Source organism: Nesterenkonia sandarakina, from assembly GCF_014138825.1.
GTDB classification, from domain to species: Bacteria; Actinomycetota; Actinomycetes; order Actinomycetales; family Micrococcaceae; genus Nesterenkonia; species Nesterenkonia sandarakina.
In genome coordinates, this window is the sequence record NZ_JACJIH010000001.1 from 2,450,311 (window position 1) to 2,505,750 (window position 55,440).

The 55,440-nt window shown below is 61.6% G+C and carries 58 protein-coding genes (1 of these 58 only partly in view); 21 read left to right on the forward strand and 37 right to left on the reverse strand.

Annotated elements, in window-relative coordinates:
* Positions 1-36 carry the 5' end (the start) of a hypothetical protein gene (locus tag HNR24_RS11140; protein ID WP_058889638.1) on the reverse strand. Its footprint begins 279 nt before the window's first position, so the window shows 36 of its 315 coding nt (coding positions 1-36); it begins with the start codon at positions 34-36; its stop codon lies off the left edge, out of view.
* Positions 37-90: 54 nt separating this feature from the next.
* Here HNR24_RS11140 and HNR24_RS11145 point away from each other — a divergent pair, with 54 nt between their 5' ends.
* On the forward strand, positions 91-498 hold the full coding sequence (locus HNR24_RS11145; RefSeq protein ID WP_083505049.1) for a heavy metal-responsive transcriptional regulator: 408 nt from the start codon (positions 91-93) through the stop codon (positions 496-498).
* A 229-nt stretch (positions 499-727) separates the two neighbouring features.
* The gene (locus HNR24_RS11150) at positions 728-1,348 is read left to right on the forward strand and encodes a recombinase family protein (RefSeq protein ID WP_182495780.1); all 621 of its coding nucleotides are present in this window, start codon (positions 728-730) and stop codon (positions 1,346-1,348) included.
* A 42-nt stretch (positions 1,349-1,390) separates the two neighbouring features.
* Here HNR24_RS11150 and HNR24_RS11155 read toward each other — a convergent pair whose 3' ends face one another.
* Together HNR24_RS11155 and HNR24_RS11160 are read right to left on the reverse strand one after the other, a co-directional pair.
* A complete protein-coding gene (locus tag HNR24_RS11155) occupies positions 1,391-2,542 on the reverse strand; it encodes an ATP-binding protein (RefSeq protein ID WP_182495781.1) in 1,152 nt (383 codons plus the stop codon).
* Between the two features lie 477 nt (positions 2,543-3,019).
* The gene (locus HNR24_RS11160) at positions 3,020-3,943 is read right to left on the reverse strand and encodes a DUF4190 domain-containing protein (protein WP_182495782.1); all 924 of its coding nucleotides are present in this window, start codon (positions 3,941-3,943) and stop codon (positions 3,020-3,022) included.
* Between the two features lie 305 nt (positions 3,944-4,248).
* On the opposite strand from HNR24_RS11160, the gene cmtR reads away from it, so the two are divergent.
* Both cmtR and HNR24_RS11170 read left to right on the forward strand, forming a co-directional pair.
* Positions 4,249-4,608, forward strand: coding sequence for a Cd(II)/Pb(II)-sensing metalloregulatory transcriptional regulator CmtR (gene cmtR / locus HNR24_RS11165; protein WP_182495783.1), 360 nt, complete (start codon positions 4,249-4,251; stop codon positions 4,606-4,608).
* Entirely contained in the window at positions 4,605-5,207 is a 603-nt protein-coding gene (locus HNR24_RS11170) for a cadmium resistance transporter (protein ID WP_182495785.1), read from the forward strand. Before cmtR ends, HNR24_RS11170 begins: the two co-directional genes overlap by 4 nt.
* Positions 5,208-5,574: 367 nt before the next feature.
* Here the strand turns inward: HNR24_RS11170 and HNR24_RS11175 are convergent, their stop codons facing one another.
* Positions 5,575-5,886 carry a metal-sensitive transcriptional regulator gene (locus HNR24_RS11175; protein WP_182495786.1) on the reverse strand — a complete coding sequence of 104 codons (312 nt, stop codon included), beginning with the start codon at positions 5,884-5,886 and terminating at the stop codon, positions 5,575-5,577.
* Positions 5,887-5,920: 34 nt separating this feature from the next.
* Positions 5,921-7,864, reverse strand: a complete 1,944-nt coding sequence (locus tag HNR24_RS11180) for a heavy metal translocating P-type ATPase (RefSeq protein ID WP_182496168.1) — start codon at positions 7,862-7,864, stop codon at positions 5,921-5,923.
* Between HNR24_RS11180 and HNR24_RS14315 the strand changes: the two genes are divergently transcribed.
* Positions 7,814-8,086 (forward strand): hypothetical protein, encoded by a 273-nt coding sequence (locus HNR24_RS14315; protein ID WP_182496196.1) that lies wholly within the window; start codon positions 7,814-7,816, stop codon positions 8,084-8,086. The two genes, HNR24_RS11180 and HNR24_RS14315, sit on opposite strands and share 51 nt — an antisense overlap.
* 118 nt (positions 8,087-8,204) lie before the next feature.
* Here the strand turns inward: HNR24_RS14315 and HNR24_RS11190 are convergent, their stop codons facing one another.
* The 4 genes from HNR24_RS11190 to HNR24_RS11205 are packed head-to-tail and all read right to left on the reverse strand — an operon-like array spanning position 8,205 to position 12,104.
* On the reverse strand, positions 8,205-8,510 hold the full coding sequence (locus tag HNR24_RS11190) for a YHS domain-containing protein (RefSeq protein ID WP_182495787.1): 306 nt from the start codon (positions 8,508-8,510) through the stop codon (positions 8,205-8,207).
* A 27-nt stretch (positions 8,511-8,537) separates the two neighbouring features.
* Complete coding sequence (locus HNR24_RS11195; RefSeq protein ID WP_259392443.1) at positions 8,538-10,877, reverse strand: heavy metal translocating P-type ATPase; 2,340 nt, start codon at positions 10,875-10,877, stop codon at positions 8,538-8,540.
* Positions 10,867-11,889 (reverse strand): DUF8832 domain-containing protein, encoded by a 1,023-nt coding sequence (locus HNR24_RS11200; RefSeq protein ID WP_182495790.1) that lies wholly within the window; start codon positions 11,887-11,889, stop codon positions 10,867-10,869. Before HNR24_RS11200 ends, HNR24_RS11195 begins: the two co-directional genes overlap by 11 nt.
* The gene (locus HNR24_RS11205; RefSeq protein ID WP_182495791.1) at positions 11,886-12,104 is read right to left on the reverse strand and encodes a heavy-metal-associated domain-containing protein; all 219 of its coding nucleotides are present in this window, start codon (positions 12,102-12,104) and stop codon (positions 11,886-11,888) included. The genes HNR24_RS11200 and HNR24_RS11205 overlap by 4 nt, the downstream gene beginning before the upstream one ends.
* 99 nt (positions 12,105-12,203) lie before the next feature.
* On the opposite strand from HNR24_RS11205, the gene HNR24_RS11210 reads away from it, so the two are divergent.
* The 3 genes from HNR24_RS11210 (at position 12,204) to HNR24_RS11220 (ending at position 16,055) form a co-directional block, all read left to right on the forward strand.
* Positions 12,204-13,358 (forward strand): FAD-dependent oxidoreductase, encoded by a 1,155-nt coding sequence (locus HNR24_RS11210; RefSeq protein WP_182495793.1) that lies wholly within the window; start codon positions 12,204-12,206, stop codon positions 13,356-13,358.
* 233 nt (positions 13,359-13,591) lie between these two features.
* Positions 13,592-14,911 carry an MFS transporter gene (locus tag HNR24_RS11215; RefSeq protein ID WP_182495794.1) on the forward strand — a complete coding sequence of 440 codons (1,320 nt, stop codon included), beginning with the start codon at positions 13,592-13,594 and terminating at the stop codon, positions 14,909-14,911.
* Between the two features lie 265 nt (positions 14,912-15,176).
* The gene (locus HNR24_RS11220) at positions 15,177-16,055 is read left to right on the forward strand and encodes a F510_1955 family glycosylhydrolase (RefSeq protein WP_182495796.1); all 879 of its coding nucleotides are present in this window, start codon (positions 15,177-15,179) and stop codon (positions 16,053-16,055) included.
* A 73-nt stretch (positions 16,056-16,128) separates the two neighbouring features.
* Here HNR24_RS11220 and HNR24_RS11225 read toward each other — a convergent pair whose 3' ends face one another.
* From HNR24_RS11225 to HNR24_RS14130, 5 genes are all read right to left on the reverse strand, one after another.
* Positions 16,129-16,776: a DUF305 domain-containing protein gene (locus HNR24_RS11225; protein WP_182495797.1), complete on the reverse strand. Its 648-nt coding sequence runs from the start codon at positions 16,774-16,776 to the stop codon at positions 16,129-16,131.
* 153 nt (positions 16,777-16,929) lie between these two features.
* Positions 16,930-17,964: a DUF418 domain-containing protein gene (locus tag HNR24_RS11230; RefSeq protein ID WP_182495798.1), complete on the reverse strand. Its 1,035-nt coding sequence runs from the start codon at positions 17,962-17,964 to the stop codon at positions 16,930-16,932.
* Positions 17,965-18,147: 183 nt separating this feature from the next.
* A complete protein-coding gene (locus tag HNR24_RS11235) occupies positions 18,148-19,155 on the reverse strand; it encodes a HAMP domain-containing sensor histidine kinase (protein ID WP_259392444.1) in 1,008 nt (335 codons plus the stop codon).
* A gap of 110 nt (positions 19,156-19,265) precedes the next feature.
* On the reverse strand, positions 19,266-19,973 hold the full coding sequence (locus HNR24_RS11240) for a response regulator (RefSeq protein ID WP_182495801.1): 708 nt from the start codon (positions 19,971-19,973) through the stop codon (positions 19,266-19,268).
* 228 nt (positions 19,974-20,201) lie between these two features.
* Complete coding sequence (locus HNR24_RS14130; RefSeq protein ID WP_259392445.1) at positions 20,202-21,203, reverse strand: C40 family peptidase; 1,002 nt, start codon at positions 21,201-21,203, stop codon at positions 20,202-20,204.
* An 807-nt stretch (positions 21,204-22,010) separates the two neighbouring features.
* Between HNR24_RS14130 and HNR24_RS11250 the strand changes: the two genes are divergently transcribed.
* Positions 22,011-22,454: a DUF1648 domain-containing protein gene (locus HNR24_RS11250; protein WP_182495802.1), complete on the forward strand. Its 444-nt coding sequence runs from the start codon at positions 22,011-22,013 to the stop codon at positions 22,452-22,454.
* A gap of 196 nt (positions 22,455-22,650) precedes the next feature.
* On the opposite strand, the gene HNR24_RS11255 is transcribed toward HNR24_RS11250, so the two are convergent.
* Positions 22,651-24,120: a potassium/proton antiporter gene (locus HNR24_RS11255; protein WP_310735435.1), complete on the reverse strand. Its 1,470-nt coding sequence runs from the start codon at positions 24,118-24,120 to the stop codon at positions 22,651-22,653.
* Positions 24,121-24,270: 150 nt separating this feature from the next.
* Here HNR24_RS11255 and HNR24_RS11260 point away from each other — a divergent pair, with 150 nt between their 5' ends.
* Both HNR24_RS11260 and HNR24_RS11265 read left to right on the forward strand, forming a co-directional pair.
* A complete protein-coding gene (locus tag HNR24_RS11260) occupies positions 24,271-25,440 on the forward strand; it encodes an IS30 family transposase (RefSeq protein WP_259392446.1) in 1,170 nt (389 codons plus the stop codon).
* 145 nt (positions 25,441-25,585) lie between these two features.
* Entirely contained in the window at positions 25,586-25,960 is a 375-nt protein-coding gene (locus HNR24_RS11265; protein WP_182495805.1) for a hypothetical protein, read from the forward strand.
* A 218-nt stretch (positions 25,961-26,178) separates the two neighbouring features.
* Here HNR24_RS11265 and HNR24_RS11270 read toward each other — a convergent pair whose 3' ends face one another.
* Positions 26,179-26,820 (reverse strand): response regulator, encoded by a 642-nt coding sequence (locus HNR24_RS11270; protein WP_058889518.1) that lies wholly within the window; start codon positions 26,818-26,820, stop codon positions 26,179-26,181.
* Positions 26,817-28,061 (reverse strand): sensor histidine kinase, encoded by a 1,245-nt coding sequence (locus tag HNR24_RS14320; protein WP_182495807.1) that lies wholly within the window; start codon positions 28,059-28,061, stop codon positions 26,817-26,819. Before HNR24_RS14320 ends, HNR24_RS11270 begins: the two co-directional genes overlap by 4 nt.
* Positions 28,062-28,289: 228 nt before the next feature.
* On the opposite strand from HNR24_RS14320, the gene HNR24_RS11280 reads away from it, so the two are divergent.
* A complete protein-coding gene (locus tag HNR24_RS11280; protein ID WP_182495808.1) occupies positions 28,290-29,423 on the forward strand; it encodes an ABC transporter permease in 1,134 nt (377 codons plus the stop codon).
* Between the two features lie 2 nt (positions 29,424-29,425).
* Positions 29,426-30,193, forward strand: coding sequence for an ABC transporter ATP-binding protein (locus HNR24_RS11285; protein WP_182495810.1), 768 nt, complete (start codon positions 29,426-29,428; stop codon positions 30,191-30,193).
* 200 nt (positions 30,194-30,393) lie between these two features.
* On the opposite strand, the gene HNR24_RS11290 is transcribed toward HNR24_RS11285, so the two are convergent.
* A complete protein-coding gene (locus HNR24_RS11290) occupies positions 30,394-31,236 on the reverse strand; it encodes an SDR family NAD(P)-dependent oxidoreductase (protein WP_182495811.1) in 843 nt (280 codons plus the stop codon).
* Positions 31,237-31,978: 742 nt separating this feature from the next.
* Between HNR24_RS11290 and HNR24_RS11295 the strand changes: the two genes are divergently transcribed.
* Entirely contained in the window at positions 31,979-32,545 is a 567-nt protein-coding gene (locus HNR24_RS11295) for a hypothetical protein (RefSeq protein ID WP_182495812.1), read from the forward strand.
* 15 nt (positions 32,546-32,560) lie between these two features.
* On the opposite strand, the gene HNR24_RS11300 is transcribed toward HNR24_RS11295, so the two are convergent.
* Positions 32,561-33,286 carry an AAA family ATPase gene (locus tag HNR24_RS11300; RefSeq protein ID WP_182495814.1) on the reverse strand — a complete coding sequence of 242 codons (726 nt, stop codon included), beginning with the start codon at positions 33,284-33,286 and terminating at the stop codon, positions 32,561-32,563.
* Positions 33,287-33,531: 245 nt separating this feature from the next.
* Positions 33,532-33,951: a rhodanese-like domain-containing protein gene (locus HNR24_RS11305; RefSeq protein ID WP_182495816.1), complete on the reverse strand. Its 420-nt coding sequence runs from the start codon at positions 33,949-33,951 to the stop codon at positions 33,532-33,534.
* 94 nt (positions 33,952-34,045) lie between these two features.
* On the opposite strand from HNR24_RS11305, the gene HNR24_RS11310 reads away from it, so the two are divergent.
* Complete coding sequence (locus HNR24_RS11310; protein WP_182495817.1) at positions 34,046-34,507, forward strand: Lrp/AsnC family transcriptional regulator; 462 nt, start codon at positions 34,046-34,048, stop codon at positions 34,505-34,507.
* A gap of 108 nt (positions 34,508-34,615) precedes the next feature.
* Here the strand turns inward: HNR24_RS11310 and HNR24_RS11315 are convergent, their stop codons facing one another.
* Together HNR24_RS11315 and HNR24_RS11320 are read right to left on the reverse strand one after the other, a co-directional pair.
* Positions 34,616-35,221 (reverse strand): class I SAM-dependent methyltransferase, encoded by a 606-nt coding sequence (locus HNR24_RS11315; RefSeq protein WP_310735436.1) that lies wholly within the window; start codon positions 35,219-35,221, stop codon positions 34,616-34,618.
* A 32-nt stretch (positions 35,222-35,253) separates the two neighbouring features.
* Positions 35,254-35,823 carry an AAA family ATPase gene (locus tag HNR24_RS11320; protein WP_182495819.1) on the reverse strand — a complete coding sequence of 190 codons (570 nt, stop codon included), beginning with the start codon at positions 35,821-35,823 and terminating at the stop codon, positions 35,254-35,256.
* 110 nt (positions 35,824-35,933) lie between these two features.
* On the opposite strand from HNR24_RS11320, the gene HNR24_RS11325 reads away from it, so the two are divergent.
* Positions 35,934-36,470: a GNAT family N-acetyltransferase gene (locus HNR24_RS11325; protein ID WP_182495821.1), complete on the forward strand. Its 537-nt coding sequence runs from the start codon at positions 35,934-35,936 to the stop codon at positions 36,468-36,470.
* A 75-nt stretch (positions 36,471-36,545) separates the two neighbouring features.
* Positions 36,546-37,040 (forward strand): NUDIX hydrolase, encoded by a 495-nt coding sequence (locus HNR24_RS11330; protein WP_058889527.1) that lies wholly within the window; start codon positions 36,546-36,548, stop codon positions 37,038-37,040.
* Positions 37,041-37,097: 57 nt separating this feature from the next.
* Here HNR24_RS11330 and HNR24_RS11335 read toward each other — a convergent pair whose 3' ends face one another.
* Positions 37,098-38,021, reverse strand: a complete 924-nt coding sequence (locus tag HNR24_RS11335) for a phosphotransferase (RefSeq protein WP_182495822.1) — start codon at positions 38,019-38,021, stop codon at positions 37,098-37,100.
* Positions 38,022-38,232: 211 nt separating this feature from the next.
* Here HNR24_RS11335 and HNR24_RS11340 point away from each other — a divergent pair, with 211 nt between their 5' ends.
* Entirely contained in the window at positions 38,233-38,880 is a 648-nt protein-coding gene (locus HNR24_RS11340; protein ID WP_310735437.1) for a phosphotransferase, read from the forward strand.
* 92 nt (positions 38,881-38,972) lie between these two features.
* Here the strand turns inward: HNR24_RS11340 and HNR24_RS11345 are convergent, their stop codons facing one another.
* Positions 38,973-39,128, reverse strand: coding sequence for a hypothetical protein (locus tag HNR24_RS11345; RefSeq protein ID WP_182495826.1), 156 nt, complete (start codon positions 39,126-39,128; stop codon positions 38,973-38,975).
* Between the two features lie 362 nt (positions 39,129-39,490).
* On the opposite strand from HNR24_RS11345, the gene HNR24_RS11350 reads away from it, so the two are divergent.
* Positions 39,491-40,321: a UbiA family prenyltransferase gene (locus HNR24_RS11350; RefSeq protein ID WP_058889531.1), complete on the forward strand. Its 831-nt coding sequence runs from the start codon at positions 39,491-39,493 to the stop codon at positions 40,319-40,321.
* Entirely contained in the window at positions 40,318-41,757 is a 1,440-nt protein-coding gene (locus tag HNR24_RS11355) for a phytoene desaturase family protein (protein WP_182495828.1), read from the forward strand. The genes HNR24_RS11350 and HNR24_RS11355 overlap by 4 nt, the downstream gene beginning before the upstream one ends.
* Before the next feature lie 98 nt (positions 41,758-41,855).
* Here the strand turns inward: HNR24_RS11355 and HNR24_RS11360 are convergent, their stop codons facing one another.
* On the reverse strand, positions 41,856-42,422 hold the full coding sequence (locus HNR24_RS11360) for a GNAT family N-acetyltransferase (protein ID WP_182495830.1): 567 nt from the start codon (positions 42,420-42,422) through the stop codon (positions 41,856-41,858).
* A 378-nt stretch (positions 42,423-42,800) separates the two neighbouring features.
* Here HNR24_RS11360 and HNR24_RS11365 point away from each other — a divergent pair, with 378 nt between their 5' ends.
* Positions 42,801-43,235 carry a hypothetical protein gene (locus HNR24_RS11365; protein ID WP_182495833.1) on the forward strand — a complete coding sequence of 145 codons (435 nt, stop codon included), beginning with the start codon at positions 42,801-42,803 and terminating at the stop codon, positions 43,233-43,235.
* On the opposite strand, the gene HNR24_RS14400 is transcribed toward HNR24_RS11365, so the two are convergent.
* The 12 genes from HNR24_RS14400 to HNR24_RS11420 all read right to left on the reverse strand — a co-directional run bounded on the left by HNR24_RS14400 (position 43,192) and on the right by HNR24_RS11420 (position 55,428).
* Positions 43,192-43,713 (reverse strand): HIT family protein, encoded by a 522-nt coding sequence (locus tag HNR24_RS14400; protein ID WP_375139278.1) that lies wholly within the window; start codon positions 43,711-43,713, stop codon positions 43,192-43,194. The genes HNR24_RS11365 and HNR24_RS14400 overlap by 44 nt on opposite strands.
* Positions 43,643-44,164, reverse strand: coding sequence for a TIR domain-containing protein (locus tag HNR24_RS11375; protein WP_220477218.1), 522 nt, complete (start codon positions 44,162-44,164; stop codon positions 43,643-43,645). Before HNR24_RS11375 ends, HNR24_RS14400 begins: the two co-directional genes overlap by 71 nt.
* A 319-nt stretch (positions 44,165-44,483) precedes the next feature.
* Positions 44,484-45,218 carry a DUF6338 family protein gene (locus tag HNR24_RS14405; protein ID WP_220477220.1) on the reverse strand — a complete coding sequence of 245 codons (735 nt, stop codon included), beginning with the start codon at positions 45,216-45,218 and terminating at the stop codon, positions 44,484-44,486.
* Entirely contained in the window at positions 45,215-45,370 is a 156-nt protein-coding gene (locus tag HNR24_RS11380; RefSeq protein WP_182495837.1) for a hypothetical protein, read from the reverse strand. Before HNR24_RS11380 ends, HNR24_RS14405 begins: the two co-directional genes overlap by 4 nt.
* Before the next feature lie 138 nt (positions 45,371-45,508).
* Positions 45,509-46,312 (reverse strand): HTH domain-containing protein, encoded by an 804-nt coding sequence (locus HNR24_RS11385; RefSeq protein WP_220477222.1) that lies wholly within the window; start codon positions 46,310-46,312, stop codon positions 45,509-45,511.
* Between the two features lie 77 nt (positions 46,313-46,389).
* Positions 46,390-47,490, reverse strand: a complete 1,101-nt coding sequence (locus HNR24_RS11390) for an endonuclease NucS domain-containing protein (protein WP_182495839.1) — start codon at positions 47,488-47,490, stop codon at positions 46,390-46,392.
* Positions 47,491-47,641: 151 nt separating this feature from the next.
* A complete protein-coding gene (locus HNR24_RS11395; RefSeq protein WP_182495840.1) occupies positions 47,642-47,920 on the reverse strand; it encodes a putative quinol monooxygenase in 279 nt (92 codons plus the stop codon).
* Between the two features lie 36 nt (positions 47,921-47,956).
* Entirely contained in the window at positions 47,957-48,640 is a 684-nt protein-coding gene (locus HNR24_RS11400) for a DUF8548 family protein (RefSeq protein ID WP_182495841.1), read from the reverse strand.
* A 53-nt stretch (positions 48,641-48,693) separates the two neighbouring features.
* A complete protein-coding gene (locus HNR24_RS11405; protein ID WP_259392447.1) occupies positions 48,694-51,756 on the reverse strand; it encodes a type I restriction endonuclease subunit R in 3,063 nt (1,020 codons plus the stop codon).
* 65 nt (positions 51,757-51,821) lie between these two features.
* On the reverse strand, positions 51,822-52,976 hold the full coding sequence (locus HNR24_RS11410) for a restriction endonuclease subunit S (RefSeq protein WP_182495843.1): 1,155 nt from the start codon (positions 52,974-52,976) through the stop codon (positions 51,822-51,824).
* Between the two features lie 83 nt (positions 52,977-53,059).
* Positions 53,060-55,030, reverse strand: a complete 1,971-nt coding sequence (locus HNR24_RS11415) for a type I restriction-modification system subunit M (protein ID WP_182495844.1) — start codon at positions 55,028-55,030, stop codon at positions 53,060-53,062.
* Positions 55,031-55,257: 227 nt separating this feature from the next.
* Positions 55,258-55,428, reverse strand: a complete 171-nt coding sequence (locus tag HNR24_RS11420) for a hypothetical protein (protein WP_182495845.1) — start codon at positions 55,426-55,428, stop codon at positions 55,258-55,260.
* Positions 55,429-55,440: the final 12 nt, after the last annotated feature.

Genomic DNA, 55,440 nt, shown 5'->3' on the forward strand with positions numbered 1-55,440 from the left:
GGGGCATCCCTCAAAGTACTGCAGCACGATTTCCATGACCTGACCTTAAACCTTGCAGTCAGGTACAAGGTCAAGTCATAGGATGGGAGGGTGCTTATCGGAGAACTCAGCGCCATCACAGGTCTCGGACGTCAGACGATTCGCTTCTATGAACGCCAGGGCCTCTTGCCGGAACCAGCGCGAACGGGTGGCGGCTACCGTCGCTATGACGACCATGCCGTCGCACGGCTGCGGTTTATCCGTGCCGCCCAGGCTGCCGGCCTGAGCCTGAGCGAGGTACTGGACACGATTGAGCTCCGCGAGACAGGCCAGACCCCTTGTGGACACGTCTCAGGTCTTCTCGAAGAGAAACTCGCCGATGTCCGGGCACGCCAAATTGAACTTCAGGTGCTAGCCGCTGATCTCGAACAGACCCTTCTGGCAAGCCAGAAACTGGACCCGGCAGACTGTAGAGACGCTGAGGTGTGCCACATCGTAACGGCCTCCAAATCCTCCTAATCAGGAGATATGAGTCGTAGCGCTAAATGTCACTCCTGCTGCACCTGAGCGGGTCATCACTAACGAGCGGAAAAGGCTCAGATAGCCGTCCCGTTTCCTTGGTTGCGGGACACCCTTGACCCACAATCGGTCGACCACGCAACCATCGGCGCGTCTGCATCCCACAAGTAGTACCCATTAATGTGTCTCGCTTGGGCCGTACGGTTTTGATTATTGGTACTCTCGGTCCATGGAATTGGGATATGCGCGGGTCTCGACAGCGAAGCAAGACCTCGATCGGCAGATCGATGCGCTGCGCGAGGTCGGTATCGCAGCTGAGCGGATCTATGTGGACAAGAAGTCCGGGTCTACCGTCAACCGGCCCGGACTCACTGCTGCGCTGGAGTATGCCCGCGAGGGGGATGTGATCGTGGTCCACACTCTGGACCGGCTGGGGCGCACTGTGCGGGACACGTTGAACCTGATCCATGACCTCGCTGAGAGGGGAGTGGGGGTCCGGAATCTGGTCGATCCGATTAAGGTCGACTCCTCGAACCCGGAGGATCCGATGGCGCAACTAGCCGTGGTGCTGCTGGCCCTGTTCGGACAGATGGAACGGACTTACACGGTGGAGCGCGCGGCGCACGCGAGGGCAGTGGCGACAGCAAAGGGTCGCCGGGTGGGCCGGCCTTCGGTGGTGGACCCGGACAAGCTGGCCTACGCGGAGCACCTGCGCGAGTCCGGGCACACGATCGCGGAGATCGTCACTAAGACTGGAATCACCAGGACGAGTCTGTATCGGCACCTGCCACCACGCCCAGCTGAATCTGCAACCGCTGAACCCGAACCCCCGACCGTCTCCGGTCAATAGATCTGACCTCTCCATGTCGGGCGCTGATATGTGGGACCGGACTCAGTTCTCGGATTGGGCGATGAGTTGGGCCGCGTGATCGCGGAGGTATTCGCGTAGTTCCGGAAGGGCGAACTCGAAGCGACCATATGTGGCGGCGGGTTGGATCATGCCGGCCCGAATGAGTCGATCCCGGTAGACGCTGATGTAGTTGCTTCCTTCGCCCATACGGGTCTGCATATCGATGGCGCGAGTTGGTCCGCTGTCTTGAGACATATGCGTCAGGAAGGTGCGGTCCACTGGGGAGAGGTCGGCCAGGGCGGGGGCGTGAACGAGGTCCCCGAGTCGCTTTCGAGCTTTGTCCCGCCCGGCGGCAACGTGGGAGCTGGTGACTTCACCAGTCTTGCCGATGCGCCAGGTGTGGTAGCCAACGAGCTGGATCATGAAAGGGTAGCCCCCGGTTGCCTGCGCGCACTCCATGGCCACTTCGGGCGAGACGCTGCGGCCTGCTTCGGTAAGAGTCTGCTCGAAAGCTGCTGCGACGCTGTGCAGCGGGACTTCCTCTAAGGAGGTGCGTTCGGCTCGACGCATGAAGGTGCTGACTTTGGGGCGCTGGGCGTTATCAGAGATCATCCTCTCGACAGCCTGGGGGATCCCGGCCATGAGAAGCCCGACAGGGCGGTCTTCCCTGATCAGGTGCTGGGTAATAGCGGTCAGTTCCTCGAGCTCTGATTGAGGGATGGTATGGATCTCATCGACGGTAATGATCAGCCCGGTCTCACCGTCATGGACATCGAGGGCATCGCAGAGCATGCCGATCTCCTCACGCAGTCCAGGTGCCGCTCGGGCGGGGGACTCTAGGTCCAGGTTTGCGCCACCTAGGGGTCCCAGGCTGATTCCTGCTCCGGTGATTCTCCGACGAGACGGTGCGCCAAGTTCTTCGCGGTGCCGTCGCACCGCGCTGGTGAGTCGCTGGATCAGTTTCGGTGTGGCGGTCTCGTCGATGACGATCCAGCCCTGCTGTCGAGCCCGGCGCCCCATCTCGGTGAGCATGACGGTCTTTCCGACTCCTCGGGCTCCGGTGATGAACTGCAGCAGATAGGGAGAGCCAGCGCCGTCTTCTAGAGCTTCATCGAGATCTTCTAGTACGGAGTCACGACCGACAAGCACCGGTGGGGTCGCTCCGGCAGTGGGTTTGAAGGGATTGCGGGCCATTGTGTCTCCAGAGCGTCAGGGTGCATGTCTACCTTTGAGTCCTTTATAGCCTTTATAACTGGAGTCGTCCATGCGTGTACCGACTCTTTCGGGGCAGCTGATCAATGCAGGGGTCGTCTCAGCTGTCTTCTTCCAGCAGGCCCGAAGCCGGAGTCGGGGGCAAGCACAGGTGCAGACAGGAGTAGCCGTGTGAAGGAGCACGTGAGAAAGGCGTAGCTTTGTAAGACGCTGAGCAAGAGCTCTATCGTGCAACCCGACTCCGCAGTGGACTTGAGAAACCGGAGGTCAGGATCAATCCCGGCAGGGGAGTAGCCCAGCGCCGCTAGATTCCCCTCCATAGCTCGTTGCGCCTCGGTGCCCTGAGCTTGAGCTTCGGCGGCAACGTCAGCCAGCAGGTGAAGCGTTGCCGGGATGTCCAAGGTGCCGGTTTTCTTGTTATCGCGTCAGTGTTTGGACGAAACGGTTATCAGGCTCGTGCTAGTCGAGTGAGACGCGAACCGGAGCTGAGAGGAAACCCGCGTTGATCTCCAGATGGGTGATCTTCGCATCTGAGGGGACGTCGAAGTACAACCGACCTTCAATCGAATTTCCTGGGTTGATTTGATCCAAGATGGAGATTGCACCATCTGAGGCGCCGTAGAAGGTTGCTTCTGAGGAATAGCTGAACTCACGGTCTTGGTCGTCCACGGCCACGAAGTTCCCAGCGAAGAAGTAAGCGGCGCTGTCGCCCCCGTTTGTCACAACGAGGTCGATCGGAATGTACTCACCTTGGGCTTGGGTGTTGAAGAACTCGTCGCCAATTGAGGTAGACCTGTCGGAGACACCCGTGATCATGACGATCCAATCGTTGACCTCAAACTCGTCGCCAGTGGTGAAATTCTCTCCGCCGTCAGCTTCTGATTCAGCTACCAGCTCGCCTTCGTCGTTTTGTTCCGGAGTGTCCTCTTCGCGAGCTGCGCCACCTTCTTCAGTTTCTTGATCTGCTGACTGCTCCTCCACCGCTTCGCCATCTGTTTCTCGGTCCTCGGAACTTGCCGGGCTCTCCTGGGCGGAGACGTCTGGATCGCGCTCGTTCTGTTGAGAGTCATCATCGCCAGAAGCTATGAGGGCGCTGAAGATGAGAAAGCCGATGGTTGCGATCAATACACCAAGACCCCCAGTGACGATCCCGGTGATGGCCTGGCCTCGTCCGCGGCGCTTGACAAGCGCGAGGATGCCTAGCACGACCGCCAGTGGGCCTAGGAGAAAGGTGAGAATTGCGATGAGTGGAATGAAAGATAAGACCAGGGCGACGATACCCAGCACCATGGCCGCGATAGCCATTCCTTTTGGTTCCGGTGGGGGAGGGTGAACCGGATAGGTCGGTTGAGGCGGTTGAGGCCAGTGTGGTGGAGTGCTCATAGGACTAGTCACCTTCGACGTGAGTGGCCTCGTATTCGCGCGGCGCGAGGGGTGTGGAGTTTTAGAAAGGATACCTGAACTGCTTTAGTTCTCTCGGAGCAGCTGGTCGGTCTAGGGCTTGGTGGCACCGGAATTGTCTGTGTCCTATGCCGTGGTCTACCGGGGCGTCCGCTGTCTCACCGTCATTGCAATTATTTTTATTTGGCGCGTATTTTCGCTGCGGCCTGTGGCCCCTACGATGCGTCGCTAACCAATAGCTATTTGAGGCGCGTTGACAGTTCACCGTGCGCTGTATAGTCCAGTGCATGCTGACTATCGCTTCTCGTATGGATGTGATGAACCGGTTGGGTCGTGCTTTGGCCGACCCCACCCGGTCGCGACTTCTCCTGGTGTTGCTCGAGCGTCCGGCCTATCCGGCGGAGCTAGCGAGCGACCTGGGACTGACGCGCTCGAACGTATCGAACCATTTGGCGTGCCTGCGGAACTGCGGCATCGTGGTCGCCGAGCCCGAAGGTCGCCGGACCCGCTATGAGATAGCAGATCCACACCTGGCACAGGCGCTGGCGGCGCTGCTCGAGGTCACCCTCGCTGTGGACGAGAACGCCCCGTGCCTCGATGCTGCGTGCTCCGTGGCCGGATGTTGCACCGCGGAGGCAAGCGCGTGATCCTGGCCTCCATCCTGCAGGCGATCGGCCTGTTCGTCGCCACCAACATCGACGACATCATCGTGCTCTCTTTGTTCTTCGCTCGCGGCGCAGGACAGCGTGGAACCACCGCCCGGATCTTCGTGGGCCAGTATCTGGGGTTCGTGGGCATCCTCGGCGCGGCCGTGCTCGTCACCCTGGGCGCAGACGCGTTCCTGCCGCCGGAAGTGATCCCGTACTTCGGATTGATCCCACTGGCGCTAGGCCTATGGGCCGCCTGGCAAACCTGGCGCAATGACGACAACGACGATGACGACGAAGCCAAGGTCGCTGGCAAGAACGTCGGCGTCTGGACCGTCGCCGCAGTAACCTTCGCCAACGGTGGCGACAACATCGGCGTGTACGTCCCGGTTTTCCTCGCCGTGGGGCCCGCGGCCGCGATGGCCTACTGCATCGTCTTCCTCGTCCTCGTTGCGATCCTGGTCATGCTGGCCAAGTTCGTGGCGACCCGTCGGCCGGTCGCGGAAGTTCTCGAACGCTTCGAGCACATCCTGTTCCCGATCGTCCTCATTGGCCTTGGCATCGTCATTCTGATCAGCGGCGGAGCCTTCGGACTCTGATCAACCGGACGCGACCATGATCCACCAATTGCAAGCACTCGTGTCCCACCGCCATTGAGCGACCACAGAAGACCGCCACCGAACGACCAAAACCACACTATATGGGGTGGTTTTGGGGTGGGGGAGTGCCCGGTGAGCGACCGGCTTACGGGCAGGCCGCGACGACAGTCTTGATGGCATGAACACCCCTCTCGACTTCAAATGCGCCGTAAACCCCTACGCGGCATTAATTTCCGAATGAGATTAGGACAGATCTGAAACTCTGAAACGTAGACGGGCCAATCGTCTGAACGAGACCATGACGCCAAGCCACGGAGAGGCATCATCGTGTCCGGCCGAGAAAGGATGTGCCGGGGAATTGTGTGGGTCAGGATTTGACGAGTCGGGTTATTGCGGCGAAAGCTTCTCGCATTTTGTCGTCGGCCTCTTCTCCACCCTTCTCCACGGCTGCTGCTACACAATGCCGGAGGTGGTCATCGAGGAGCCACAGGGCGACGTTTTCTAATGCGGAGGTGGCTGAGCTGATCTGGGTCAGGATATCGATGCAGTAAGCGTCCTCGTCGATCATGCGGTGGATTCCGCGGGTCTGACCCTCGATGCGTTTGAGGCGGGCGAGGTAGCGGTCCTTCTCGCTGATGTAGCCATGGTCTGCTGGGGTCGAGTCGGTCGTGGGGGTCATCGTGGTTCTCTCCTGCTCTGTGTCTTGCTGAGTCTTATGAACGGTCGAGGATCCGATTGGTGCTGGATTGCGGTGTGAGGTCAAGGCGGCGCAACAGTTGAGCATTCAAGGCTACGACAACTGTAGAGGCCGACATCAGGATCGCGCCGATACTCATCGGGAGCACGAATCCGACGGGCGCCAACACGCCGGCGGCCAGCGGCACCGCGGCGAGGTTATAGCCAGCAGCCCACCAGAGGTTCTGCTTCATCTTTCGGTAGCTGGCGCGGGAGAGTTCGAAGACCGAAAGGACCGATCGTGGGTCTGAGGAGGCGAGGATCACCCCGGCGGACCCGATGGCCACGTCGGTGCCCGCGCCGATGGCGATACCGACATCGGCCTGTGCCAATGCGGGAGCGTCATTGACACCGTCGCCGACCATGGCGACTTTTCGCCCCTCGGCCTGGAGTTCGGCGACCTTGGCGGACTTCTCCTCCGGCCGCACGCCGGCGAACACTCGGTCGATGCCCAACTCGGCGGCCACATTTTCGGCCACAGCCTGCGCATCTCCGGTGATCATCACCACCTCTGAACCGGCGGCATGGAGAGCCGCGACAGCGTCACGGGACTCGGGCCGGATCTCGTCAGCCAAACGGAGCGCTCCGATGACCTCGTCATCTGCCAGCACATGAAGAATGATCGCGCCCTCTTCCCGCCATTGTTCGGCGATTGAGAGCTCCTTTTGGCCGTGTTGCTCGAGGAGGTAGGGGCCGCCGACCTCAACAACAACTCCATCAACGGTGGCTCTGACCCCCACAGCCGGGGATGAGGAGAAGTCGTTGGCCTTAGGCACGTTCAGGCCGCGGGTGCTTGCGGCTCCTACGATTGCCCGGGCCAGAGGATGCTCACTATCGGATTCTGCAGCTGCCGCCAGTCCCAACACGTCGGCTTCCTGGAGGTTCCCTGCCGGGTGAATGCTGGTAACGGTGGGTTCGCCCTTGGTCAGAGTCCCGGTCTTATCGAAGAGCACTGAGTCTATGGTGCGCATGGACTCCAGCGCGAGGCGGTCTTTGACCAACACTCCACCGCGAGCGGCGCGTTCGGTGGCGATAGAAACCACCAGCGGGATCGCCAGCCCCAATGCGTGGGGGCAGGCGATGACCAGGACAGTGATGGTGCGCACTACGGCAGCATCCGGCATACCAAGGAGGGCCCAGACCAACGCGGTGACCAGGGCCGCACTTAAAGCAAACCAGAACAGCCAGGCTGCGGCGGTATCGGCGATACGCTGTGCCCTGGAAGATGATGCCTGGGCTTCAGAGACGAGTTTCTGAATACCTGCCAGAGCGGTGTCTTCGCCGATCGCAGTGACTTCGACGCGCACCCCGGAATCGGTCGCCACGGTCCCGGCCACGACGTGTTCGTTGGTATGACGGCGCACCGGCTTCGACTCCCCGGTCACCATCGACTCATCCATCGAGGCGCTGCCGTCGATGATCTTCCCATCGGCCGGCACCGAAGAACCTGGTCTCACGATCACCACATCGCCGACGACGAGGTCAGCTGGGGAGATCTTCACGATGTCCTCGCCTTGGACTTTCTCGGCCTCATCGGGCAGGAGTGCTGCCAGGGAGTCTAATGCGGAGGTGGTCTGAGCCAGGGAGCGCATTTCGATCCAATGGCCCAGCAGCATGATGACCACCAGCAGGGCCAGTTCCCACCAGAAGTTCAGCTCATGATCCAGGATCCTCAGCGTCGCGCCCCAGGACGCGAAGAAGGCCACGGTGATGGCGAGTCCGATGAGCAGCATCATCCCGGGTTGCCTGGCGCGAATTTCCGATATTGCGCCAGTCAGGAACGGTTGACCACCCCAGAAGTAGATAATCGTGCCTAGGACGGGGGACACCCACCACACCCATGTGGTGTCCGGGAGTTGGTAACCGAGCAAGTGGGCGAACATCTCATTGAACGCCACGACCGGCACCGCCAGGACCAACATGATCCAGAACAACCGGCGGAACTGACCGACGTGGTCTCCGTGGTTGTCGTGATTGTGCCCAGCGTGACCGCCGTGTGTTTCGTGCCCAGCGTGGTGCTGGCCTTCGTGCCCACGGTCCTCACGTTCATGCCCATCGTGGTCGCCATGACCGGTTGGGTGAGCGCGCCGATTGTGATGACCACTGTGCTCGTCGTGAGAATTGCGGTCAGGTGCTTGATGTGATCGTGATGACGGCTGATTCATGCTGGGGTCTCCTGCGTGCTGGTGGTGCTAGAGCCAGGGGTCGGTGTGCCCCAGAGAGAGTTGCCTCCTGGGGCACACCGAATGGGCGAAGGGCTTGCTATGCGGTAGCGGCGTAGCGGTCGGGGTCAGCGTCGAAGAGCGGTCCGCAACCATCACAGCACAGCCAGTAACGCTGACCCTGATAGTCGCGGTAGAGCCCGACCTCTTCAGCCTCAGACTTGACCACCGGAGTGCCAGCCATGACCGGACACGCGGCGAGATTATCGCCGGAGGTCTCCGCGAGGTCCTCGGTCTTGGGGGTGTGACCACAACACCCTCCGGATGCAGTGTTCCCTCCGGGGCGGTCGTCGGCGATGGGGTTCTCCTCGTAGGGGTGGTTATTGAGGTGGATATCTGGGCTCATCATGTGTTCCTCTCTGTCATTGTGTCGTTAGGGGGTCATCGGTTCACGTGAAGGGGTAGCAGCCGCGGCCGGGGTGCTGCTCTGGTCAGCTTTGGCTTTGAAAGTGCGTAGCCGCAGGCTGTTTGAGACCACCGAGACACTCGAGAAGGCCATTGCCGCTCCGGCGAGCATCGGGTTGAGCAGTCCCAAGGCAGCGATCGGGATCGCTAGAGTGTTATACCCAAACGCCCAGAACAGGTTCTGCTTGATTGTGCGCAGCGTTCTGCGCGCTAGCCGGATAGCGTCTGCGGCTGCGCGCAGATCCCCACGGACCAGGGTGATGTCAGCGGCCTCAATGGCCACATCCGTCCCGGTGCCCATCGCCAGACCCAAATCAGCCTGAGCCAAGGCCGGGGCGTCATTGATCCCATCCCCGACCATCGCCACCACCTTTCCTTCACGCTGAAGGCGCACGACGACATCGACCTTGTCCTTGGGCAAGACCTCGGCGATCACCTGGTCGATACCTACCTGGGCAGCGACCTGCTCGGCCACAGTCTGGTTATCTCCAGTCAGGAGCACCGGGGTCAGGCCGAGTTCCTTGAACTGCGCGATCGCGTTTGCGCTGGTGGGTTTGACCTGATCCGAGACCACCAGCACTCCTCGGGCCTGACCATCCCAACCCACAGCGATCGCGGTTTTGCCCTCGGACTCGGCTGCCTGCTTGGCTGCCTTTAGTTCCTCATCGAGGTAGAGGGACCACTCGTTGAGCAGGGACTCCCGGCCGGCAATGACCGCGTGACCATCGACGACGCCCTGGACGCCTTTGCCTTCGATGTTTTCGAAGGACTCCGGGGTTGGCAGTTCGCCGACCTGGCTGGTCGCCCCAGCAGCGATCGCCTGCGCGATCGGATGCTCAGAGGCGTCTTCGAGCCCGCCAGCCAGGCGCACCAGTTCGTTGCGGTCCACGCCTGCGGCCGGGAGTACATCGGTCAGTGTCATTTTCCCGGTGGTGACAGTGCCGGTCTTATCCAGCACGATCGTGTCAACTCTGCGGGTGGATTCCAGGACCTCGGGGCCTTTGATGAGCACCCCCATCTGGGCACCTCGTCCGGTGCCGACCAACAGCGCGGTCGGAGTGGCCAATCCGAGGGCGCAGGGGCAGGCGATGATAAGTACCGCGACGGTGGCGGTGAATGCTGCCGCGATAGGGAACCCGGCCATCAGCCAGGCCCCGAGGGTTGCCGCGGCCACCGCGATGGCTACCGGGACGAAGACCCCGGAGACCCGGTCGGCCAATCGTTGGATCTCGGCCTTGCCCGACTGGGCATCTTCGACCAGCTTCGCCATCTGTGAGAGTTGGGTATCTGATCCCACTCGGGTAGCCCGAATGACCAGGCGACCTCCAGCATTGACGGTGGCACCGGCGACGGTGTCACCCTCAGTGACCTCCACGGGTACAGATTCACCAGTGAGCATGGAGGCATCGATTGCCGACCGACCGGAGGTGATGATGCCGTCGGTAGCGATCTTCTCCCCGGGGCGAACCACGAACTCATCCCCCACGGAGAGCTCCTCGACTGAGACCCTCTGTTCCTTCCCATCGCGGAGGATCGAGACTTCCTTCGCTCCTAGTTCCAGCAGGGCCCGTAGTGCGGCCCCGGCTTGTCGTTTGGAGCGTTTCTCGAAATATCGGCCCAAGAGGATGAAGGTGATCACTCCTGCACCTACTTCGAGGTAGATGTGTCCCAAGCCGTCGGACCGCGAGATCGTCAGCTCGAAGGGGTGAACCACTCCGGGTTGGCCAGCAGTTCCGAAGAATAGGGCGATTATCGACCAGATCAACGCTGAGGAGGTGCCCACCGAGATCAGAGTGTCCATGGTGGCGGCCCCGTTTTTCAGGTTCTTCCACGCGGCCTTGTGGAAGGGCCATCCGGCCCACACCACTACCGGTGCACCCAATGCCAGGGAGGCGAAACCCCAGTAGTCGAACTGCAGGGCCGGGATCATCGCCATTGCAACTACCGGCGTGGCCAACAGCGCAGCCCCAATCAGGCGCTGTTTAAGCACTCGCAGTTCAGTATCCTCCGCCGACTCACCCTCCTCGTCGCGATCACTACTTGCGCTATTTTTCGGAGGTTTCGGCAAGGTGGCGGTGTAACCCGTCTTTTCGACCTCGCTGATCAGTGATTGTGGGTCCAAGTCGGCTGCCCCTGTGACGCTGGCCTTCTCAGTGGCGTAATTGACACTGGCGGTGACACCATCGAGCTTGTTGAGCTTCTTCTCAATCCGGTTCGCACAGGAAGCGCACGTCATCCCACCGATCTGTAACTCGACCGTACTAGTGACGGTGGTATTGCTGGTGCTGATGGCGTTCTCAGTGGCCATGATCGTCATCCTCTTCGTGGTCGTGCCCGGAGTCCAAGGAATCCGAGTCCTCCTCAGCGGAGGAGTCGGCCCCGTCGTGGCCTGCCTTGGTGGCGTCTAGGACTAGCTGCGCGGTGTGCACCTCGTTCTCTACCTTGAAGTCGAGGTAGAGCAGGTACCGACCGTCGGTGGGTGCGGTGGTCATGAAGGTGATATTCGGGCCGGAGGTCTCACCGGTCTCGGGTTCCTCGCCGTGTGGGTGGATGTGGAGGTAGGCCAGGTCTCCCTCGCGCAGAGCGACCAGGTGACCATAAGCCCCCAGGTAGGGCTCCAGGTCGGTGACCGGCTCGCCCTCGCGAGTGATGCTCATCGTCAGTTCCGAGGACTGACCCGCGATGAGGTCACCCTCAACGCTGACGTCGAAGTCCTCCACGCTGGTATGCGTGATGGGTTCTGCAGCTGGGGTCGGGGCGTAGTCCCCGGCGACCTGGACCGCTGTGGACAGGGTGAGGCCCTTCCCAGTACCACTGGGAACGAAGTCCGCGAAGACCTGGTAGGTGCCCGCGGTCTCCCATTCCCAGGGGATCGACCAGGTCCCCTGAGCGTCCATCTCGGGATGGACGTGACGGAAGTCTTGCCCATCGGAGCGAACAACGATCAGGTGCATGTCCATCTCGTGATCGACGTCGAAATCGGTCACAGGGTCTCCATCAGGTCCGGTCACCACGAACGACACCTCGCCCTCGGTGCCGGTCTCAGTCGGGGCGTTCACGGTGGTGAGCTGGTACCCCTCCTGAGCAGAAGCAAGCCCGAGAGAATCGGTGCCTACGGCGTGGTCCTCGTGTTCGCCTGTTGCTGTCGCGCTGCTCATCTGTTCACTTCCTCCATGTCCGTCGTGAGTGTCATCGCCTGACTCTTCTGTCCAGTTCTGCACGGTCTCGTCAGAGATGACCGCGTTGGCGGTGAATCCTGAGACGGTGAACACGACCACCAGAACCAATCCGTAGAGTCCCAGTCGCAAAGGCGCTCTCATTGTGAGCTCCTCACCGCGTCGTATCCGGCCTCGTCAACAGCCTCGATCACGGCGGCGTCATCGACGCCCTGCTTAGAAGTCACCGCGAGGCGTCCGGTGGCCGCACTGACCTCAATGTCGATGACGTCGGGCAGTTGCGAGACCTCAGAGCGGATCGCGATTTCGCAGTGTCCGCAGGTCATTCCGGTCACGGCATAGGTCTGGGTCAAACTCATCGTCAAACTCCATCCAATAGGGGTAGGGGGCATATGTATAGTCACATATACCCCCTGGGGGTATCAAGGTCAAGAGTTGAAGATTCGAGGAGGCTAGTTATGGCGGCGGAACACATCGTGATCCTCGGTGCCGGGGCAGCAGGAGCCGCAGCAGCGAGAGGACTGAGCGCAGCAGAGGGAATTGAGGTTGACCTAGTGGGCCTCAGCAGAGAAAAGCCCTATAACCGGACCTTGGTAAACAAGGGCGTTGCCACAGGGCTCCTGGAGCCCGGACAGGCGCGCTTGCCCCAGCCAGACGTTCCGCTGGTGGCCGACACTGCCCGGGTCGTGGATGTACAGGCGCAGACAGTGGAACTCGAATCGGGGGCCACAATGGACTTCGATGCACTCATCGTGGCCACCGGGAGCACTCCCCGGCGCTTGGCCCCCGAACTTACTGGCCTGAATGCGGCCGTGAAGAGTCAGCGGGTGACGACGTTGCACTCGATGGAGGATGCCGTGCGAGTGCATAACGTGCTGGTCCGGAGTCCCCATCCAGCTCGCATTATTCTTCTCGGCGCTGGACTCGTCGCCGCAGAAACCTCGTCGTTACTGAGTCAGGCCGGTCATGACGCTGTGATTGTCAGTGGCTCGACACATCCGGGGCGCACCGCGTTGGGCCCCATCGCCGCTGACCGAATCGCCGAGCTTCATCACACTCAGGTCTCCATGTATCTGGGTCGTACAGCCAGGGAGATAGCGGTCGTCGAGGATCATGTCGAGCTGATTCTCGATGACCACACCCGGCTCGACGCCGATCTGATCATTGTGGCGCTAGGTACTGTCCCCGCAGCCCCCGCGCCATGGAACGGGGCGGTGGAGACCGACGATCACCTGAGGGTCATCGGAGCACCGCAGGTATATGCCGCCGGCGGGGTCGCTGTTCATCACCACCCGAGCCTAGGGTCCTACAGAATTGACCACTGGGCAGAGGCCGCGGCCCAAGGAACTCACGCCGCGCTCACGGTACTCCACGACCTGGGTAAGGCCCCTGACCCGGGGGCATATCTCCCGCGCAGCGCTTTCTCGGTTCGACTCTACGATCAGACGCTCACCGGCGTCGGGCACACCGGGCCCACCACGACGACTCGCGTGGTATCGAAGAATCCGCTGAGCATCGTGCACACGCGGGCCGGCATCCCGGTGGGAGCACTCGGTCTTGAATCCGGGCGCTTCGTCAGGGACTGGATACCGTACCTTCACGTTCATACGTGAATGGGAAGCGTCCAAGAAAATACACGCTCACCCCACCTTGACGTATACCCCCGGGGGGTATAATTTCGTGCAGTGGAACGAGTGCCCCCCCCGGGGGGTCCGGGGTGATCAGTTCCCAGATCCTCAGATGGAGACCTCAGCCAAGAGTGGATCTGCCCATCACGGCTCACGGGATGCAATGGCGCACTAGGCGAATAGCGTGACCGTGACAAAGAGACTCAGGAGAACCCGCTATGGGTATATTTGCGATTCGCGACTATCGACGCTTGTTCAGCGCCCAAGTCATCGCGCTATTCGGTACTGGATTAGCGACCGTCGCTCTCGGTCTCCTGGCCTATGAGCTGGCCGGCTCACAGGCGGGCACGGTGCTCGGCACTGCCTTGACCATCAAGATGGTCATGTACGTGGTGATCGCGCCACTGGCCGCCGCCTACGCCGACCGCTTACCACGACGCATGTTCCTGACCCTTCTCGACGTGATCCGCGCCGGAGTGGTGCTCGCGCTTCCCTTTGTGACCGAGATTTGGCAGATCTATGTGCTAATCGCGGTGCTACAAGCTGCGTCGGCGGCCTTCACCCCAACCTTCCAAGCAGTCATCCCAGACATCGTTGCCAAGGAATCCGATTACACACGCGCCCTATCGGCATCACAGGTCGCCTACACCATGGAGAGCCTGCTCAGCCCGGTTCTGGCAGCCGTTGCGCTGACCTTCATGACCTTCAATTTCTTGTTCATCGGCACCTCGGTTGGATTCGTGATCTCTGCGATTCTCGTGCTCTCGACCCGTATCCCTAACGCCAGGCCCAGCGGTGAAATTAAGGTGTGGGATCGCGTCACCTCCGGGACAAAGACATTCGTCGCCACGCCAAGACTCCGCGGAGTCCTAGGACTGAACCTCGTGGTCGCGGCAGCCAGCTCGATCGTGGTGGTCAACACCGTCAACTATGTCCGTGATGAGCTTGGCGGCACCCAAGCCGACGTTGCGTGGATGCTGGCCACCGCGGGTGGGGGAACCCTGATCGTCGCTGTGATGTTGCCTCCTGTGCTTGATCGTGTGGCAGATCGCACAGTGATGCTGACCGGTGCCATCACTCTGCTTATCGGCCTGCTCTCTGCGGTCACCATGGCACTCGCCAGACTGACCGAGTGGGCTGTCACAGCGCCCATATGGGCCATCATCGGGGCCGGCATGGCGTTGATCGTCACGCCGATCGGGCGGGTCCTCCGCGCTTCGGTTACGACACCAGCCCTGCCCGCAGCCTTTGCCGCGCAGTTCTCTCTCTCACACATGGCTTGGTTGGTGACCTACCCGATAGCGGGCTGGGTCGCAACGAACTTCGGCTTCCCCGTGGCCTGGTCGATCCTTGCCGCACTCGCCATACTCGGAACTCTCTCAGCCGTGATTCTTTGGCCACGCGAAAAGAACGCCGAAACTCTCGAAACAGAACCTGCTATGAACATCCCGGGGGAGGCGGTCCTGACCCGCGACGGAGCATTATCCGGTGAGGGAGCCCTCGCAGCATCCCAGTGCGCTTGCGTAAAGGCCGTGTGATATCTGGGGAGGGGGAGCCGCAGACGCAGCCGGCGGAAGCTAGGGGCAGCAGCGGGTGAGTATCAGCAGTCGCTAAAGAACTCCTCGAACGTGATCGGGTGGTGCGGTGTGCGGTGCACCACGTTCTTATGCCCCTCTGGGGGTTGGTGTTTCGGCCTTCATCAAATCTTCAGGTGTCCTCGACCGGTTCTGCCTGAGTCCGCAAATAGGGTGGAAACTCACCCTTTTGCTCTCAAGAACTCCCGGTATGCGTAGGAAGGGCTGTATGACGGCTTTGAATCGAAGGATCCTGCTCACCGGCGGGATCGGACTGCTCGGCGCAGCTGTTATCACCGCGTGCGCTGAACCTGGACCGTCGGCAGGATCTGAAGCAGGCACGGGACCCCAGGACGGTGCAGACTCTGAGGCCGGCGCTGCGATGGGTCATGTCCACGGCATCGCGCGCGACCCCTCCGACGGGGTGGTGCTGCTGGCCACCCACTACGGCCTGTTCCGCGTTCAGGACGGTGAACTGGTCTCGGTGGGTCCCAATGTTGATCTAATGGGTTTCACACTCGCCTCAGGCGGTCGCTACCTGGCTTCAGGCCACCCAGGAGCTGGATCAGACCTGCCGGAACCTGTCGGGCTGATCGAATCCACCGATCAGGGGGAGAGCTGGAGTGTGCTCTCTCGAGGCGGGGAATCCGACTTTCACGCCCTGACCGCTGGCGCTGATCGTATCGTCGGCTTCGACGGAGAGCTGCGCGTCAGCACAGATGGTGAGAACTGGGAGACGCTGTCCATTCCCGCACCCCCTGTCGCTTTGGCCACCGCACCGGGCACGGGGGCCATCATCGCCGCCACCGAAGCAGGGGTGCTGCTCTCCAGTGACGGGACCACATGGGAGACCTTAGAGACTCCGCAGCTGATGTCACGTGTGGCGTGGGCAGATGAGACCACGATCGTCGGGTCAGGAATCGATGGACGACTGATGACCAGCCGCGACGCCGGGCAGACCTGGAGTGCCAGCGAGGAGCCGGTGGGCGAGGTCGTCGCCATCGGAGCCGGTCTCACTGAAGACGGGTCAGTGGAGGCCTTGCTGGTCGTGGGCTCCACCGTGCTGCGCACCGTGGATGGCGGAAACACCGTCGAACAACTGGCCTGACGCAAGCCGAGGAAATCCAAGAAAGCGGGCCCTGCCGGATGCAGCTGCATCCGGCAGGGCCCTACTGGGTTGGTCAGAGTTCTTCGAGCATGGTCTCCATCTCATCGATCTCGGCCTGCTGGTCCGAGATGATGCGCTCCGAGAGTTCCAGGGCCTCAGGGTTTTCCCCGTTGTCGAGGTGATCTTCTGCGGAGGACACCGCGCCTTCATGGTGGGCGATCATCTGCTCCAGGAACAGTCTGGATGCTTCAGTGCCGGTGGCGCTTTCCAGCTCACTGAGGTCATCCTCGCTCATCATGCCCTCCATGTCCGACATGCCCTCCATCGAGCCCATGTCCTCCATGTCGCCGTCACCGTGGTCCATGCCTTCCATATCGCCACCACTGGCGCCCTCTTCACCCCAGGCTTCAAGCCAGGATTCCATCTGCTCGATCTCCGGGCCCTGGGCCTCTCTGATGTCCTCGGCAAGGGTCGAGACTTCGGTCTCGATGTCGTCCTTCTCCAGCAGGATGTCGGACATCTCCACGGCCTGGGCGTGATGCATGACCATTCCGGAGATGTACTCGACGTCTGCCTCGTTGTGCTGGTCTGAGACCTCTTCTGTGCTCTGGGCAGTGTCAGGGGCAGACTCGCTGGGCTCTTCATCGGATGTTGCGCAGCCGGTCAGTGCTGCCGCGAGAGCGAATGCTCCCAGGGTCGCGGTGAAAGTCTTCGTCGTCATGAGGTCCTCCGGTGTCAGGCTGTTTTCGGGTCCAGAAGAGTCAACCTCGCGAGGAGTCTCACCCATACCGGGAACAGGCGATCTTCAACGAACCTTCATCAAATACAGAACGCTTCTTCGCAGGCCAGACCGGAGCAGGCCGGAGAGGCTTGTTCAAGGGGTGGGGCGTCGAAGCTTCGGTGCCCGCAACAGCACCTCGAGAGGACCGCGGTTGAACCGGACGCGCCAGAGCGAGGCGAAGACCATCAGCACGAGTACTGTGCCGGTGGTGGCGAGCATGCCCTGGGCCAAGGTGTCTGGCCCTGGACGGACGATCAAGGCGAGGATCAGCAGATGCCCGACGTAGGCGGTCAGGGCCAGCTGCCCCAGGTGGATCAGCGGTGTCAGCCCTGGGCGGGACCACGTGCGGATTTTCAGACACACACCCAGGACGAATATCGCTGAGCCTGTGCCGCTGATCAGCCACAGCGGCATCTGGGAATGAGCCACCGAGCTGAGGAGTCTCTGCCACGCGATATGGCTGGTGGGTTCCCCGAGGAGCCCCACCAGAGCGATTGATGCCAGGTGAGCGGCCACAGCAGCGACGGCGCCCCAGATGATCAGCCGTGTGTTGATTCTCGGGTCACTGAGGTTCTGGCGTCCTAACCAGATGCCGAAGACGAACGGAGCACCCCAGACGATCAACGGGTAGGGGCCCGTGACAACGATGCCGGTGAAGATCTCCCACGGAGAATCAGAGACGGCGACAGGGTCACGATCAAATTCCCCGTCGGTGTAGATCTGTCCCATGATCCATATCAGCGGACCAATCAGCGCGCTTGTCGCCGCCACGAGCAGCAGAGAGCGCCCGGGGGTCCTCAGCAGAGGCAGTGAGAACAGGATCAGCAGCGCGTAGATCTGCAGAATCACGGCCACGTCGTGATCCAGCTCCTGGAGCGCCAGTCCACCCAGGAGCAGCAGGGCGCATCGCCACACCAGCGACACCCAGGGCAGTGGCGCCCCCTGCAGCAGGGAGCGTCGAGTCATCAAAGACAGCCCGATGCCGCCGAGAAGGACGAAGAGCAGAGAGGCTCGACCATAGGGAATGCGGTAGAGCATCTCCAGGAGCTCGTCATCACCGCGGGGCCCGGTGTTGACGGCGATCATGCCGATGACGGCCAGGCCGCGTGCTGCGTCCAGGGCGACCATGCGGTGTCGACCCCGTCGGGACGGCCCTTCGGAAGGGAGTGTTCCCTCAGTTGACACTCTCGTCCTCCGTGGGTTTCGGTTGCTCTGGGCCGGGGGATTGCTTCGGGTGCAGCCATCGATGGTATCCAGTGGCTCCGGAGACGCGGTGGACCACACGTGGTCCTTCATCGAACCTTCACGTTCTCACTCGGACTGGCGGGGTAGCTCGACGGTGAAGACAGCCCCAGCTCCTGGTCCGTCGCTGTGGGCGCGAACGGTTCCCCCGTGGGCGGTGATGATGGAGCGAACGATGGCCAGGCCGATCCCTGAGCCTCCATGTTGGCGGTCTCGGGCGGTGTCCACACGGTAGAAGCGTTCGAAGACGTGTGGCAGATGCTCAGTCGCTATCCCGTGGCCGGTGTCTGCAACCTCTATGGTCACCGACGTTGTTGAGTGTGCTGCTCGTAGGGTCACTTCGTCGCCGGGATCAGTGTGGTGCAGTGCATTGTCTAACAGGTTGGTGAGCACCTGTCCGATGCGCCCGCTATCGACAGTGACCCCGATTTCCTGTGATTGAGCGGTGGCGTCGACAAAAAGGTTCACTCGCTTCTCTCGGTAGCGTCCGCGCGTCTGACCTTCGGCAGTCGTGAGCAGCTCACCTACCTGGGTGGGGGCTGGTTGCAGACTCAGGTGTCGCTCTTCGGCGGCGCTGACCAGTGAGATGTCCTCCGCCAGGCGAGTTAGACGCGCGGTCTGTTCCCGCAACATCACCAGGGTCTGATCATCGGCGTGGGCGACCCCGTCCTGCATGGCTTCGAGATACCCATCGACGGTGGCTACGGGGGTGCGCATCTCGTGAGCCAGATCAGAGAGCAGGCGTTTGCGGGTGCTTTCGGTCTGGTCCAGCTTGCTGGCCATCGTGTTGAAGGCGTCCATCAGTTCTGTGAATTCAGCGCCCATGCTCACCTCAGGCACCCGGGCGGTGTAGTCGCCGTCTGCGACTTTGGTGACCGCGCCACGGACTGTGCTGATTGGGCTGATGATTCGACGGACCAGGAAGAGTGTGACGATGACTGAGGTTGCCACGGCTGCCAGCAGCGCGAGTGCGAGGGTGAGTGTCCACGCGGCGTCGAAGGCCTCTTCGGCATGGGTGATGACTTCTGGTTCAGGGCTGACGCTCTCTACCATCAGCATGTGGTCATGAAAGATCAACGGTCCGATGATGAGAGCAACGAGCCACGCGGTGACCGCGGCGACACAGAGCACCACGATCAGGGCAGCCAGGATGCGCGTTCCGAGTCCGGCGCCTCGTCGTTGCTGTTTCATCGAGCGGATCCCGCCTTGTACCCGACACCACGAATGGTGTGAATGAACTCAGGATCAGTCGGGTCATCTCCTAGCTTTCGGCGGAGATGTCCCACGTGGACATCGACAAGGTGTCTATCTCCAAACCAGTCCGGGCCCCATACCCGAGTGATCAGTTCACGCCGAGAAAGTGCGACTCCCGGTTCTGAGATTAGTGCGGCCAAGACGTCGAACTCGGTACGGGTCAGTTCAACTGGTGCGCCTCGAAGATGGACCTCACGTCCGGCCAAGTCGACGCGGAGCGCCCCGATCTCGACGCCCCAGGAGTCAGCTCGTGGGCCCTGCCGTGGCCGACGCAGCATGGCACGCACTCGCAGCACTAACTCACGGGGACTGAAGGGTTTGGTCACATAGTCATCGGCACCGACGGAAAGCCCGATGAGCCGGTCCACTTCCTCGGCACGTGCAGTGAGCATGACGACGTAACAGTCGGAGAAGTTGCGGATCTGGCGGCACACCTCGACACCATCCATACCCGGCAGGCCCAGATCCAGGATCACCACGGCGGGGTCTTGATCCCGGACCATCTCTACGGCCTCAGCGCCGTCACTGGCGGTTGCTACGTTCATTCCTTCGCAGTGAAGGTACTGCTCAACGAGACGCCGAAGTGGTCTCTCATCGTCGACCACAAGGACCTTGACCGTACCGGTGGAGCTATCCGTCATGAACTGATCGTAGATTGGTATCTGCGCCGGCAATGGGTGGCTCCTTGGCGGTGCTCTGTCCAGGACGGACTAAGCGTCAACTTGGGTGGTCATCGGTGGCGCCGGAGACCTTGCTGGTCTCATTCACTCATTCCAAGTTCGTGAACCTGGTAGCCGCAGGGCGCGATCCCTGTGAGGATCGCGCCCTGCGGCCGAGGTTTCTACTGCACCGCCGAGGCGGAGGAAGCGTCAGTTCGCGCTGAGGTACATGGTGTTGGTCCAGTACGGGGAGTTCAGCGGGTACTGGATCGTGCCCACGCGGGGGTTGTTGGCACCGATGAGCTGGCCGTTGCCGACGTAGATGGCGGCGTGGCTGCCACCGTTCTGGATGACGATGTCGCCCGGGGAGGGCGAGGAGACCTGGCGCATTGAGGCCATCATGCCGTAAGTGGTGCGCGGCAGCGATTCACCGGCCTGGTTGTAGGCCCAGTTGATGAAGCCGGAGCAGTCCCAACCCGAAGACGGTGAAGTGCCACCGAGGACGTAGGGGTTTCCGAGACCTGCATAGGCGGCGCCCACGATCGAGCCGTTGCCGCCGCTGGAAGCGGCCGGGGCCTCTTCCAGTGCGGGGGAGGTTGAGGCGACCTGGGTGTTGCCCTGTGACTGCTGGCCGGTGTTGGCTTGCGAAGTCCGCTCGCCGGTGCTGCTCTGAGCCTGCCCGGTGTTTCCACCCTGCTGGCCGGTGTTGGACCAACCGGTGTTTCCGGTGCTGGACTGCTGCTCCTGCGGTGCGGGATCAGTCTGCTGCGCGGGAGCTTCCGGCTCGGTTGGCATCGGCATGGAGGCGGTGACGGCCTCTTCCACCACTGGGGTGGGAGCGGACTCCGGGTCCGGCTCAGGTGCGGGCTCCGGGGCCGGAGCGGGCTCTGGTTCCACCACAGGTGCGGGGGTGGAGGTCACCATGGGACGGTCGAAGGAGAGCTCGACCTCGCTGGATGCGGTCGCGGCCACGGCGGAGGTGGTGTCGGCGCGCTCCACGCTGAGATCGGATGCGTTCACGTCCAAGGTGGTGACCTCGGGGGTGCTGATGTCGGTGCCGGCGTTCGCGGCGACTCCTGAGGAGAGCACGAGGCCGGATGCGGCGACGGCGGCTGCCGCGCCTCGTCCGACGGTGCCGGCGTTGGATGCCACGGCCTTTGCCAATGAGGGCTTGGCCTGGCGGCGCCGGTCACGGCGTGAGACGAAAGTCATGTCTGTCACTTCTCTGGAAACCTCTCCCTGTAGTTGCGGGACCGCCTGGTGTGAAGTGTGAGCCGGGTAGCTCACGTTCTTCAGGTCTCGATCGACCGCGGTGCCCCGCACCCTGCCTTGCGGTAGTTACTGGAACAGCTCCGGTCAGCGGCAGGAGGAGGTCTGACGGAGGCGCTGCGGCTTCGGACATCGGTCGCAGGCACGACTACGACGGTATAACAGATCGATAACAAATGTCACGTTGAGGTAACGGTTAGAGTAGAAGCGAAGTCATGCACCCAGGACTGGAGCGGAGCAGCCCAGGTGCCCACTGAAGCAGCCGAACAGACGCCGAGTGGTTATCAGTGGGCTTTTGAAGTCTTTCCGGGCTGGCGTTTCCCGTTGTGTTGGTCCGGTCCGCTTGGAGGCCCTGGCCCCTAAGCGGATACGTAGCGCAAGTGTGGGGGACTCAGTGCCCGTATACCCTGCCCGACTAAAGGCCCGTAAACCGATCGGCTAGCGTGCGTGGGGAGATGCCGATTCACTCAGGGGCCCCTCCACTGTGATGATCTGGAATGAGCATGGCGCCGGGATAGTAGCGAAAGACGCATATCGCCCCCGGTCCTTCAGCCCGGACTTGTCCCTTTGAGACAATGGTCTTGCCAGGCATCAATGGAGGGCAGTATGGGCAAGACGTCGACGAGTACCGAACCTGTCAGCAGTTATGCAGAGGCAATGCGCGAAGGGGTCCCCTTTCGTCACCCTGACGGGGCCCTCGAGTACCCCACGATGCGTAGCCGCCCACAGGCAGAGTTCACGCTAGGGCCGATGTACCGGCTGCTCCTGACTGGCAGTCTGGTCGTGGCCGCCTGTTACTCGCTCTGGATGCTCGCACGGATCCCGTCTATGCCAGAGCAGGTGCCGATGCACTTTGCCTCTGATGGCTCGGTCAATAGATACGGCTCGCCCTGGGAAATGGCGGGCCTGGCTGCGGTGATGTCGGTGATGATCGCAGGGTGCGCGGTCCTTACTCGCTACCCCAGAGTCTTCAACTTCGGGGCCACGAGAGTGACTGGGCGCAACATCCAGGCGCATTACAAGAACGGTGTCCAGATGATGGTCTGGCTCGTGCTGTCATTGACGGTTCTGCAGATCGTGATGTTCGGGGCCATCGCGGGGGACTGGTCCATGACACCGGCCGTGTGGTTCGCCATGGCACTGATGCTGGGCTCGATGGGGTTCTTCATCGTGCGGATGTTGAGGATCCGGTAGCCCCAGGCCTGGCTCCACGAGTGTGGTGGCCATAGCCTGTCGATACTAGGCGCGATGAGGGGTCGGCCTACTTATGCCGGTGTGAGTCACTGTGCCTGAGAAATCGTGACAGTTCGGCGCTGCACGGGAGAACCGCGGCTCCCCACCTGTCTGAGGCAGGGGATGAGCTCTGAAGCGTCAACCGTCGCGCGGGACACTATTGCGGATCTGCTGAGAGTCCTTCGAAGTACTTCTGGACTCGTTCTTCGTCCTCGGCCGGAATGACCACCAGCAGTTGATCATGGCGCTGCAGATGAGTCTCTGCCGTGGGAACGAACGAGCTCTCCCCACGCATGACCAGAGAGATCTGGGTCCCGGATGGCATGTCCAGCTCGGACAGTGGGGACCTGGTGAGGACCGAGTCTTCGGTGATGGTGACTCTGACCAGGTCCGCCCGATCCTCGTCCATCGGTGCAGGCTCGATCTGTACAGCGGTGCAGGGAGCGACCTGGGTCAGTCCGAGGCGTCGGGCGACCCAGGGCAGTGAAGGTGCCTGGATGGCGGTGTAAGCGACTACGAAGACCAAGACGACGTCAAAGAGCATGTCAGCGTCGTCCATCTGCGCCGCCATGGGAACAGTCGCCAAAATGATCGGCACGGCGCCACGTAGCCCGGCCCAGGAGAGGAACGCCTGTTCGCGCCACGGGATCCTGAACCACACCGCGCACACTGCCACCGCAATGGGACGCACCAGGAAGGTCAAGAACAACCCTGCCAACATGCCGAGCACGACGATCTCCCAGGTGATCCTGCCGGGGCTGGCCAGCATGCCGAGCATGACGAAGAGCCCGATCTGGGCAATCCAGCCGGTGCCTTCAACGAACGCTTGAGTCGCCTGCTGGTGGGGTAGTCTGCCGTTGCCTAGGACCATGGCGCAGATGTAGACGGCGGCGAACCCTGAGACGCTGACCTGCGTCGCAACCCCGTAGGCCAACAAGGCCCAGGCTAGAGCCGCAAGCGGGTAGAGCCCGGCGGCGGGAAGAGCAAAGCGGCGCAGGACGAAGACTCCTACAGCGCCCAGGGCTGCGCCGAGGGCGATACCGCCGATGAGCTGGATGACAATCATCAGAGCGACCACGGGGATTCCCCCAGAGGGCTGATCCCCAACGGCGACGGCGGTCGCTGCTGTCACGATGAGCACTGTGGGTGCATCATTGAGTCCAGATTCGCCTTCCAGGACCGACCTGACTCGGGCTGGGAGCGAGATTCCTCGAAGGACGGAGAAGACAGCGGCCGCGTCGGTGCCAGCGTTGATTGCTCCGAATAAGAGCGCCAGCAGGATGGGTAGTCCTAGGGCGTAATGACCGATCACGGTCATCAGTCCGATCGTGACGATGACTCCGACTGTCGCTAGCAGGGCGGCGAGTCCGATGGATGGCCGTATTTCTCTCCACTTGGTGGTGAGTCCACCTTCGGCCAGGATTAGCGTCAGCGCGGCGTAGCCCAGACCCTGGGCGAGCGTGGCGTCATCAAATTGGAGGCCGAACCCCGCTTCGCCGAGGACCATGCCGAAGAGCAGGAAGAACAAGAGAGCGGGCAGCCCCAGCCGAGAGCCTACACGTATCCCTCCGATGGCTATGAGGGTCACGAGGGCGGCAAGAAGCATGAAAAGGTTGATAGCATCCACCAGGCCATTGTCCCAAGGAACTTATCCGGTCTTCGCCGATGTCTCTAGGCGTCAGCCGGCTGGAGCGTGGCGGTGAGTTCGCCGGACAAGGATGGCGCACTGCCCGCTTGACCATCCTTGGGTTCTTGCGGTGATTGCAACACTTAGCAGATGGGTGTTGATATGACGGGCTACTCAATCTTCGTGAGACCAGATCTTCTCCAGGTCTTCTGGACTGGAATGCAGGCCGGTGAGTTCATCACTGACGCCGTGCTCCCGATCGAAACCAGCAGAAGGACAGGGCTCCGGGTGCTGCTCGACGCCGGGGGTGTCCGACCCCGCCGGGGCCGTAATTTACAGGGTCGATGTTTGTCTTTCACCCAGCGTGAGGAGATCGCCGTGCTGCGAGCTCAAGGCCAGTCGCTGCGTCAGATCGCAGCAGCGATTGGGGTGTCCGCCTCGACCGTGTCGAGGGAACTGCGACGCAACACCCGTCCTGGCACTGGGTACCGCGCGACCTCAGCCCAGGTGCTGGCCTATCAACGTGCCTCTCGGCCCAAGCCTGCGAAGCTTCACACCAACCTGGCGTTACGTGCCAGGGTGGAGGCTGACCTGAAGAAGAAGTACTCGCCCGAACAGATCAGTGGGCGACTACGCCGTCAGTTCCCCGACCAATGGGAGATGCGCGTGTCCCCAGAGACCATTTATCAATCCCTCTACGTGCAATCGCGTGGTGCGCTCAAGCGGGATCTCACCGCGTGTCTGCGCACCGGCAGAGCCGTGCGGAGACCATCCAGGAAGGCCGGGCAGCGCAAAAACCGGGTCCCAGACATGATCAACATCTCCGAACGCCCCAAGCACGTCGAGGACCGTGCCGTACCCGGGAACTGGGAAGGCGACCTCATCATCGGGAAAGGAAACCGCTCCGCGATCGGGACCCTGGTCGAGCGCAGCACCAACTACACGATGCTCATCCATCTCCCCGACGGGTATAAGGCCGAGCAGATGCGTGACGCGTTGACCGCGAAGATCAAGACTCTGCCTGAGGCGTTGCGGCATTCACTGACCTGGGACCAGGGTACGGAGATGCGGGACTGGAAGACCGTCAAGGTCGATGCCGGGATTGAGATCTTCTTCTGCGATCCGCACTCGCCTTGGCAGCGAGGGATCAACGAGAACACGAATGGTCTGTTAAGGCAGTACCTCCCGAAAGGCACCGACCTGAGCGTCTATAGCGAAACTGACCTGGACTGGATCGCTGCTGAGCTCAATGACCGGCCACGGAAAAGGCTAGGGTTTCAAAAGCCGATCGAACTGATCGAAGACCTCCTGTTGCAATGACCGCCAGAATCCACCCATCCGCTTACGGGCAACATCGACGGCGCTATGGCTCGGCGATGACGGACCAGGTTCTCTGGGCGAGAATCAACCATAGGGTTGACACGTGGCGGGCACCCACTTGCAGCGCAGTCCATAGGCTGAAGGTATGGATACTTTCTACGACCTCACCGTCTTGACTCACCTGTTCGCCATGGCGACAGTTATCGGCGGATACTTTGTTGTCCTTCGCAAGCCACGGCCATGGCCAGTGATGGTCTGGGGTGCCCGCATCCTGCTGCTCAGTGGTCTGCTGATCGTTGCGTTGGGCGAAGCTGCCGATATCTGGGGTGGTGGAGATGTGAACCATCTGAAGATCGGAATCAAGCTGCTCGGCTCACTCGCGGTGGTCGCGACCTTAGAGATCGCCGCAGGCAAGTCCCGCCGAGACAATCACGCTGCCAGCCAGAAGTTGACCCACGCCGCGGGCATCATCGCCACCGGCAACGTCCTGGTGGCAGTCCTGGTGCCAGGACTCCTCTAGGATCTCCCAGGTCACGGTCCAGCTGCGGGGATGGCGAACGATCCGCAAATGTTGCCGAAGTCGATCCCCAGCGCAGAGACGCTCAGGATTCGCACCAGTCAGACCTTGGTGCCCTGTTGTTCTGCGCGAACGGCGTTGAAGCCCTCCCACCGACGAGGACTGCCCGAGGGTAGGGCTGTTGTTCGCGGAAGAACGGCGACAGCCTGGCAAGGGCTAGGTCAGATGATGCGCTGCGCGCGGGCTTGATCGACGGCCTGCGTGCGATTCTCCACGCCAAGCTTGTCGTAGATGTGGACCAGGTGGGTCTTCACTGTGGCCTCTGAAATGAACAGCACGCGGGAGAGGTCGCGGTTGGTCGCTCCGCTGGCAAGCTCCCGCAGGATTTCGGTTTCACGTGCCGTCAGAGTTGTCGCCGGTGAAACGAAGCGCTTCATCATTTGTGCGGTGACTGATGGGGACAGCACGGGCTTCCTCGCCGCGGCGTCGAGCACTGCCTGCTGCACGGTCTCCGATGGGGCGTCCTTGAGCAGGTAGCCGGTTGCGCCGGCACCCATGGCGGCCACGATGTCCGCTTGAGTGTCGAAGGTCGTCAGGATCAACACCGGAAGATCGTAGTCAGCGGTGATTCTTCTTGTGGCTTCGACTCCGTTCATGCCGGCGCCCATCTGGAGATCCATCACCACCACGTCCACGTCCTGGGCAGAGGTCGCGAGGATCGCCAACGCGGCTTCACCGGTGCCGGCTTCCGCGGTCAGGCGCAGCGTCCCCGAGCTCTCCAGCAGTGCCTTCACTCCTGATCGGACCACTGGGTGGTCATCGACGAGAAGGACGCGAACCTGTGGGCTTGATTCGGGTGTCATGGGTCCTCCAGGGGCAGTCGGATGTTCACCGCGGTGCCCTTGCCTGGAGCGGTTTCGATGGTCGAAGTGCCGTCTAGCTCGCGGGCGCGGGCGGCGAGTTTGGCCAGTCCGTAGCGTGGGACGTCTGGTCGGTCGAGCTGGGCCTCGTCGTCGTTGGTGAAACCGACACCGTCGTCGACCACGTCCAGTGAGACAGCATCCGGCCAGACCTGCAGCGTGACCACAGCCGTGTGCGCACGCGCGTGGGCTACGACGTTGCCAAGCAACGACTGGGCCGCACGCAACAACACCGCCCGGTGATCTAGCGGCAGGTCAGGCAGCTCGCCTTCGCTTCGGAACCGGCACTGCAGGTCCTGTCCCTCGGCGTGTGCTCGCTCGGCAGTCCGGGCGCAGACCTCGCGGAGGGCGGTGAGGAGGTCGGAGTCCAGTGCCGGGGAGCTGAGGTCGCGGACGAAACGTCGGGCTTCGGCCATGTTCTCTGCCGCGGTTTCTTCAATGACGTCGATGCGTTCACGCGTTCTGTTCGGGTGCTGATTTTCCAGTTCTCGCCGTGCGGCGCGGGTCATCAGCACAATCGAGGACAATCCCTGGGCGAGGGTGTCGTGGATCTCGCGGGCCAGTCTCTCCCGTTCGGCTGCGCGCCCCACCTCTTGTTCCCGCTCGGCGAGTTCCAGACGAGCTGCTTCGAGCTGGCGGATCGTTCGCTGGTGGCGTTGGTTGTCTCGGTACACCGCTCGGTAGGCGAAGCCGATGACCACGGCAAAAGCGGCTCCCAAAGACGGTCCGATCACCATGGCTAGATGGAAATCGCCCGATGGCGCGTGCAAGAACTGGGCTGCGATCACCACCGCGGTGAGGGCCACGATGCTGGCTATCGCGGGCCTGGTCGGCAGGACGACCAGGTAGATGAAGAAGAGCGGGAACGCGACCCATGAGAAGTCGGGGCTGGCCAGCGTCATGACCGTCCACACCGCGGTGACTGCGCCCAGCCACGGCAGTACGTAGCGTCGGGGGTTGCGGCTGGTCTGGCCCTGTGCGAACCGGCTCTCCCAGACGGTTCCGATGACGTAGATGCACGCCAGGAGAAGGCTGAGCGAGCCGACGAGCCATTCGCCCCCGTAGGCAGAACGGATGCCGACGACAACCCGCAGCACTCCGATGAACAATAAGGCGGCGAAGCTGACGTGGAGGCTGACTCTGAGACCCCGCAGGATCTCAGGCGTGGAGACCTCTGCCACCACGACCACCCCTCCCAGTCCGCTGCACGACAAGAAACGAAGACGGTGGGCCGTGGCCTTCCACCTGATCATCGTACCGAGGCGGACTGCCCGGAGGATCAACCATTAGGTTGAGTCTGGCATCCTCCGAACGGAGCTGCACGCTCAACCGATCACACGGTCCCTGAGCTGGCGGATTCCAGGATTCTGGAAAGCAAGATCTTCACCCCACACTTGTTCTCTGGAGTCGCCATGTACTTATCCCTTCGGGACATCACCTTCGCGAAGGGTCGCTTCGCGCTGATCGGCGGAGTCGTCGCGCTGATCACCATGCTCCTGGTGCTGCTCACGGGCCTCACCAACGGCCTCAGTCAGCAGAACACCTCAGCCCTGGAACGACTCGGCGCCTCACAGATCGTTTTCAGCGCCCCAGCGGAGGCAGATGGGGACCCCTCCTTCACCGAATCAGGAATCACCGCCGCGGAGCTGGACATCTGGGAGGAGGCTCTGGGCGGAGGCGCCGTGGAGCGCCTCGGAGTGACACAGACCCGAGCTGAAAGCGGAACTGGTGACGCGCAGCAGAGCTCGAGCCAGACAGCTACCTCCGTCGCGGTTTTCAGCGTAGAGACAGACACCGAGCTCGCACCGGGACTCAACGTGATCGAGGGCCGTTCAAACCCGGGTGCAGGCGAGGTGATCCTCAGCTCCATGATCGCCGAAGATCTCGACCTCGCGCAGGGGGACACCTTGCGCGTGTCCTCTAGCGAGTTGACCGTTGCCGGGGTGGTTGAGGATGAGTTCTACAGTCACGTCCCAGTGGTCTGGACGTCCACCGAAGACTTCGAGGCGATCGCTCACCCGGGCGAGGACACTGTGGCAACCGTTCTCGCGGTGCCGGCTTCCGTGAGCGATCTGTCCACCGAGGCTCTCGCTACGGTCAACGATCAGGCGGGCACTGTCTCGGCGGATACTCAAGGAGCCTTCAACGCGCTGCCGGCCTATCAGTCGGAGCGCGGCTCGCTGTTGATGATGCAGGGGTTCCTCTACGGAATATCCGCCCTGGTGGTCGTGTCGTTCCTGACCGTGTGGACCATCCAGCGCACTCGTGATCTCGCGGTGCTCCGCGCGCTGGGTTCTTCCCGCGGCTACTTGGTCCGCGACGCGCTGACCCAGGCGGCCATCGTGGTGTCGCTCGGTGCCATCGCGGGCGGTATGGCCGCCTGGGCAGGCGGGCTGCTCATCGGCAACGCGGTGCCGTTCGTATTGACGCCCTTGACTGTCGCGGTCCCTGCGCTTGGGGTCGTCGGACTGGGCGTTGCCGGGGCAGCCCTGACAACTCGACGCGTCTCCCGTGTCGATCCACTTCTCGCCCTAGGAGGCAACTGATCATGACGTCGATCCATGCAGGACCCAGCCCCTCACCAGCGGCTCACATCCATGAAGAACCCTCGGCTCTCCTCCTTGAGGGCGTGACCCTCACCTACCCAGACGGTGTCGATACCAACGGGAAGACACGCACACTTCGAGCACTCGACGCGGTCGACTTCCGCGCAGACGCGGGCACTGTGACAGCCCTCGTTGGTCCTTCAGGTTCCGGGAAATCATCGTTGCTGGCAGTCGCTGCGGCACTCATCAGACCTTCCTCCGGTTCGGTGCACCTCGCCGGACGTGAACTCACCGGGCTGCCTGAACACGAGCTCGCCGCGATACGCAGAAACCAGGTCGGGACCATCTTTCAGCAGCCCAACCTCCTGCCGAGCCTGACCGCACTGGAACAGCTGGTACTGACGGCGCATCTGCGCGGCGCCAGAGGGAGGCAGCTGAAGGCAGCAGGAAGACACGGTGCGGAACTCTTGGACCTGGTTGGTCTGGCCTCTGTCGTGAACCGGCGTCCGCACCAACTCTCCGGTGGTCAACGCCAGCGAGTCAACATCGCCCGGGCGCTTATGGGCAGACCTTCGGTGATGCTGGTGGATGAGCCCACCTCCGCTCTGGACCACGACCGGGCACGATCCATCCTTGAGCTGATCGTCAGCACCACGCGTCAGTTCAACACGGCAACGGTGATCGTGACCCACGACGATGAGATGGCCACGTTGACTGACCGCACTGTCACTATTCGAGATGGACGTCTCAGCCCCGCACGGTGGATCTAGAGGTCTGCGATGTCCCGGAAGCATCTAGCGTGCCGTTCCAGTGTGGAGAGGGACATATTCTGCCCATTTATGAGGTGAGTGCTTGGAAAGTCCGGAGGTGCCCGCAAGGTTGAAGGAATCACTTTACGAGGTGCCCGAGGGAGGGTACGCCTACGGGCGCCGCCCAACCAGACAAGACGCCCTCCTGCCCGACCAGGCGCCTACTGCGCTGGGCTGGAGAGCCCTACGAGCTCAGCGCTCTTGTCCCACAGTCCGGCTGCCAGTTGCGCGTCTGCGGCTTGGGGGTTGGTCTTGGCGATCTTCTGCTTCTCGTAATACTCACCCGAGACCCACTCCTGGCCCGGCTCGCCTTCGGCAAGCCACACCAGGGGTAGTGCGCCCTGCTCCGGGCTGATGAGACCAGTCATGCGACCCAAGGGGGTCTGGTAGATGAAGCGCAGCACGCTGGTGGTGTCTGAGGCGAAGCTTGTCATCACGTTTCCGGGGTGGAAGGCGACGGCGGAGATTCCCTGGTCGGAGAACCTGCGGTGAAGCTCTTTGGCGAAGAGGATATTGGCCAGCTTCGCATCACCATAGGCCTTGTTGGCGGAGTACCTCCGCTCGTTATTGAGGTCATCGAGGTCGATCTTGCCGAAAAGGCGCGCGCCCACGCTGGCAGTGTTGATGATCGAAGCGTTGCTCGCCGTCAGGGTGTCCATCAAGAGGTTGGTGAGCAGGAATGGCGCCAGGTGGTTCACCTGCAGCGTCTTCTCGAACCCGTCTTCAGTGCGGGTCTGATCCCCGAAGATGCCGCCGGCGTTGTTGACGAGAACGTCTATCCGGGGATAGCTGTCCTTCAAACGCGCAGCCAGTGTCCTGACCTCGGAGAACCTCGTGAAGTCAGCGAGGAAGAAGTCGGCGTCGAGCTCCTGCGCCAAGGCTTCCGTCTTCTGCTTCGAGCGCCCTACAAGGGCGACTGTGTGGCCGTCTGCGACCAGCTGGCGGGCAGCTGCAGCTCCGATTCCGTCGCTGGCGCCTGTGAGGATGATGGTTTTCTCGAGCATGGTCTCTCCTTGATGGACGAATCTCGGATGGCAGTGGCTGCGCGGCGCGCTGGGTCAGACAGCCAGAGCGTGAAGCGCCACTGACGCGAGGGCGATCATGAACATGATGATGCCAGCAACCCACCGGCCGGAGCTTCGCCAGCCGTGGCGGACACGCTGCACGACCAGCTGAAGCATGGACCCCGAGCAAGGCGTGGAGTAGCCGACACCTGATTGCTCAGCAGGACCGATCTAGTCCAAGAAAGTCCTTCAGGCTGTCCGCAAGCTGAGTCCTCAGGGGTTGCCATAGAAGGAGCCCTCGGCGGGGATTCCGCTTCGGTTCATGGTTCTTCAGGTGTTGCCATGGAAGGCCCGAAAGACTCTAAAGCACCTACCGCCTTCGCTACCTTCTTGATCCCGGTCGTCGGCGTGCTTCACCTCATGGCGGGGTGCAACGATGGCGATTGGGTACCGAGTGCATTGTTTTTCGCTTGTGCGGCGTGGTGGCCTTTCTCGCTCTCAAGCCGCGCCGCCGGGAAGCGACACGACTGCTCCGCGATTGCTTCAGCAGAGTCCCTCTGAGCAGATCGCCGCGACTGAGCGACGACCGAAGGAGCTTGGCAACGCCGATCTGCCTCGCCCATCAGCCCCTTCAACCTGCACCTTGTGGCCCTGTCCGTTCCGTCGAGAATCTTCCGATCAACCGCCCCAACATGTCAACTAAACGTTGACAGTTTTCGTCAACGTTTGGTTGACTAGCAGCATGGACACCATCAGAGAAGCACATCAAGCCCTGAATCAGGCGAAGGGTCAGCTGCAAGCCGCTGTCCAACGGGCTCGGAGCCAAGGTCACACCTGGGCGGAGATCGGCGAGACCCTAGGCATGAGCCGGCAAGCCGCCTTCAAGAGATTCGGAGAAGTCGCCAACCCGGTCACCGACCAGAAGATCACAGGAGCACCTATGTCTATCGAGAAGGTCCAGCGAACGACCGAGCAGGTTTTCGACCTCATCAGCGCAGGGAAGTATGAAGATCTCGAGAGCTTGATTCACCCGGAGGCCAGAAGGGAACTGCCGACCTCACTGATCGCAGAGACCTGGGCCCGGCTCCTCACGGAGGTTGGCGCCAAGGAGTCCTACGGTGATACCCACGTCGTCTTGCCGGCAGGGGAGCGGATCGAAGAAGACGCCCAGCTCCTGGGGGTCGTAGTTGGAGTCACCACGCTGAACTGCGAGGCCGGAGAAATGATGGGACGCGTGGCCGTAGATGACCAACTGAGGATCGTAGGCCTCTTGATCGTTACGCCGGAGTACAGCCCGCTGCCATTCTGAGAGGTCTATCTCGCCCTACAGGTGCCTGAGGTAGCGCTCGGGTGAGTCAAGGAACGCTTGCCAGCTCGTGACCAGGTCTAGATCCGCCCACTGCCGAGGACGGAGGCCCCAGCTGCCCACTTCGAGGATCTGAGCATTGGGCAGGGCGGCCAGGAGGGGCGAGTGCGTCGAGAGGATCACCTGGGAATCCCCGGCGGCCACAATGTCTTTCAGGACGCTGAGCAACGCTAGACAGCCCGAGAAGGACAGGGCTGATTCTGGCTCATCGAGGAGCCACAGACCTGATCCACGAAATCGATCACCGACGAGTTCGAGGAACGATTCACCGTGGGACATCTCATGGAACGGAAGGTCAGGCCGACCGCCGGTGCTGGGGTTTGATTCGAGGTAGCTGAAGAAGCCGTGCATCGTTTCGGCTCTCAGGAAGTACCCGCGTCGGGTGGCGCCGGCGTTGCGGACTACTTTGAGGTGATCGGCGAGTACTGATTCCGTGGAACGTGTTCGGTGCTGGGCTCCGGTTGAGCCACCCTCGGGGGAGAGTCCGTAGGCCAACGCGATCGCCTCGATGATGGTGGACTTGCCGGACCCGTTCTCGCCCACCAGGACGGTCGCCATGCCGAGGTCCAGTCCACGATCGAGGATCGTGGCTACAGGCGCCAACGTCGCTGGCCACATCTTCCGGTCCAGGGTGTTGGAGGGATCTTCGGTCAATCTTTGGAGGGGAAACCGTTCGAAGGCCATGTGGCCAGTGTGTCAGCCACAACTTTGGATCGGGCCAGGTAGGGGGAACACCCTCAGGGTGCAGGTTCTAGGGCAGGGGTGGACGAGGCCCCCGCGTCGTAGGCTGTGGCGATCTCAACGCAGTGACCGCGCAAGGCTACGGGGCGTCTGAGGCAGGGGCTTGGTCCGTTGTCGTCCACGCTGCGCCCGAGTGAGCGTGTTCACGGAAGCTGCAGGCACCAGCCGCGCCGATGGTTGATGCGAGGTCATGAGGCAGGCGCGGTCAGGGGGTCCGGAGCGAGTCGGCCCCGACCAGCATCGCTGACCGTGGCCAGTCCCTCGCGAGCCCAGTACTCGAACCCACCAATGAGCTCTCGCACGTTGGTATAACCCAGGGTTGTCAGTATCAGTGCGCCGCGGGTGCTGCCGTTGCAGCCAGGCCCCCAGCAATAGACGACGACGGCGGCGTTCTTATCGGGCACGGCATCGGCGACCCGCGCGTCCAGCTCGGCATTAGGGATGTGGACTGCTCCGGGAATGCGTCCCTGACTCCAGGCTGCTGCTGAGCGGGTGTCGATGACCACGGGCGGGGAGTCGGAGGTCCGGGCGGCCGCGAGGTCTGCCGGATCGGTCTCATAGGTGAGTTTCGCGGCGAAGAATTCCGTGGCGGAGATAGAAGATGTCATGTCTCAATTGAATCGGCTGAACAGTTTCTCCGTGAAGATGTGATCGTTGTCAATCCGCTTCTAAGGCAACGTTTCGAGCGGTACATTCTGCTGTATGCCCTCGAATCCACGGATAGATCTCGATAACACCGATCACGCCATCATCGGGAACCTGCAACAGGACGGCCGGATGAGCGTGGCGCAGCTCGCGCGCGCCATCAATCTGTCCCCCAGCGCGACGGCTGATCGTCTGCGTCGTCTCACCGATGCCGGGGTCATCACCGGCTACTCGATCACTGTCGATCCCGAAGCCCTCGGATACAACGTCACGGCCTTCGTGCGCTTGGCCTACCCCACAGGCAACTACAAGCCGTTCCACGACCTGGTGGATTCTCTGCCGGAGATCATCGAGGCTCACCACGTCACGGGAGCGGACTGCTTCATCATCAAAGTCCTCGCGCGGTCCATGAGGGACCTCGAACGCATCACCGGTCGACTCGCAACCCTTGGTGGAATCACCACCAGCGTTGTCTACTCAAGTCCCGTCCCCTCCCGGCATATCACCCCTGCCTCATAAGTGACGCCGAACCCCGGCGGAGCCCCCGGTCAACTCGCCAAGGTTGGCGGAACGTGGTGCCGGACCTGGGCGCATCGGAACGATGGGAGAGTGCCCGATGGCCCCCCTTCAGCGTGTGCCGCGACGCCGCGCGATGACTGCTCCGTGAGGCCGCTGATCGGCGGTCTTGCGAACGTGAGATTCGAGCACGTCGAAGCCTGCAGCAAGCAACTCAGCGCCGAGGTCGTCGACCGGCCACTGGTGCGCCGGAGTGACCGCGTGAGCGAACTTCTCCACCGTGGGTCCCTCGAAGAAGCCGACGAGCAGCGTGCCTCCTGGTTTGAGCACGCGCCCGAACTCCCGCAAGGGGGACTGAATCGCTTGCGGCTCGTAGTGGATGAGGGAGTACCAGGAGAGAATCCCATCGACCGAGTCCGCTGAGGCATCAAGGGAAGCGAGATCACCGACCGTGAAGCGTACGGCGGGGTACGTGTTCCGGGCGTGCGCGATGAACTCAGGTACAAGGTCGACTCCGCGGACAATGACACCTTGCTCGGCAAGGAAGTTCGTCCAGTGGCCTGGTCCGCATCCAGCGTCGATGGCCTCGTGGACGCCGGATGCCCACGTGGAGACGAGCTCGCGATCCGATGGATGCACGGCGGTCATCAGCCCAAGACGTTCGATGTACTCCGCTGCGCGCCGTGAATACGCCGCGCTGGTCCTTTCGTAGGTCACGCGATCAAGTCTAAGTCGGGCTCACGACCAGGTCAGGAGCGCGATTCCAGACCGCACCTGTTGTCCATGGCAGTGCGCAGATTCTCAAGGCTTCGTCCGACGTCGTCAGGGACCGACTCCACAAAGATCGTCTGGGGTCTGGCAGCGAGCATGCCGATCATGGTGTTGTAGAGATCCGAGACGGGGACGGCTTCCGGATCCCCCTGGAGCAGCTTCGCTGCCCGATGGTTCGGTTCATCAGATGAGGCGCGTGAAGCGAACATCGACGAGGCGATTTCCGGCGAATTGGTCAAGCAGATCTCGATGAAACGAGCGCCCGCCTCGGCTGCCACGGAAGCTAGCTCAAGAATGAAGGCCTCGCGTTGAAGAAACTGGGGCACCACCACGTCATTCCCGGCTGACAGATGAGTTCGGCACATGCTGAGCGCCAGACGCCGAGCCGCGTGGCCAGCGGGGGTTGGAGCGGCCTCCCAGCGAGTCAGAAGCCCGCGGACCGTATCGATGTCCAGGACGAGCGTCAGGTCTTGGTCGTCGGCCAATAGCCGCGCCAGGGTGGATTTCCCGCTGGCCGGGGCGCCATTGAGCAGTATCAGGTCTGGCATGCGATCACGCTAACAAGGCAATTGAGAACCCGCCCCCCGGCAGTCTTTGTGCGGCAGGAGGCTCTCGGGGGTAGGCCACCGTGATGGCAGCGAGTGCAAGAATCGCTGGCATGACCGAAGCTGCTGCCCAAGACCGTGGACCCCTATTGGAGACGCCTCGACTGCGACTCAGGCCCTGGAGGGTGAGCGAGGCTGGGGTCCTGCGTGAACTATGGAGCGAACGAGATCCGCGCGTGCCACCCCACCGCCGAATAGATGCGCAGGGGCGCCCCACGTTGGATGAACTCGAAGATTCGATACGCGCCAACCGCCCATCCTCAGTTGGTCTGCTCGCCATTGAACGCAAGGCCATTCCGGGCGTCATAGGCTACTGCGGGTTGGTGGCGAGCGGGCGTGGCACTGCAGGTGAGCCGGAACTGGCGTTCGAGTTGCTTCGCCAGACCTGGGGCTGTGGCTACGCGACGGAGGCCGCGTGGGTGGTCTTGGACTGGGCGAGATCCTCTGGGTATGAACAGCTGTGGGCCACGGTCTGGGATTGGAACACTGCTTCTCGCCGTCTCTTGGCCAAGGTCGGATTCACCGAGACTGATCGCCGGGAAGTGCACCGTGATATCGGGACTACCTTGTTCACCAGGAGACAGCTGTAGGAAGATCCATCCGCCGCGCACGCGGCGAATCGATCGTCGATCCCGGTTGGAACACCGAAGACATAGGCTGGATCGATGGTGACCCCCGACTTCGTACTTGACCTGCGTGAAGAGATCGGGCACAAGGAGCTCTTCCTTCCAGGTGTCACGAGCGTGGTGCTTCGGCGCGAAGACGAAACCCGGACGGCCCTCGAGGTGCCAGAGGTGCTGTTGGTCAAGAGATCAGACAATGCTCACTGGAGCGCCATCTCCGGGATCCTTGAACCTGGTGACTCGCCTGCTTCCGGTGCCCAGCGCGAGGTTCGGGAAGAGGCCGGGGTTCAAGCGCGGGTAGTTCGGGTGGCCGGAGTATCCGCGACCCCGCCATCGGTCTACCCCAACGGGGACCAGTGTCGATTCGTAGATATTGCGTTCGAACTGGAGTGGATCTCGGGGGTTCCGCAGGTTGGCGATGACGAATCCACCCACGTCGCGTGGTTTCCCGCGAACGCATTGCCGGAACCGTTCACGGAGAGTCACCGTGAGCGCATCCAGTGGGCCCTCGATTCGGGTGCGCCGGCCCGGTTCTAGTCGCTGGAGGGTCCCAGCAGGGGGTGCCTCCGGGGCAAGGCGCCCCGTGGGTGCTCCTCAGGGCACGCCGAAGAGCGTCCGAGACAGCTCCAGGTCGCCTGAGATGCGGGCTAGGGTGCTGCGACCGAGCTGAGCCATCCCGGGGTTCGAGTTCTGGTAGTACCAGACCAATCCCATGGCCTGCTGAAACGCCCACGCAGCGCCCCTCTGCCATTCCAGCCGATCGGCCCCTAGGTCATCCCGAAGAACGGTGCGGCCGTCGTCGTCGAAAAGGTGCCATGCCACGATCAGATCCAGGGACGGATCGGCAGCGGCGAAACCTCCAGCGTCGAGAACGCCCACGAGTTGACTCTCGCGCAGGAGGAGATTGGGTGGAGTGAGGTCTCCATGGGTCATGACATCCGGTTGGTCCCGGGGAAGCTGCCGGAACTCCGCCCACATGGCTCGTAGACGAGGAACATCCAGCAGGCCTGCACTCTCTGAGAAACAGGTATCCATCCACTGGTCGGAGGCGGTGAGTTCTCCGCCACGTCCGGTGCCGACGAACTGTCGGCCCCGGGTCGGGGCGGCGCGGATCGAGGCGATGAGCTCGGCTAATTGGCGGGCCAGTCCCCTGGAATGGGCAGATCCCAGCGGCGTCGCGACCGTGCCGGGAATCCACGACTGGAGGGTCCATGGCAACGGATACTGATGGCCGGGACGTCCGATCGCGATCGGCGAGGGTGTCGGGACGGGAGCCACCTCGGCAAGTTCTCGCATGGCAGCGGCCTCCCGAAGAAGTTCTGCGCCGAGAACCGTGGCGTTTGCGCGTCGACGATGAAACCGCGCGGCTCGGGTCCTTCCGACTCTGAAGATCGTGTTGTCTGTTCCGGCCCCGTGGATCTCCTCTATTGCTTCGTCGCCCCACTCCGGGAACTGATCGAGAATCAGTTGCCGTGCGGTGTCGGCACTGACTCGGAGCTCGTCGTCGTGCATCGTCATGGCGCCGATGCTACGGCACGTGGCGGTAGCGTCGCGGCTTGGCGCGGATGAGGACGCTGCTCGCGGCGAAACGGAGAAGACCAGGAGATAGGGTCGGCCCATGGAGGAGGAGCAGCTGCTCACTGGCGGACACTCGAGTGACTCGGTTTACCGCCTGGGACAGACGGTGCGTAAGCCGTGGACTGATGCCAGCCCCAGCGTGGTCCGGTACATGACTTTCCTCGCTGCGAGCGGTGTCGACGTGCCCGCACCCTTGGGCCGGGATCAGCTGGGTCGGCAGGTCACAGAGTTCATCCCGGGAGAACTCGCCATCAACTCCGCCCCGCTGGCGGACTCAGAACTCGCCAGGGTGGGTTCGATGGTCCGAGCGATCCACGATGCCAGCCAGGCCTACAGACCGGAGACCCGCGCTGTCTGGACCACCGCGATTCCGGCACCGGGGGAGGAACTGATCTGCCACAACGATCTCGCGCCCTGGAACCTCGTCATCGGAGATCGGTGGACCTTCATCGACTGGGATGCCGCGGCACCGAGCACCCGGCTCTGGGACCTCGCGTACGCGGCGCAGGCGTTTGCGCTGCCTGACCCCGATCAGTCGCCAGAGCAGGCTGCCCCGGCGTTGGCGGCATTCGTCGGTGGTTACGACGCCGAAGGCGAGCTGCGCGCAGCACTGCCCGCCGCCATGGCTGCGCGGACGACGGCGATGTACGACCTCCTGAAGCAATCGAACGAGGCGAATATTGAACCTTGGGGATCCATGTTCGTAGAAGGCCATGGAGCGCATTGGCGGGGCGTCGCCGGGTACGTCCGGCGCCACCGGGACCTCTGGTCCCGAACGCTGCTCTGCGCGGGCAAGTAGAAGCCGCCGACGGCGCGGCTCAACCCCGGTCTGTCCAATAGTCCAGGACGGAATTCACCGGCGGGAGGACGTCCGGCCCTCCACCTTCGGCATCAGTTTCCGATCTCGAACACTCCGATCTCACCGATGAGGAGCAGGAACAGCAGGCCCAGACAGATCAGGGCGAAGATCGCCAGCAGGGACGCCGTCGTGCGAGGAGGCTTACCGGGGCTCTTCTCGGGAGTCAGCTGCACTTCATCAGGTGTCACGCTTCGACGGGCACCCTCGGGTGCATCCGGTTGGTGACTGCTGGGGGTCGACATGGCATCCTCACATCCTCACGAACATCGCGGGTGGCTCTCTATGCGAAGGGCTTCGGGCTTCACGCCACCCGTCCAATTTCGAGCGTACTCCTCTGCTGCGGCAGGCGCTGTGATCGTAGGCCGTCAAGTGCCTCGGGACGGCTGACGTAGCATGGCGAGAGTGGGCCCTCCGCCGTCGGCGACTGGACGCTACAGAGTCAGAATGCCGGCTGACATGGGTACGTGGTCATTCCGGCGCAGCTGTTTCACGAGGCAGAAGGGGCTCCACCGTCGAAACTCATTCGGAAGCTGGATCTGTCTTCCAAAGAATGCTCCATATCTCCCGGCCGGTGCTGTGGGTCAACACCGTAGGCCCCGCTGTGCTGGGGATGTGGCTGGCCGGTCATCTGTGGCACTGGGATGCACTGGCCCTGCTCTTATGGCTGACGCTGCCGTTCAACCTGCTCATCTACGGCGTCAACGACATCTTTGACCAAGAGACCGACGCGCTGAATCCGCGCAAGGGATCCTTCGAAGGCGCCCGGATTCGCGCCGCGGAGGTCTCCTCGATCTGGATCGCCGTTCTCGTGACCAATCTTCCGTTCCTGGCGTACTTCGTGTGGGCACTTCCCGGTGAAGCACTGCTGTGGATCGGGCTCTACCTGGTGGTGTTCGTCTTCTACTCGGCGCCACCGCTGCGGTTCAAGGCCCGCCCCTATCTGGATTCGCTGAGCAACGCCGCCTACGCCCTGCCGATGGTCTTTGTGCCGCTGGCCCTGGGTGCCGGTCCGGTCTGGGCCGCTGCCTTGGCGCTGATGGCCTGGAGCGTGGCTAAGCACACCTATGACGCGGTGCAGGACATCGAGGAAGACCAGGCTGCCGGAATCACCACCACCGCGGTACGCCTGGGCGTGCGCGGGGCGGTGCTCTGGAGCGGGTTCTGGTGGGCTTCGGCTACCATCGGCTTTGCCATGGTCAATATCCCGGTTGCGCTGGTGAATGCGCTGATCAGTGGGTGGCTGCTCTACAGGCTGTTCCGCTCGCCCCTCACCGGCACCGCCCACGGTCTGTACCGGTATTCCATTGCCTTTCCCTACGTCGCCGGAGCGGTGGCAGGTATTCAACTGGTCGCCGCGCTGCTGCTGGGGTGGTACCCATGAGTCGCGTCGTAGTGGTCGGTGGCGGAGTGGCAGGCCTGACGGCGTCGGTCCTCTCCGCCTGGGCAGGACACGCTGTCACGCTTCTGGAAGCGGGCTCAACGCTGGGCGGGAAGAGCCACCGCATCGAAGTCGGTGGTCAACGCATCGACACCGGCCCGTCGTTGTTCACCTTCCCTGCCGTCTGGCAGGAGCTGCTGCGCCGCCTGGACGACTCCAACCGGGATCCCTCCTTGGCGGCCGAAGAGACAGCAGGGCTGAATCTTCAGCGGCTGTCGGAGGTGGGCCAGTACTACTTCCGCGGGGAAGTCTGTTCGCTGCCGGTGCCGCCGGGGCACCCATGGCACCCGGCGTGGGAGCGTTTCGCCGCGCTGCACGGACCGATCGGGCCTGACGTGACCCGGCTGCTGACCACCGCGCCACTATCGCGCGAGGCCTACCCCTCGCTGGCGCGGATGCAGCGCCTCTATGGGCGCCGGCTGACGACGCGGAGTTATCTCGACAGTCTCACCTGGCTGCCCGATGGGCTGCGCGAAGTGATCGCTATCCACACACTCAACGCGGGGGTGGGCCCCTCCCGGACGCCGGCACTCTACGCCAGCATGCCCGCGGTGATGGCCCAAGACGGGGTGTGGGTGCCACAAGGTGGCATCTACGAGCTGGTGCGGGCCCTGGAGCGTCTGGCGCGGGCCGCAGGGGTCGATGTTCGCACCGATGAGCCCGTCCTGGGCCTGGAACGGGGAAAAGTCAGGACCGCTCAGCGGGAGTATCGGGCGGACGCAGTGGTCAGCGGCCTCGAGGCGCATCGCCTCGAGGCGCTGCTGCCTGGGCGCACACCTCGAGCACCGCAGAAGCTCTCCTGCTCCGCGGTCGCGGTGTACGCCGCGCTGAAGCGGCCCCTTCCGGAGGGCACGCCACAGCACAGTGTGGTGCTGCCCGAGGATCCACGGGAGCTCTACGCCAGTCTGGAGGCCCAACGGGAGCCGGACCAGACCATGGCGTTTCTCAACTACTATCCAGCGACGGACTCAGGGGCCAATACCGCTGACACGCTCGCAGTGCTGCTGACAGCGCCCCCGAATGGGCGGCGCTACGGCCTCGATGACGCCTTCGTCGACCGGGAACTGCGCCGCGTGTGGGACACGGTGGGGCTTCCCGGACGCTTCGAGGCGTGCGCCGAGGAGTACACCATCCTGGATCCAAACTATTTCAGTCTCGCCGGCTCGTCCGGAGGCGCCCTGTATGGCCCGATCCGTCCCCTGGTGATGAGCGGGCCGCTGCACCGTCCGGCTCGACACAGTGTGACGCGGCCATGGCTGTGGCGGGTAGGCGCCTCGGTCCATCCCGGCGGTGGATTGCCGGCGGTGCTGGGCGGAGCCATGATGACCATGGACGGGCTGCTTCGCACGCTGGGGCCCGGGAGTGGTGGCCGGGGCTAGGGCGCGACGACGCGGAGGGTCTTGCCTCAGGGATGTGAAGATCGACGACGACGCGCGGAGCTGATCTTCGCAATCATGCTTCACCGCGAGCTGGTGCCTCAGAAGATATCGGTGTCGAGGATCGACATGTAGTGCACGTCGATCCACCGGTCCTCGAACCACAAGGCGTCCCGTCCGGTCCCCTCGTGAGTGAAGCCGACCTTCTCGTAGACGTGCCGAGCGCGCGGATTGAAATCGTAGACCTCCAGCGAGATCCGATGCAGCCCGAGGGACTGCAGTCCATACCGGATGATCATCCGGGTGGCCTCGGTGCCGAGGCCCTTGCCACGGCCCTCCGGACCGATGAGGGTTCTGAAGCCGCAGGAGCGGTTCTCCTCGTGCCAGTCGTTGAGGACTACTTCACCGACCATGGTCTCGGTCTTCTGATCGATCACGGCCAGCACGAGACGCTCGTCCGAGGTGCTCCACTGTTGATAGGTCTCTCGAAGGGCCTCCACCGACCACGATGAAGGCCGAGGTGCGCTGGTGTGAACCGAGCCGGTCAGGACCGCAACTTCAGGATCATGGATCAGTCGGTGGATCACCTCGGCGTCTTGCCCCTGGATGGGCCGCAGGCGGACTAGCTGACCTTCGAGCGTGGGTTTGTGGCTGAAGATGGTTTCCACCTGGGGAGTATCCCACGGGACGTGGCGCTTCAAGTGGCGAGCTCAGATGGGTGGTGGTTGTAGGATCCCGCGGATCTTGTCATACGGGCTAGGCGCTGACATGGGGAGTGACATGTCGCTGGGACGCGGTCTGTGTCACTAACTTGTCGGAATCCTCAAACTTGGCGGAAAGTACAGAGACGATTAGTCGCAGAAGTCACGTTTCCAGATCGCGGGCGGCCTTCGCGGCTGGTTCACTTTCTGCAACGAGGAGCTGTGCGGACCGGATGCGTTGATCTCTGCTGCTGCGACGCCGAGATACTCCCGGCGGCGGTTCACCGTTTGACTACGGTATCGGGGCCCTGAACTCGTCAGCTCCTCCCATGAGATGATCTCTCAATGCTGAGTTCATCGAGCGACTTCACCGAAGATGAGCGCAAGCATCTTGAGTTCATCCAGGATGTCATTGCGCGACTCTCGAACTCGTCCGCGAGGATCAAGGGCTGGGGTGTCACGGTCGCTATCGCGACGTACGGTTACGCCGCGACGCAGCATGAGCCTACGGTGGCCCTACTCGGCTTAGCCGCCGCTGTATTTTTTGGCCTGCTCGACACCAACTATCTTCGTGAAGAACGATTGTTCGTAAAGCTTTACGAACAAGCTTTAACCCGGAGTATCACCGCTTACTCTATGAAGAAAGATGTCTTCAAACCCGAAGTGCCAAGATCAAGCGTCATTTTCTCCTGGTCCATCGTTGGGTTCTACGGACCCCTTCTGGTAATTGGCTTACTTACGCTGGCGTGGTCTTCGGGGAACTTTGAGTGTTCGGACTGAAGTACGTCCGCAACGCCTCCCAGGCACTGTCCTTTTGTCGCTCGGAGTAATTAGTCTGCGGCGGCCAGATGGGACCAAAGGTGTCGTTGTTCCAGCGTGGAACTATGTGAAAATGCACATGGGGAACTGTTTGCGTGGCTGCGCCGCCATTTGACTGAATAACGTTCAACCCGTCGGGATGTACAACGTCACGAATTGCTTTCGCCAGCCGCAGTGTCTGCTCGCCTAGTTCTCGAGCCAGTTCGACATCGGCATCCCATATATATTGGACGTGTTTACGAGGCACAAGGAGAGTGTGACCCAGGGTTGCGGGTTCCAATGGGAAAAAGGCCAGGACGCTTTCGGTGCGGAATATAACTCGGGCGTCTTCTTCTGCATGGGCGATCGCACAGAAGTCGCAGCCTGGATCAGCGTGAGTTGTAAGCTTCATCGACCCACGCACCAAGATTTGTGTACCCATTGCCGAGAACCCAGTCATACGTGGGGTACCCCGAGGGTAGCGGGTTCATTCCTTTAGCGGACGTGTTTCCGGAGTTGTCTTTGATATTGTGAATGTAGATGCCAAAAAGACCGTTTCCCCTCTCGATGCTTTTGTCAATCTCGTAATTGACCCACTTGCGGCTTGCGGTCTTTGACCCGATCAGAACGGCTGTGACCGAGGTGTTCTTGAGTCCACTCAGAATTAAGTTTCGTATGGCGGGGTCACCTGACACTTTGGTCTTCTCCCAGAGCGATGCCTCGATCCAGGTCTTGTCCGAGGTTCCCAACTGAGAGCTATTGCGAACAATGGAGGACCTCCACACATCTAGTTCGTAATGGAAACTGAAGAAGGTGCGATGTGCCATGTTTTGCCTCGCCTTGCAAGTCGATTCAGGGTTTCGCCGGACCACGCTCAGTTCAATGTACCGGCTGACCAGCGGGGCTTCCATCCTAGATTCTCTTTGGGGGATATTCCACGGCGTACAGAAAGAGTTTGGTTGCTATGGATCCAGGCCCGAGAGAGCCCAAAGTCTCCAGGAAGCCAAGGACTGTTCAGTCATCCTGATGGAGCGTCGTGGCTCCATGGGTGATCTACGTTCCGCCGCGATCAGCATCTAGGTGACAACACAGGGTCTTGGGGTGCTTGCGGGCAAGCGATCATGATTAGAAGCCGGACCGGTCAACACCGCTTACTGGGTCGGAGAAGCGGGGTAAGCGATCATGCCCGGCCAGGTGCTCCGCGTAGATTCTATGATTCTAGTCCCGAAGTCAGAGTTTCTTTGGGGAATAGTGATTAGTTCTGAGTCGTTTCATTATTCGCTGAAAGAGTCTGAAACTTGATTTTTGTGATGGATATCTTTGGTTCGCACTAGCATCGACCACTGAGGCCACTTGAATTGACTTTATTTCACGCTCAGGGATCAAGACTGTCTGGTAAGTAGGCGCAATCTCAATAAATTGCTCATTGAGTCGTCGCCTGCGCAGAGGTTGACCAAGGGCGATCCAACGACTTTCGTCCTCTATTCCCGCATCGAAAGCGAGGCGCGGTCCCTTCCAAATAGTTCCATCCAGTAGCTCGACGATCAGACGTGGGTTGGCACTTCCCGCAGCGTGCCAAGTTGATAGAGCTAGGTGCCACACTCTTTCGTTGACGATTGGTGGGGGACCGCTGTGTGCGAGCCTAGACGTTGCCCAAGCCAGTCCTGTTGCTGCCATTGAATGCACGCCAGCCGCAAAGACGAAGAGCATCGCATCGTCGAGGTTGGGGGACACCGCCTCGCGTAGTTCGCCGACCCTGTCTAATAAGGGCAACCACATTATCGGAACGAGGAGCACTGCTACCGTGACAGTGGCCACGAGCGAGACAAGGATTATCCTAGAGAGCTCTAGGAAAGCGGATTCCTTCAGGGATGGTCTGTAGCGATCACGATCCAGCTGCCACACGATTCCCGGGGCGAGTAAAAGGAGAAAACCTACTACGGTCGCTACGCTATCGGGTATCAATCGTCGTCGCCCTGATCCACTTCTTCGGTGGTGCTAAGGTTTTTGAACGGCTCTGACTGACTCGTGAAGGCACTCCCAACCAGCGACTTCTCTTCGATGCTTCTCGATGGGCCTTTGCCTGAGGCGTCCTGGTTCTTCGGGTTACCGGTCATCGAAGGCTCCTAGATCCTGGGTCTGCGTTTGACGTGACCCAATCGTACCGTTCAGGAGCGGAATCCTCTGGGGCCGGTATCCAGAACAGGAACCTCGAGAGGTCGGGGTCGAACTGTGCTCCGTGTACGAAGGATCTCCTACGGGTTCGAAGACAAGGCTGTCGTGACCTGCGAGAGCAACCGGCGACGTTCCAGATCAGGATCAATGATCTGGATGAATTCAAGGGCGTTGAAGCGGTCTCCCTGACGACGGTTCTGTGGAGGTTCCAAGCCTTCGATCATGAGCGCTTCCAGGGTGGCAATCAACATATCGATGTCGATGCCCGACGGTGCGGTCCCGAGTGATCCGTCCTCCTGAACTGGGCGGACACCGAACCAGGAGAATCGGTCCCATCTGCCGCTGAGTCGATCTCGGGTGTGCTCCCACAGACGAGCGCCCATGCGTTCCTTGGTTACTCTGCCCACGTAGATCGTCCGTGACCGGTCATGAAGCAGATAGATGCCGGCCTGGGGCGCGAAGTCCACACGTTCGCTGCCAGACTGTTGCGAGCCAAATAGTTGCGCAGCGCGGCTGCGGGACCAATCGATGCCGTCTCTGCGCCAGTACATCCCAAAGGCATTGATGAGGCCCATGTCTTCAACATCGGTTGATTCACTAGGCGCCGCTGGAGCGACGTCTTCAACTACGGCGAGTGGACTTTCCGACTCGAGGGGTGAGACATGGCGGTTCGCGAGGGCGTAGGTGCCTCTTTCAACTCGGACGACCTCATTTACCAGTGGCTGTTGAGAGAGTTGTGCGGCAACTGTCGCGGCGGGAGTCGCGCCCACACTCGTGCGTAGCCCCTCATCGATGATGGCTTGAGCAATGTCGGTGTAGTGGACGGGCTCCTCTGCTGCATCCAACACCGTCTTGATCGCATCCCGCCACTTCATTTGAGTCATCGTTGCACCTCGCCTGATCGCTCTGACTTCGCGGCACAGCATGCCACTGTGAGTTTCGACTGTCCTAGTCTCAGAGCTTATTCGTCTTCGATCCCGAAATGACTCAAGAGTCTCTCTAACGTGAATTCCTGGCGCAGTTTCCCAGCACTGTTCTGATTCGCGAACATCCCCTTCACCCAGTAAGCCTCCGACTTGGGAACCGTGGTCTCCCATCGAACTGGCACCACGTACTCGGCAAGATCCGCGTCCAAGGATGGCTTCTGATCACTGTGCTCGTAATCCGCCGCAAGAGGCTGCTTGCAGAGAGGAACCCGTTGCCCGTCGGACTCAACTTCGGCCTCTGAGAAAGCGATGGCTTCCCCTATCGTCACGCCGACTCCGACATAGCCGTGCTTAGGGATGTGCACAAAGATCCTGGCGCCTACCGGGAGGCTGCGCAGCGTCCTTGAGTACCATTCGCCCCCGCCAGCGGAAACGAATCCATATCTTCGGGCGTCCTCCCAGTCCCGGTGGTCCCCGTCGCCGAAGGTGACGAACCAATCCCGACCGTTCCACTCGGCACGCTTACTCGCCCGACGACTAGATGCCGGCGCGGAAGACGATGCTTCGGAAGCCATCCAGGATCGTGCCAAGTAGCGGCGCTCATCGTCTTCCAAATAGGAGAAGAAGACTGCATTGATGGGGACGCCGAACTCACGGAGGTAGGTGACGATGCGCTCGGAGCTGTCATCGAGGCTTGTGGCGACGATCGTCATCGTGGTCTCCTCGTTCAGCTCATCTGGGGCGGGGGCCTCGAATATCTCCGTGAATGCCTGCTCGAACTCTAGATCGGCCCGTGTCGCGGCAAAGTGAGTGTTCGCGATCTCCAGGACGGAGTCTCGGTCCAGTGTGGAAACCCAGGAGCCGTAGTCGAGGATTTGGGCCACGACTTCACGCGGAGTGCGGTCACGCTTGAGCTCCAAGACGTGGAGGTTGCCCTCGTAGTCCATGGCGAGGAGATCAATCCATTTGCCCTGTGGGGTCCGGACTTGTCGTCCGATGACCAGCAGCTGCTGGCCCAGCAACGAGGAGTCCTGTTCCAGGAAGGTTTCGAGTTCAGCTTCGGTTGGCAGGCGACCGGCTGGCAGTCGCCGTGGGGTCGCGCCGTCCAGGCGCCACACGCCCATTTCGATCGGCATGAAGGTCTCCATCTTGAACGCACGTGGGGAGCAGGACTTTCTTTTGTCCCATTCACCGTAGTCGTCGAGCGTTCGTCGCGATAGGACAATGGACACCGCCCCGGGCCCTTGACGGCGAACCAGCGGTGTCCAACCGGGCAGGAGGGAGCCGTTAGGTGCCTGAGATTGAATAGTCTCTCTGGACACCCGCCGTCTGTTGGCCCCAGTTGCTGGCCCTCACCCGTGCCTGGTGCGCGTCGAAGGAGGCAGTGTCTCTGAAACGCTCTGAGACATCCCAGACGCCGGGGTCACCGCTGGGTTCCACGTCAAAAGCGATGCAACCAGGTTCAGCGCGCGTCAGTTCTGTGTGCTGAGGGAGGAGATCGGTCACGGTCGCGATCTCCTCCTCGCTCCGACAGATGAGGCGCCCGGTCAGCTTGATGTTGTGCATACTCCGGATTGTCCCAGGCGGGCCGCCCGAAGAGCTCTAGTCGACGAGTTCTCTCCCGGACGCAGCGCGCCAGACGATGTGGTCCAGGGTGCGGGAGCTGACCTGAAGCTCGTCTGCCGTAGCCTGGATCAGCTCTACGGCCCTGTCGAAGTAGAGGTCACTGTCCTTGCCCAAGGCGTCAGCCAAGAATCGCAGGATCATGCGATCGGGTTTCACCGACGGCATCCCAGCCAGAATCAACAGGTAGTTGTAGGTGACACCAGAGCTCTGACTCGGGAGCTTCTTCCAACCGGTATGGACCGGATTCTCCTGCGGTGACGCTTCCACTACTGTGCGGAGCTCCTCGACGGTATCGATTCCGAGATCCACCATGAGCTGGGCTGCTCGCTCAATGATCTCGGCCTTCAGCGGCGCGTGAGCTTTCGTGTGAGCGGGCTTGAGATTGCCGACGACGTTCTCGGCCCAACCCCGTGGGCCACCTGCCTTCTCAATGGAGTCCAGAAGGTCCTGGGCGCCGTGTGCAGTGCCTTCGGTGGTCTTGTACTTGGTGATGACGTTGACCACTGAGGTGTAGTGCGATCCGGTGGAGTAAAGAGAGTCGATGATGCACAGCGCCAAGCTGTCTGGATAGCCTTCGGGGGTCTGCCAGAGGGTCTTGTCCCCAAGGTTTTCCTCGCAGTATTTGACGAGGGTTTGGATCTCGGCCTGGGTGACGGTCATATGGTCTGCTCCTAGATTGTTCTGGTTGTTGAACTGCACGCGGTGGACCTGTGTCATCCGGCTTCGGTGGCGTCCGCGAGTGCATCGAGCAACCCGACGTCGACCAGCAGGCGCACACGTTCGGCGTCGGGGAGGTCCCTGAGGCGCTTGATGATCTCGTCGGTCTGCGTCTCGTGGCTCCAGAGGGCGTCTTCTGAGACGTCCACAAGGGTGGGGGAGTAGAGGAAGTCCTGTGTGGAGTTGTTGCGGTACTGCTGCTGCAACGTGAAATCGCCCGCGATCTGATTGGCGAGCAATCGCAGTGACCCGACTTTGTATTCATCTGTGGCGTCGAGGTCTCCGAGGTATTGGTTGACCTTCTCGATGACCGCGTCCATCGCCGCGCGTTCCTTCTCGGAAGCGCGGTTCATCCCCGCCTCAGTGAGCCCCTGCAACCCCTGGGGCTCACCGGTGGTGAGGTCCAGAGTCTCCTCCCGGATCTTCTCGAGCTTGTAGTGGGTGAGCACCACATCCGAGATATCAACTGCCGCCGGGTTGGTCTCGTCCTCGGTGAAGTCCTTGAGCAACCGGGCGAGGAGCCCGCTGAAGGGGGAGAGCTTCTCGTAGGTCGGGTCCCCGTAGTCCAGGATCTGGGAGAAGAACGAATACGCCTTCGGGTACTGCGTCAGAGTCGCACGGAACTCGACCATGCGCTCGATGGTGGGGGTGTCTTCTTCGCGGATGGCCTGATCCCACCGATAAGCGAATCGCTCCTTAGCCGGCGCCAGGGAGGCGTAGACAGCATTGTGTCGATCGGTCTTGGAGCGCCATTCGCGCCAGAACAAGTCGACTTCGGACTGGGTGAAGATGTTCTCGTTCTCCAGCTTAGTCCGCAGATCACCGATCAGCTCAGGATCGGACTCCGTCTCGACCTGGGCGTCCTCGTAGTACTCCCGGAACGCCGCCAAGATCTGGTCGGGTTCGTTCACGAAGTCCAACACGTAGGTGTTGTTCTTCCCTGACGCACGGCGATTCAGCCTAGACAGAGTCTGGACGGCGGAGATGCCGGAGAGCTTCTTGTCCACGTACATGGCCACCAGCAAGGGCTGGTCGAACCCGGTCTGATACTTGTTCGCCACGATCAGCACATGCTGCCCGTCTTGGTCGAATACCTTTGCGAGGTCGCGGCCACGTAGCGCAGGGTTAGCGGAAGCCTCCGTCACGGTGGGCCGGTCGGACTCGTTGAGCACCTTCACGTCAGGGTCAGGAACATCCCCGGAGAACGCCACCAGCGACTGAAGGTCTAGCTGTCGGCGTTCGACCTCGCGTTCGAAGGCCCGGTGATACTGGACCGCGGCCGCGCGGGACCCGGTCACGACCATCGCTTTGGCTTTGCCGCCGAGTTTGGGGCGGACGACGCGTTGGTAGTGCTCGATGATCTCGTGGACCTTCGACGCCACGTTGGTCGGGTGCAGCTCCACGTGCGCAATCAGCGCTTTCGCGCCTCGGCGCAGATCGATCTCCTCACCCTCGTGCCCTCGGGGAGGTCGCTCCACTCCGGCGCGTTGGGCGATGCGTGCGGCGACCTCGTAGCTGGTGTAGTTCTGCAGCACATCGAGGATGAAGCCCTCTTCGATGGCCTGCTTCATCGGATACAAGTCGAAGGGCGCCAGCTTGCCGGTGTGGTCGCGGCGGCCGAACATTGCCATGGTCTTCTCTTTGGGAGTGGCGGTGAAGGCGAAGAAACTGATTCGTCCCTCTGCGTCGACCTGCGCGGCCATACGGTTGAGCACATCCTGGTCCACACCCGCGTCATCAGGATCCCCCGCCGCGGCATCGTCGGAGTGGGTGTAGAGGAGCTCTTTCAGAGAGCTGGCGGCGTCGCCCGTCTGGGAGGAGTGGGCCTCATCCGCGATGACAGCGAAGCGACGCCCGGCGATCTTGCCTCCCTCGTCCTGGACTCGCTTCAACGCATACGGGAAGGTCTGCAGCGTCAAACCGATGATGGGAGTGTCGGCTGCGAGGGCTTCCAGGACCTGGTCGGTCTTGGAGCCTTCTGAGCCGCTGGTGATGGCCTTGAACGTGCCCGTCGTGGTGGTCAGCTGATTCACGGCGTCCTGGAGCTGCTTGTCCAGCACCTGCCGGTCAGAGATCACCAGGACGTTGTCGAAGACCTTCTCTCCAGCCTCGGTGTGCAGGGACGCCAACCGGTGGGCTGTCCAGGCGATCGAGTCGGTCTTGCCGGACCCTGCAGAGTGTTGGATCAGGTACTTATGCCCGGGCCCCTCTTCTCGAGCGGCCTGAGTCAGGTTGGTGACGGCGCGCCACTGGTGGTACCGGGGGAACCGGACCTGGGACTTCTCAGTGACTTCACCGGTCGTCGGGTCGGTCCGGCGTTCATGGTTGATGTAGATGAACTTCGTCAGGATATTCAGCCACGTGTCCGGAGCGAGGATCTCTTCCCAGAAGTACGCGGTCGGGGCCTTGCCCGGGATCGAGGGGTTGCCCTCACCGTTGTTGTGCCCGCGGTTGAACGGCAGGAACGTGGTCGCGTTGCCCTCGAGCCGGGTGGTCATCGCTATTTCTGTCTCGGACACGGCGAAATGCACCAGGGCGCCGCGCCCCACAGCCAGGAGCGGCTCGCCCTTGGGGTGACGGTCTTTCTTGTATTGCTGCTTCGCCGATTCCAGGGCTTGGGTCATCTCGGTCTTGAGCTCGATCGTCGCGACGGGCAGCCCGTTGACGAACAGTACGAAGTCCAGACTCGCGCCGCTCCTGGACGAGTACCTGACCTCTCGAACCACGCGGAGCCTGTTCATCAGGTACTTCTGCACCAGGGCGGGGTTGCGATCATCGGCTGGCGGGAACTGCATCAGCGAGAAATCACGGGCCCCGGGGAGCCGCAGCTTCCCGCGCAGGGTCTTTAGCGTCCCGCCACCTTGGGCCTCGTCGGTGCTCAGCTGCTTAGCAACGCGATCCAGGATCCGGCGGCGCCCCCGGTCTTGGGAAGCTTCGTCGGCAGAGGGCGGAACGATCCGCGCGTAGTTCTTCGGGTCAGAGGCCTCCAACCACCCCAGGAGATCCTCCGGGAACAACGCCCGCTCGACGTCGTAGCCGACCGAGTTATCCGACCGCAACCACCCTTGCGACTCCATGTAGTCAGCAATGAGCAGTTGGAACGCCTTTTCTTGATGCGTAGAACTCATGCCCTCTGTAGAACCTCTTCTTCTAGCTGGTCAGCGGCGGACCTGTCGCGTTGGCTTACGTCTAGCTGCCCGGTGACCGCAGTGGAAATAAGAGCAGCGCGGCGCTCACGCGCAAGATTGATTGCGGTCTCAAAATCCTTGCGGATGGAGGCCAGAGCCAGTTCGTCTCGCGCGATGTTCTCAGCAATTATTCGCTGCTCTTCCAGGGGCGGCTGAATGATCTTGAGTTTAGATATGTCGTCGACTGATAGTCCTGGCTGGGCAGCGGAGGTTGAGTACTGGCCCAAGTTCATGTAGCGCAACAGGGACTCCAGCCACTTGAGATCTACCGACCTGGTCGGCTGCACAACAACAGCGTGCTCAGTTGCGAAAAGTGGCCCACGTCCGCGGAATACTTGGCCGCACAGCGCTCCCTGGCGACCGAACATCACTTGATCTTCACGGTGCGTCCAAGTCGAGGTATAGCCTCGGAGGCCGCCTCCACCGTAAACCGGATACTTTCCGGAAGGCTCGATGTCAGCAGCCGTGATGGCATCTCCACTTCTGAGCTGAGATACCAACCCGAGTTTTACGGACTCCCAGTGTTCAGGTATTAAAGCGCCCTGCAACCAGTCCACCTCGTGCTCTTCGGTCAGCGCTGAGTTCGAACGTGTCCCTCGTGTGAGCCACTGGGCATATTGTGCTGCCGAGCGCTCCGCTGCCAGCTTGGCAAAGGTCAGGGTATCGGAGACGAAGGCATCGATCGTGGCTGTCTCGTGGTCCAAGTAGTCCGCGATGGCAACCTGGTCTTGCTGATTCGGAACCGGCACCTTGATTTTGCCGACGTCTAGAGGAGAAATTGCCGGATAACTGACCCCAACCGACCGCGCTACAAGCTGATCGATGAAACCGTCAGACTGCAACGCGTAGCCGAGGAATCGGGCGTCAATTGCATGAGGTCTGATGACTGCGAAACCAGTAGAGACCACCGCGTTCGATGGCGGTTTGTCGACACGAGTAACGGCGCGAAGATACGTGCGGACGGTCGACAACAACGTGTCGTTGTGGGAGACCAGTCTCCGCGCTCTTGAGGGGGCATCGCTGAACGGTATGGGGTTCTGCCATCGAACGGTCTTGCCCTGACTCACGTCCGAGATGTCGGCGTAAGTCACTGAGTGCCCAGGGGTAGTAGTTGTTTCGTCAATAGATGCGGGGTTTATCGATGCAACCCGTTTCAGGGGGATCGACGCCACTCTCATAGCTTTACCTGCTCGAGGCGGGTACGTATGCGGCCGAGAACGTTGTCTAGATCGCGATCGATTTCCTCGAGAGGACGCGGCGGCTTGTACTGGTAGAAGTGGCGGGTGAAGGGGATCTCGGTGCCTTGCTTGGTCTTGGTCTCGTCGATCCACGCGTCGGGGACGAACGGCTTCACTTCTCGTTCCAAATAGTCATGGATGTCCTGGTCCCAGGGGACATTCTCGGTGTCTCGCAGGCTTGTGTTCGGCTCTGGGGTGCCGTCGCGTTTGGTAACGAGTTCACCGGTGTCGTCGTGGTCGCCGAGCTCGCTTAGCAGCGCTTTGAGCTCGGCAGGTTTCAGTGCGATCTCGGCTTGATCGAGACGTTGCGTGAGATCTTTCTGGAAGGCAGCGCGCTGGGTGCTCACTTGGTCGCCCGTATCAGCGCTAGCTCGTTCGAGCACATTACGGAGGGAGTCTTGCGTGGCTTCAGCGAGCTTAGTGATTGACTTGGCCGCCAGCCCCCGTTCGACGCGTTCAGCGGAGTAGGCGTAGTTGAGCCGAAGCGGGCGTTCGACCGTGATGGTGCGGTAGTAGAAGTCCTCGTTGGCGAAGATCTTGGAATGCTTGGTCTCCACGAAGTCCGCATAGAGCTGGGCGATGGTCTTGATGTCTTCGGCGCCGAGCATCTTCCGCTTGGACGCGAGTGACTTTCTCATCTTGATGAACATCGAAGTGGCGTCGATCAGCTGCACTTTGTGTTTGCGGTGCGCGGGCTTTTCCTTGTTGAGTATCCAGATGTAGGTGGAGATGCCGGTGTTGTAGAACATGTCGGTAGGCAGCCCGACAATGGCTTCGAGGTAGTCGTTGTCCAGTACCCATTTGCGAATGTCGGACTCACCTGAACCCGCTCCGCCCGTGAAGAGCGGTGAACCGTTGAGCACGATCGCCCCACGCCCACCGAGGCTTGCAGCGTCGGCCTTGGGTTCCCGGAGTTTGCTGACCAGGTGCATCAGGAACAGCAAGGAGCCGTCTGACACGCGGGGGAGCCCGGGTCCGAATCGACCGTCATAGCCTTGAATCTTGTGCTCGGTCTCGACCTGGGTGCGTCGTGTCTTCCAGTCGACGCCAAATGGCGGGTTGGAAAGCCCGTAATGGAAGGTCCGATCCCGGAACGCGGGATTCGTCAGCGTGTCGCCGAGGACGATGTTGTCGATGCTCTGGCCTTTGACGACCATATCGGCCTTGCAAATGGCGTAGGACGCGGGGTTGAGCTCCTGGCCCAGCAGGTTCACGGACGCGTCGGGGTTGATGGCTTTGATCTTGTCATCAGCTACCGAAAGCATCCCGCCAGTGCCGGCAGTGGGGTCATAGACGTCGCGCACGATGCCGGGGGCCTTGAGATCTTCCTCGGTGTTCAATAGCAGCGTGACCATGAGGTCGATGACCTCGCGCGGGGTGAAGTGTTCTCCGGCGGTCTCGTTGGAAGCTTCCGCGAACTTACGGATCAGCTCCTCAAAAATGTGCCCCATCTGGTTATTGGTCACACGGTCAGGGTGCAGATCCGTCCTGGCGAAATGCTGGAGCACCTGCAGAAGCAGGTCGTGCCGGGCTAGGTCGATGATCGTATCTTCGAACTTGTACTGCTCGAAGATGTCCCGGACGTTCTCCGAGAATCCGTTGATGTATCCGCGTAGATTCTCTTCGATGTTGTCGGCGTCACCGCGCAGTGTCTTCAGGGTGTGCTGGGACCGGTTGTAGAAGCTGTAATGGTGGCCCGCCCGAGACCGGAGCATCCCGCGGGATGGTTCCTGGTCGGGTTCGAGGTCCTTCACCGCGGCAAGGACCGCGTCTTTGGTCGGAGCGAGTACTGCGTCGAGTCGAGCGAGCACGGTGAAGGGAAGAATGACGTCGCCGTACTGGTGCTGTTTGAACGCGCCGCGGAGGGTGTCGGCGACTGACCAGATGAATTGCGCGTGATTAAACACGGAGATTGTTCCCTACTGCTTGCTCGGACTGTTTGCCTGTCACTCACCGTAGTCGAAGGTCCGGACAGAGCCGCGATGATCGGCTCCGTCGACAGTCTCCGCAGTCGCAATTTAGTAGTTGGCCCACTATGGCCAGAACGCTCAGAGAGGTGCGTCGGTCTGGGTCGATGAGATGACGTGCGCGCAGGCTACGAGCGGGAGGCAGGTTTGGCTGCCCGCTTGATCTCCTACAGCTGTTCGGCGCTGGCGGCCGCGATCAAGAGCTCTCGCATCTGGGCGCGACCAACCTGGGTCGGGCTCATGATGGTGGCGTCTTTCTGGATTGCTCTTTCGTCCGAGGCTGCCCACTGCTCCAGAGCGTCTTCTTCAGTTGTGTTCGTGGTTTGTCTGCGGATCATTGGGGGCTCCAT

Bases quoted from the DNA above. Each gene is read 5' to 3' on its own strand.
- HNR24_RS11150 (WP_182495780.1), top strand. From the start codon at position 728: ATGGAATTGGGATATGCGCGGGTCTCGACAGCGAAGCAAGACCTCGAT.
- HNR24_RS11155 (WP_182495781.1), bottom strand. From the start codon at position 2,542: ATGGCCCGCAATCCCTTCAAACCCACTGCCGGAGCGACCCCACCGGTG.
- HNR24_RS11160 (WP_182495782.1), bottom strand. From the start codon at position 3,943: ATGAGCACTCCACCACACTGGCCTCAACCGCCTCAACCGACCTATCCG.
- cmtR (WP_182495783.1), top strand. From the start codon at position 4,249: ATGCTGACTATCGCTTCTCGTATGGATGTGATGAACCGGTTGGGTCGT.
- HNR24_RS11175 (WP_182495786.1), bottom strand. From the start codon at position 5,886: ATGACCCCCACGACCGACTCGACCCCAGCAGACCATGGCTACATCAGC.
- HNR24_RS11180 (WP_182496168.1), bottom strand. From the start codon at position 7,864: ATGTTGGTCCTGGCGGTGCCGGTCGTGGCGTTCAATGAGATGTTCGCC.
- HNR24_RS11190 (WP_182495787.1), bottom strand. From the start codon at position 8,510: ATGAGCCCAGATATCCACCTCAATAACCACCCCTACGAGGAGAACCCC.
- HNR24_RS11195 (WP_259392443.1), bottom strand. From the start codon at position 10,877: ATGGCCACTGAGAACGCCATCAGCACCAGCAATACCACCGTCACTAGT.
- HNR24_RS11200 (WP_182495790.1), bottom strand. From the start codon at position 11,889: ATGAGAGCGCCTTTGCGACTGGGACTCTACGGATTGGTTCTGGTGGTC.
- HNR24_RS11205 (WP_182495791.1), bottom strand. From the start codon at position 12,104: ATGAGTTTGACCCAGACCTATGCCGTGACCGGAATGACCTGCGGACAC.
- HNR24_RS11210 (WP_182495793.1), top strand. From the start codon at position 12,204: ATGGCGGCGGAACACATCGTGATCCTCGGTGCCGGGGCAGCAGGAGCC.
- HNR24_RS11215 (WP_182495794.1), top strand. From the start codon at position 13,592: ATGGGTATATTTGCGATTCGCGACTATCGACGCTTGTTCAGCGCCCAA.
- HNR24_RS11220 (WP_182495796.1), top strand. From the start codon at position 15,177: ATGACGGCTTTGAATCGAAGGATCCTGCTCACCGGCGGGATCGGACTG.
- HNR24_RS11225 (WP_182495797.1), bottom strand. From the start codon at position 16,776: ATGACGACGAAGACTTTCACCGCGACCCTGGGAGCATTCGCTCTCGCG.
- HNR24_RS11230 (WP_182495798.1), bottom strand. From the start codon at position 17,964: ATGGTCGCCCTGGACGCAGCACGCGGCCTGGCCGTCATCGGCATGATC.
- HNR24_RS11240 (WP_182495801.1), bottom strand. From the start codon at position 19,973: ATGACGGATAGCTCCACCGGTACGGTCAAGGTCCTTGTGGTCGACGAT.
- HNR24_RS14130 (WP_259392445.1), bottom strand. From the start codon at position 21,203: ATGACTTTCGTCTCACGCCGTGACCGGCGCCGCCAGGCCAAGCCCTCA.
- HNR24_RS11250 (WP_182495802.1), top strand. From the start codon at position 22,011: ATGTACCGGCTGCTCCTGACTGGCAGTCTGGTCGTGGCCGCCTGTTAC.
- HNR24_RS11260 (WP_259392446.1), top strand. From the start codon at position 24,271: ATGGGTGTTGATATGACGGGCTACTCAATCTTCGTGAGACCAGATCTT.
- HNR24_RS11265 (WP_182495805.1), top strand. From the start codon at position 25,586: ATGGATACTTTCTACGACCTCACCGTCTTGACTCACCTGTTCGCCATG.
- HNR24_RS11270 (WP_058889518.1), bottom strand. From the start codon at position 26,820: ATGACACCCGAATCAAGCCCACAGGTTCGCGTCCTTCTCGTCGATGAC.
- HNR24_RS11280 (WP_182495808.1), top strand. From the start codon at position 28,290: ATGTACTTATCCCTTCGGGACATCACCTTCGCGAAGGGTCGCTTCGCG.
- HNR24_RS11285 (WP_182495810.1), top strand. From the start codon at position 29,426: ATGACGTCGATCCATGCAGGACCCAGCCCCTCACCAGCGGCTCACATC.
- HNR24_RS11290 (WP_182495811.1), bottom strand. From the start codon at position 31,236: ATGCTCGAGAAAACCATCATCCTCACAGGCGCCAGCGACGGAATCGGA.
- HNR24_RS11295 (WP_182495812.1), top strand. From the start codon at position 31,979: ATGGACACCATCAGAGAAGCACATCAAGCCCTGAATCAGGCGAAGGGT.
- HNR24_RS11300 (WP_182495814.1), bottom strand. From the start codon at position 33,286: ATGGCCTTCGAACGGTTTCCCCTCCAAAGATTGACCGAAGATCCCTCC.
- HNR24_RS11305 (WP_182495816.1), bottom strand. From the start codon at position 33,951: ATGACATCTTCTATCTCCGCCACGGAATTCTTCGCCGCGAAACTCACC.
- HNR24_RS11310 (WP_182495817.1), top strand. From the start codon at position 34,046: ATGCCCTCGAATCCACGGATAGATCTCGATAACACCGATCACGCCATC.
- HNR24_RS11320 (WP_182495819.1), bottom strand. From the start codon at position 35,823: ATGCCAGACCTGATACTGCTCAATGGCGCCCCGGCCAGCGGGAAATCC.
- HNR24_RS11325 (WP_182495821.1), top strand. From the start codon at position 35,934: ATGACCGAAGCTGCTGCCCAAGACCGTGGACCCCTATTGGAGACGCCT.
- HNR24_RS11330 (WP_058889527.1), top strand. From the start codon at position 36,546: ATGGTGACCCCCGACTTCGTACTTGACCTGCGTGAAGAGATCGGGCAC.
- HNR24_RS11335 (WP_182495822.1), bottom strand. From the start codon at position 38,021: ATGACGATGCACGACGACGAGCTCCGAGTCAGTGCCGACACCGCACGG.
- HNR24_RS11340 (WP_310735437.1), top strand. From the start codon at position 38,233: ATGACTTTCCTCGCTGCGAGCGGTGTCGACGTGCCCGCACCCTTGGGC.
- HNR24_RS11350 (WP_058889531.1), top strand. From the start codon at position 39,491: ATGCTCCATATCTCCCGGCCGGTGCTGTGGGTCAACACCGTAGGCCCC.
- HNR24_RS11355 (WP_182495828.1), top strand. From the start codon at position 40,318: ATGAGTCGCGTCGTAGTGGTCGGTGGCGGAGTGGCAGGCCTGACGGCG.
- HNR24_RS11365 (WP_182495833.1), top strand. From the start codon at position 42,801: ATGCTGAGTTCATCGAGCGACTTCACCGAAGATGAGCGCAAGCATCTT.
- HNR24_RS14400 (WP_375139278.1), bottom strand. From the start codon at position 43,713: ATGACTGGGTTCTCGGCAATGGGTACACAAATCTTGGTGCGTGGGTCG.
- HNR24_RS11375 (WP_220477218.1), bottom strand. From the start codon at position 44,164: ATGGAAGCCCCGCTGGTCAGCCGGTACATTGAACTGAGCGTGGTCCGG.
- HNR24_RS11380 (WP_182495837.1), bottom strand. From the start codon at position 45,370: ATGACCGGTAACCCGAAGAACCAGGACGCCTCAGGCAAAGGCCCATCG.
- HNR24_RS11385 (WP_220477222.1), bottom strand. From the start codon at position 46,312: ATGACTCAAATGAAGTGGCGGGATGCGATCAAGACGGTGTTGGATGCA.
- HNR24_RS11390 (WP_182495839.1), bottom strand. From the start codon at position 47,490: ATGCCGATCGAAATGGGCGTGTGGCGCCTGGACGGCGCGACCCCACGG.
- HNR24_RS11395 (WP_182495840.1), bottom strand. From the start codon at position 47,920: ATGCACAACATCAAGCTGACCGGGCGCCTCATCTGTCGGAGCGAGGAG.
- HNR24_RS11400 (WP_182495841.1), bottom strand. From the start codon at position 48,640: ATGACCGTCACCCAGGCCGAGATCCAAACCCTCGTCAAATACTGCGAG.
- HNR24_RS11420 (WP_182495845.1), bottom strand. From the start codon at position 55,428: ATGATCCGCAGACAAACCACGAACACAACTGAAGAAGACGCTCTGGAG.